At 44.6% G+C, this 57671-nt stretch carries 55 protein-coding genes (1 of these 55 only partly in view); 27 read left to right on the forward strand and 28 right to left on the reverse strand.

The features are described from left to right. Positions 1-202, reverse strand: partial view of a PLP-dependent aminotransferase family protein gene (locus tag AAC022_RS08590; RefSeq protein WP_339730107.1) — the 5' portion only. 1100 nt of this gene lie to the left of the window's left edge; only the first 202 of its 1302 coding nucleotides appear in the window; its start codon is at positions 200-202; the stop codon falls past the left edge of the window. Between the two features lie 235 nt (positions 203-437). On the opposite strand from AAC022_RS08590, the gene AAC022_RS08595 reads away from it, so the two are divergent. Continuing rightward, positions 438-2051, forward strand: coding sequence for a sodium/solute symporter (locus tag AAC022_RS08595; RefSeq protein ID WP_339730108.1), 1614 nt, complete (start codon positions 438-440; stop codon positions 2049-2051). Between the two features lie 8 nt (positions 2052-2059). On the opposite strand, the gene AAC022_RS08600 is transcribed toward AAC022_RS08595, so the two are convergent. Together AAC022_RS08600 and AAC022_RS08605 are read right to left on the reverse strand one after the other, a co-directional pair. Beyond that, positions 2060-3517: a phage portal protein gene (locus tag AAC022_RS08600; RefSeq protein WP_339730110.1), complete on the reverse strand. Its 1458-nt coding sequence runs from the start codon at positions 3515-3517 to the stop codon at positions 2060-2062. 60 nt (positions 3518-3577) lie between these two features. Beyond that, a complete protein-coding gene (locus tag AAC022_RS08605; protein ID WP_339730112.1) occupies positions 3578-5278 on the reverse strand; it encodes a hypothetical protein in 1701 nt (566 codons plus the stop codon). A gap of 257 nt (positions 5279-5535) precedes the next feature. On the opposite strand from AAC022_RS08605, the gene AAC022_RS08610 reads away from it, so the two are divergent. After that, entirely contained in the window at positions 5536-6393 is an 858-nt protein-coding gene (locus tag AAC022_RS08610) for an alpha/beta hydrolase (RefSeq protein WP_339730114.1), read from the forward strand. A gap of 30 nt (positions 6394-6423) precedes the next feature. Here the strand turns inward: AAC022_RS08610 and asnS are convergent, their stop codons facing one another. Further along, positions 6424-7815 (reverse strand): asparagine--tRNA ligase, encoded by a 1392-nt coding sequence (asnS, locus tag AAC022_RS08615; protein WP_339730116.1) that lies wholly within the window; start codon positions 7813-7815, stop codon positions 6424-6426. 453 nt (positions 7816-8268) lie between these two features. Between asnS and AAC022_RS08620 the strand changes: the two genes are divergently transcribed. From AAC022_RS08620 to AAC022_RS08665, 10 genes are all read left to right on the forward strand, one after another. Beyond that, positions 8269-9375 carry a type II secretion system F family protein gene (locus tag AAC022_RS08620; RefSeq protein WP_339730118.1) on the forward strand — a complete coding sequence of 369 codons (1107 nt, stop codon included), beginning with the start codon at positions 8269-8271 and terminating at the stop codon, positions 9373-9375. Beyond that, the gene (locus AAC022_RS08625) at positions 9375-10637 is read left to right on the forward strand and encodes a type II secretion system F family protein (RefSeq protein WP_339730120.1); all 1263 of its coding nucleotides are present in this window, start codon (positions 9375-9377) and stop codon (positions 10635-10637) included. The genes AAC022_RS08620 and AAC022_RS08625 overlap by 1 nt, the downstream gene beginning before the upstream one ends. 267 nt (positions 10638-10904) lie before the next feature. Then, positions 10905-12215, forward strand: a complete 1311-nt coding sequence (locus AAC022_RS08630; RefSeq protein WP_339730122.1) for a type II secretion system F family protein — start codon at positions 10905-10907, stop codon at positions 12213-12215. A 99-nt stretch (positions 12216-12314) separates the two neighbouring features. Next, positions 12315-12680: a hypothetical protein gene (locus AAC022_RS08635; RefSeq protein ID WP_339730124.1), complete on the forward strand. Its 366-nt coding sequence runs from the start codon at positions 12315-12317 to the stop codon at positions 12678-12680. After that, on the forward strand, positions 12673-13281 hold the full coding sequence (locus tag AAC022_RS08640; protein WP_339730126.1) for a prepilin-type N-terminal cleavage/methylation domain-containing protein: 609 nt from the start codon (positions 12673-12675) through the stop codon (positions 13279-13281). Before AAC022_RS08635 ends, AAC022_RS08640 begins: the two co-directional genes overlap by 8 nt. Positions 13282-13289: 8 nt before the next feature. Then, positions 13290-13736: a hypothetical protein gene (locus AAC022_RS08645; protein WP_339730128.1), complete on the forward strand. Its 447-nt coding sequence runs from the start codon at positions 13290-13292 to the stop codon at positions 13734-13736. A gap of 57 nt (positions 13737-13793) precedes the next feature. Further along, on the forward strand, positions 13794-14717 hold the full coding sequence (locus tag AAC022_RS08650) for a DUF1559 domain-containing protein (protein ID WP_339730130.1): 924 nt from the start codon (positions 13794-13796) through the stop codon (positions 14715-14717). A gap of 64 nt (positions 14718-14781) precedes the next feature. After that, on the forward strand, positions 14782-15738 hold the full coding sequence (locus AAC022_RS08655; RefSeq protein ID WP_339730132.1) for a DUF1559 domain-containing protein: 957 nt from the start codon (positions 14782-14784) through the stop codon (positions 15736-15738). Positions 15739-16263: 525 nt separating this feature from the next. Next, on the forward strand, positions 16264-17607 hold the full coding sequence (locus tag AAC022_RS08660) for a hypothetical protein (protein ID WP_339730133.1): 1344 nt from the start codon (positions 16264-16266) through the stop codon (positions 17605-17607). 31 nt (positions 17608-17638) lie between these two features. After that, positions 17639-19213: a hypothetical protein gene (locus tag AAC022_RS08665; RefSeq protein WP_339730136.1), complete on the forward strand. Its 1575-nt coding sequence runs from the start codon at positions 17639-17641 to the stop codon at positions 19211-19213. A gap of 18 nt (positions 19214-19231) precedes the next feature. On the opposite strand, the gene AAC022_RS08670 is transcribed toward AAC022_RS08665, so the two are convergent. Further along, positions 19232-20173 carry an alpha/beta hydrolase gene (locus AAC022_RS08670; RefSeq protein WP_339730137.1) on the reverse strand — a complete coding sequence of 314 codons (942 nt, stop codon included), beginning with the start codon at positions 20171-20173 and terminating at the stop codon, positions 19232-19234. A gap of 274 nt (positions 20174-20447) precedes the next feature. Between AAC022_RS08670 and AAC022_RS08675 the strand changes: the two genes are divergently transcribed. Together AAC022_RS08675 and AAC022_RS08680 are read left to right on the forward strand one after the other, a co-directional pair. Then, positions 20448-21560 carry a chemotaxis response regulator protein-glutamate methylesterase gene (locus AAC022_RS08675; protein ID WP_339730138.1) on the forward strand — a complete coding sequence of 371 codons (1113 nt, stop codon included), beginning with the start codon at positions 20448-20450 and terminating at the stop codon, positions 21558-21560. A 698-nt stretch (positions 21561-22258) separates the two neighbouring features. Beyond that, positions 22259-24685, forward strand: coding sequence for an ATP-binding protein (locus AAC022_RS08680; RefSeq protein ID WP_339730139.1), 2427 nt, complete (start codon positions 22259-22261; stop codon positions 24683-24685). Here AAC022_RS08680 and AAC022_RS08685 read toward each other — a convergent pair whose 3' ends face one another. The 3 genes from AAC022_RS08685 to AAC022_RS08695 all read right to left on the reverse strand — a co-directional run bounded on the left by AAC022_RS08685 (position 24686) and on the right by AAC022_RS08695 (position 28268). Further along, on the reverse strand, positions 24686-25663 hold the full coding sequence (locus tag AAC022_RS08685) for an L-threonylcarbamoyladenylate synthase (protein WP_339730140.1): 978 nt from the start codon (positions 25661-25663) through the stop codon (positions 24686-24688). It lies immediately after the preceding gene. 229 nt (positions 25664-25892) lie between these two features. Continuing rightward, positions 25893-27776 carry a S41 family peptidase gene (locus AAC022_RS08690; protein ID WP_339730141.1) on the reverse strand — a complete coding sequence of 628 codons (1884 nt, stop codon included), beginning with the start codon at positions 27774-27776 and terminating at the stop codon, positions 25893-25895. A 213-nt stretch (positions 27777-27989) separates the two neighbouring features. Then, positions 27990-28268: a carbon storage regulator gene (locus tag AAC022_RS08695; RefSeq protein ID WP_339730143.1), complete on the reverse strand. Its 279-nt coding sequence runs from the start codon at positions 28266-28268 to the stop codon at positions 27990-27992. Positions 28269-28935: 667 nt separating this feature from the next. Between AAC022_RS08695 and AAC022_RS08700 the strand changes: the two genes are divergently transcribed. Beyond that, positions 28936-30585, forward strand: a complete 1650-nt coding sequence (locus AAC022_RS08700; protein ID WP_339730145.1) for a hypothetical protein — start codon at positions 28936-28938, stop codon at positions 30583-30585. Between the two features lie 158 nt (positions 30586-30743). Further along, entirely contained in the window at positions 30744-31586 is an 843-nt protein-coding gene (locus AAC022_RS08705; protein WP_339730146.1) for a hypothetical protein, read from the forward strand. 23 nt (positions 31587-31609) lie between these two features. Here the strand turns inward: AAC022_RS08705 and AAC022_RS08710 are convergent, their stop codons facing one another. Continuing rightward, positions 31610-32275 (reverse strand): class I SAM-dependent methyltransferase, encoded by a 666-nt coding sequence (locus tag AAC022_RS08710; RefSeq protein WP_339730148.1) that lies wholly within the window; start codon positions 32273-32275, stop codon positions 31610-31612. Then, positions 32248-33171: a hypothetical protein gene (locus tag AAC022_RS08715; protein WP_339730150.1), complete on the reverse strand. Its 924-nt coding sequence runs from the start codon at positions 33169-33171 to the stop codon at positions 32248-32250. The genes AAC022_RS08710 and AAC022_RS08715 overlap by 28 nt, the downstream gene beginning before the upstream one ends. Positions 33172-33468: 297 nt before the next feature. On the opposite strand from AAC022_RS08715, the gene AAC022_RS08720 reads away from it, so the two are divergent. The 6 genes from AAC022_RS08720 to AAC022_RS08745 all read left to right on the forward strand — a co-directional run bounded on the left by AAC022_RS08720 (position 33469) and on the right by AAC022_RS08745 (position 39809). After that, positions 33469-33882, forward strand: a complete 414-nt coding sequence (locus AAC022_RS08720) for a biopolymer transporter ExbD (protein ID WP_339730151.1) — start codon at positions 33469-33471, stop codon at positions 33880-33882. 5 nt (positions 33883-33887) lie between these two features. Continuing rightward, complete coding sequence (locus AAC022_RS08725; RefSeq protein ID WP_339730153.1) at positions 33888-36131, forward strand: prenyltransferase/squalene oxidase repeat-containing protein; 2244 nt, start codon at positions 33888-33890, stop codon at positions 36129-36131. A 158-nt stretch (positions 36132-36289) separates the two neighbouring features. Continuing rightward, a complete protein-coding gene (locus AAC022_RS08730; RefSeq protein WP_339730154.1) occupies positions 36290-37804 on the forward strand; it encodes a carboxypeptidase M32 in 1515 nt (504 codons plus the stop codon). 47 nt (positions 37805-37851) lie between these two features. Then, complete coding sequence (locus AAC022_RS08735) at positions 37852-38418, forward strand: TlpA disulfide reductase family protein (RefSeq protein WP_339730155.1); 567 nt, start codon at positions 37852-37854, stop codon at positions 38416-38418. A gap of 93 nt (positions 38419-38511) precedes the next feature. Continuing rightward, entirely contained in the window at positions 38512-39327 is an 816-nt protein-coding gene (locus tag AAC022_RS08740) for an alpha/beta fold hydrolase (RefSeq protein ID WP_339730157.1), read from the forward strand. A gap of 101 nt (positions 39328-39428) precedes the next feature. Further along, entirely contained in the window at positions 39429-39809 is a 381-nt protein-coding gene (locus AAC022_RS08745) for a rhodanese-like domain-containing protein (RefSeq protein WP_339730159.1), read from the forward strand. Between the two features lie 113 nt (positions 39810-39922). On the opposite strand, the gene AAC022_RS08750 is transcribed toward AAC022_RS08745, so the two are convergent. From AAC022_RS08750 to AAC022_RS08760, 3 genes are all read right to left on the reverse strand, one after another. Beyond that, positions 39923-40087, reverse strand: coding sequence for a hypothetical protein (locus AAC022_RS08750; protein WP_339730161.1), 165 nt, complete (start codon positions 40085-40087; stop codon positions 39923-39925). Next, on the reverse strand, positions 40068-40940 hold the full coding sequence (locus AAC022_RS08755) for a hypothetical protein (protein WP_339730162.1): 873 nt from the start codon (positions 40938-40940) through the stop codon (positions 40068-40070). Before AAC022_RS08755 ends, AAC022_RS08750 begins: the two co-directional genes overlap by 20 nt. A gap of 78 nt (positions 40941-41018) precedes the next feature. Beyond that, the gene (locus AAC022_RS08760; protein WP_339730163.1) at positions 41019-41708 is read right to left on the reverse strand and encodes a hypothetical protein; all 690 of its coding nucleotides are present in this window, start codon (positions 41706-41708) and stop codon (positions 41019-41021) included. An 800-nt stretch (positions 41709-42508) separates the two neighbouring features. Here AAC022_RS08760 and AAC022_RS08765 point away from each other — a divergent pair. From AAC022_RS08765 to AAC022_RS08775, 3 genes are all read left to right on the forward strand, one after another. Next, entirely contained in the window at positions 42509-43159 is a 651-nt protein-coding gene (locus AAC022_RS08765) for an STAS domain-containing protein (protein WP_339730165.1), read from the forward strand. 81 nt (positions 43160-43240) lie between these two features. Next, entirely contained in the window at positions 43241-44482 is a 1242-nt protein-coding gene (locus AAC022_RS08770; RefSeq protein ID WP_339730167.1) for a GspE/PulE family protein, read from the forward strand. A 247-nt stretch (positions 44483-44729) separates the two neighbouring features. Further along, positions 44730-45728, forward strand: a complete 999-nt coding sequence (locus AAC022_RS08775; protein ID WP_339730168.1) for a hypothetical protein — start codon at positions 44730-44732, stop codon at positions 45726-45728. A gap of 20 nt (positions 45729-45748) precedes the next feature. Here AAC022_RS08775 and AAC022_RS08780 read toward each other — a convergent pair whose 3' ends face one another. The 4 genes from AAC022_RS08780 to AAC022_RS08795 all read right to left on the reverse strand — a co-directional run bounded on the left by AAC022_RS08780 (position 45749) and on the right by AAC022_RS08795 (position 48982). Further along, positions 45749-46075: a hypothetical protein gene (locus tag AAC022_RS08780; protein ID WP_339730169.1), complete on the reverse strand. Its 327-nt coding sequence runs from the start codon at positions 46073-46075 to the stop codon at positions 45749-45751. Continuing rightward, positions 46050-46841 carry a hypothetical protein gene (locus tag AAC022_RS08785; RefSeq protein ID WP_339730171.1) on the reverse strand — a complete coding sequence of 264 codons (792 nt, stop codon included), beginning with the start codon at positions 46839-46841 and terminating at the stop codon, positions 46050-46052. Before AAC022_RS08785 ends, AAC022_RS08780 begins: the two co-directional genes overlap by 26 nt. A 26-nt stretch (positions 46842-46867) precedes the next feature. Further along, complete coding sequence (locus AAC022_RS08790) at positions 46868-48121, reverse strand: sulfatase-like hydrolase/transferase (RefSeq protein WP_339730173.1); 1254 nt, start codon at positions 48119-48121, stop codon at positions 46868-46870. Between the two features lie 198 nt (positions 48122-48319). Then, a complete protein-coding gene (locus tag AAC022_RS08795) occupies positions 48320-48982 on the reverse strand; it encodes a transaldolase family protein (RefSeq protein ID WP_339730175.1) in 663 nt (220 codons plus the stop codon). A 226-nt stretch (positions 48983-49208) separates the two neighbouring features. Between AAC022_RS08795 and AAC022_RS08800 the strand changes: the two genes are divergently transcribed. Together AAC022_RS08800 and AAC022_RS08805 are read left to right on the forward strand one after the other, a co-directional pair. Continuing rightward, positions 49209-50057, forward strand: coding sequence for a glucosamine-6-phosphate isomerase (locus tag AAC022_RS08800; protein ID WP_339730177.1), 849 nt, complete (start codon positions 49209-49211; stop codon positions 50055-50057). 39 nt (positions 50058-50096) lie between these two features. Then, positions 50097-50807, forward strand: a complete 711-nt coding sequence (locus tag AAC022_RS08805) for a PIG-L family deacetylase (protein WP_339730180.1) — start codon at positions 50097-50099, stop codon at positions 50805-50807. Between the two features lie 27 nt (positions 50808-50834). Here AAC022_RS08805 and AAC022_RS08810 read toward each other — a convergent pair whose 3' ends face one another. From AAC022_RS08810 to AAC022_RS08860, 11 genes are all read right to left on the reverse strand, one after another. Beyond that, on the reverse strand, positions 50835-51953 hold the full coding sequence (locus AAC022_RS08810) for an ABC transporter ATP-binding protein (RefSeq protein WP_339730182.1): 1119 nt from the start codon (positions 51951-51953) through the stop codon (positions 50835-50837). After that, positions 51932-52489, reverse strand: a complete 558-nt coding sequence (locus AAC022_RS08815; RefSeq protein WP_339730184.1) for a ParB N-terminal domain-containing protein — start codon at positions 52487-52489, stop codon at positions 51932-51934. Before AAC022_RS08815 ends, AAC022_RS08810 begins: the two co-directional genes overlap by 22 nt. Before the next feature lie 19 nt (positions 52490-52508). Next, the gene (locus AAC022_RS08820; protein ID WP_339730186.1) at positions 52509-52769 is read right to left on the reverse strand and encodes a hypothetical protein; all 261 of its coding nucleotides are present in this window, start codon (positions 52767-52769) and stop codon (positions 52509-52511) included. A gap of 132 nt (positions 52770-52901) precedes the next feature. Continuing rightward, positions 52902-53336 (reverse strand): hypothetical protein, encoded by a 435-nt coding sequence (locus AAC022_RS08825; RefSeq protein WP_339730188.1) that lies wholly within the window; start codon positions 53334-53336, stop codon positions 52902-52904. 135 nt (positions 53337-53471) lie between these two features. Next, complete coding sequence (locus tag AAC022_RS08830; protein ID WP_339730190.1) at positions 53472-53741, reverse strand: hypothetical protein; 270 nt, start codon at positions 53739-53741, stop codon at positions 53472-53474. Beyond that, the gene (locus AAC022_RS08835; protein WP_339730192.1) at positions 53741-54592 is read right to left on the reverse strand and encodes a serine protease; all 852 of its coding nucleotides are present in this window, start codon (positions 54590-54592) and stop codon (positions 53741-53743) included. The genes AAC022_RS08830 and AAC022_RS08835 overlap by 1 nt, the downstream gene beginning before the upstream one ends. Beyond that, positions 54586-54960: a hypothetical protein gene (locus AAC022_RS08840; RefSeq protein WP_339730193.1), complete on the reverse strand. Its 375-nt coding sequence runs from the start codon at positions 54958-54960 to the stop codon at positions 54586-54588. The genes AAC022_RS08835 and AAC022_RS08840 overlap by 7 nt, the downstream gene beginning before the upstream one ends. Further along, positions 54960-55205, reverse strand: a complete 246-nt coding sequence (locus tag AAC022_RS08845; RefSeq protein WP_339730195.1) for a hypothetical protein — start codon at positions 55203-55205, stop codon at positions 54960-54962. Before AAC022_RS08845 ends, AAC022_RS08840 begins: the two co-directional genes overlap by 1 nt. A 189-nt stretch (positions 55206-55394) precedes the next feature. After that, positions 55395-55742, reverse strand: a complete 348-nt coding sequence (locus tag AAC022_RS08850) for a hypothetical protein (protein ID WP_339730196.1) — start codon at positions 55740-55742, stop codon at positions 55395-55397. 113 nt (positions 55743-55855) lie between these two features. After that, complete coding sequence (locus AAC022_RS08855) at positions 55856-56434, reverse strand: response regulator (protein WP_339730198.1); 579 nt, start codon at positions 56432-56434, stop codon at positions 55856-55858. 534 nt (positions 56435-56968) lie between these two features. Continuing rightward, positions 56969-57223, reverse strand: a complete 255-nt coding sequence (locus tag AAC022_RS08860) for a hypothetical protein (RefSeq protein ID WP_339730200.1) — start codon at positions 57221-57223, stop codon at positions 56969-56971. Positions 57224-57671 lie beyond the last annotated feature (448 nt).

Consider the following 57671-nt stretch of genomic DNA (forward strand, 5'->3'; position numbering starts at 1 on the left):
CTTTCGCAGTCTTGGGATCTGAAAAGAGATCATCAAAAGCCTGCTTTGTGATCTCAGCCGGCAAACTGTTCTGGTCAACCAGCCCGGCAGCTAAGGAGAGAACCCCCGGATTCTCTACGCCTTGCTGCATCAGAAAACTAATTGGTAAATCGTGGCTCCATGTTCTTTTTTTACTGAAGTGGATTTTTTTGTTCGTCGACATCGCCATTATTATTTCTTGAATTATGAATAGAACAATTTTCGATCGCCCCCTGAGATCAGGTCTGCGGTATTGAATTAAGCATAGTAGAGATACATCTGATTTACTACGTACTTTGATACTACAGAATTGAAATCGAATCGTGATATCAGCATACTGGGTGTTAATTCTGCTCGCTAATCAACAGGGAAGGCAAACCATTGTCATTCTCTGCGTAAATTTAGTAGGAAACAGTATTTTGAAATCGATACGATTCTATCTGACTCTGTTGAGCATCTTCTTCCTGCAACGTCCCCTCTCAGCGGCAGAATCCCTTCCGGATCCGCTGCCTCTGAATACCGGATTGCACCCCCTGGATTGGGTCATCATTGGCTTTTATGCCGTCTCGACAATTTTTTTGGGCTGGTATTTCAGCAGGGGACAAGAAGATACCTCAGAATACTTTGTGGGAAGCGGCCACATGAACCCCATTTTGATTGGGGTCTCTTTATTCGCCACACTGCTCAGCACAATTACCTATCTCTCGACCCCGGGAGAAATTCTTGGTAAAGGCCCAGTCTATCTGGTCAAAGATCTAGCGATGCCATTTATCTTTATCATCGTCGGATTTGTCATGCTGCCGGTTTATATGAAACAACGTGTAACCAGTGCCTATGAACTACTAGAGGATAAACTGGGCCTGGGTATTCGCTTGATGGGGGCGATCATGTTTATTTGCTTGCGATTAATCTGGATGTCGTTATTAGTTTATCTAACGGCCAAAGCGATTACCACGATGCTCAATGTTGGTGAAGAATGGATTCCCTACATCGTAATGGGAACTGGCCTGGTCGCTATCATTTACACATCCCTGGGAGGATTACGGGCTGTTGTGATTACCGACTTAATCCAAACGATCCTCTTGTTCGGCGGCGCGTTGCTGGTCATCGCAACCATCACTTACCATCTGGGTGGCTTCAGCTGGTTCCCAACTCAGTGGGACGAAAGTTGGGATACACAGCCATTTTTCAGTTTTGATCCGTCGACACGGGTCACTTATGTAGGCACATTTCTATCAATCTTAATCTGGTACGTTGCCACGTCGTGTGGTGATCAAGTTTCCGTACAACGATTTATGTCAACGAAAGATGCCAAAACGGCCCGTCAATCACTGGCCATTCAATTGACTGTTTCTGTTGTTGTATCATTGACACTCGCAATGGTTGGCTTCGCGCTACTGGGGTACTTCAAAGAATTTCCGAATGAAATCCCGGCGGGAATTGACCTCAAAAAAGATGCTGACAAATTCTTCCCGCATTATATCGCTTACCACCTGCCTGTGGGGATTTCAGGTTGTGTTGTCTCAGCCATGTTTGCTGCTGCCATGTCAAGCATCGACTCGGGAGTGAACTCTATCACCGCTGTCGTGATGACTGATTTCTTCGATCGTTTTGAACGCCAGCCCAAGACGAAAAGAGGACATATATTTTCTGCAAGGCTACTCGCGTTTGGCATTGGTGCAATCGTGGTGATGACAAGCTCTGTCATGGGAAACATACCGGGGAATATTACAGCCGTCACAAATAAAACAGCAAACCTGCTGACCACACCGATTTTCTGCCTGTTCTTTTTTGCTCTGTTTGTTCCCTTTGCCAGACCCGCAGGTGTCTTGGTCGGCACAGTACTGGGAACAACAACCGCCGTCCTGATCGCATTCTCCGGACCTATTTTTGTCCCTAATTTCCAGCCAACGGACTTAGATCCGATTAGCTTTCAATGGATTCCCATCGCAGCAGTCACTGTAAATATCGCAAGTGGCTCCCTGGTCAGCTATCTGATTACCTGTTTCGAAAATAAAAAGCTGACTTCTTAGCAAATTCTTTATTCGTTGGAATGACCTGCCAGTTGATTCCGTGAGTTCAGCATTGCGGAATCCAGCATCGTTTTACCCTCAGGGAAAACAGGATGACTGGCATCGTCATTTTCCTGTATGTTGGGCGAGAGTTGAGGTTGCTTTTCCTGGCTGACTAATTGATCGCCACCTTGACTGGCTCCCAGAGGAGGTAGTCCGCGAATTGCCCTCAATTCATCGACTTTGATAATCTGCGCCTGGATATCGGTTGCCAGACGTTTTTCAAGTATATCAGGATCATCTATGTGGGTCGCTTCGATCTCCACGGTTAAATTATTGCCAAACTGAGGCGCCAGGCGCTCGGTATCATCTTCCGCTAGCAAATCCAAAATCGGCTGTACTGTGAGCGAAATGAACTGCTTCAGACTCGCATAAAAAGCAGCATAGCTGCCTCCATCAGATATACCGGCTGCAATTCCGGGCACACCATGTAACGCCAAAATAGCATCTCTGAATTGCACAAACGACTCATTATACGCCATCTCTCTGGGAGTTGCCGTCAGCGCGACAACCTGCTCTCCAGTGGTAAAGATCGCCTTCCCTGTATTTTCCGTTCCTCCATATTTCTGTTCAAACATGGCAGCTGCTGCTTCGAGCTCTTCCTTAGTCGGATTCATGCCTTTCCCACAAGTCACCACGATAGAGGGGTCAGCGCCATTATTCATCTGCGCCCAGCGCGCGGCATCGATCTGATTTGCTGAATCAATCCATCTGGCACCAGCGCTGACAGGCGACTGCCCATCATCCTTATAGGTTGGGTGTGGCCAACGTGTAATTTGCAATTGAGCAAGTGGAATAATTTTGCCGGCAACCTGATGAAATGCCCCTGAATCTGTAAAGATACTACCGGATGCTTCATAATAGTGCCGCAATGATGTAGCCTGTATTTTATAGCCGCCTTCCGGCAAATCATCGGCTGGTGGAACCGGCGTCGCAATTGCGGTCGGAATCACATACCGTTGGACAGTTTTGCCAAATTTATTGGGCACATTCCAGACGATACTTGTGCCCGTCAGTTGCAACTGTAAAACGCGTTCATAACGAAACGAAGCGCCCGACTGAGTAGGGTTTGGCTGCTTTAATATTTTGCATAAGCTATGATCATTCGGAAGGGGGACCGAAGCACCGTATTCTCCTGCATATAAACTTTTCGTCTGACCATATCCTGATTCTTCCTGAATGCTCCGCTGCATTCGTTTTTGTTTTGATCCATTGACCGAATCATCATAAACAAATACAGAAGCCTGCATGGCCTGCAGACAAATCGCTCTGACTGCCACAAAAGTCCAACCAGTGTATTGTTCCGATTCCTGACGATGATCACTACTCCAGGAACCGGGCTGCCCTGCGCCTAACACTGCTCGCAACGCAACTGCAAATCGATTGGTTTTAAAACGTGTCATGAGTTGCTTAAACGGGTTCCACATAATTAGTCATTCCTGTTCCACTGAAAATTCGGTATCGAATTTTCAACTTGTTTTCGTTTATTAAGCGACGATCAGACGACGTCGACGTTGATCTCGTAATGCACACAGGCAGTAGACGACCGCATCAGCCCGGTCTGGTGATCGCCCGAGTATCTCACGCAAGGTTTTTCCCATAAAGTTTTCGTCAGCCCCTCGGCGGCCTTTGGGGGTGATATAGTACTTTTCCCCATCATGGCCCGAATAAATTTTTGCAGGAGCGATTAACTCAGCTTTTAATCGTTCGTTATCAGGTAGCCCAAACGGCATCATGCGGAAGTCACCAGCGGGGTCAAGTCGTCTTCCGGTTTCACCATATAGTTCTGCCCGTTTATTGGCATATTTTTGAGTGTCCAAATCGCTGGTTGCATTCCCATAAACTTCGATGACGTGCACATTTCGCTGTTTCAATGGATCTCCCACTGCATTTCCATATCCACCTCCCCAATCAATGGCGATCGGAACAGATCCCTGTTGCAAGTCGACTCCATAAGAAAGTGCTGTCTCCAAAACCCACCACATTGTTTGTTGCGTATCAGAAAATTGACATTCATGGAGGGCACGAATTCCATATCGCCCTCCAACTGCTAATACAGAAGTATCTCCATAGCGGGAAGCGGCGACGTCCAGTCCAAATCCCTCCACAGGTAGGATCTGATCCAAAATCTTGATAGCCAATGGATGATGTCCCTGACTGGCACGGAGCCAGAGTTGATTCCATCGTCCCCAGAATTTAATTGGTGCAACCAGCCATTCGGGCAGAATCACCTGCTTGTCAGGATCTTGATCAGGAAACTTGCCGAGCGCATAAACATTTCGAATCAGTGGATCTGAATCATGCAGCAAAGCCATAAACTCATCGTAACAAGTTTGCCCTGGAATTCTTGGCTGGCATTGTTCAAAGTCTGTTTTCGAGATCGGAGCACCGTGCGGGTAAAAGGTTCCCGAAATTTCGATGCCCCCCAAAGGTGCAACAGGCTGCTCCAGACACTTTTCTTTGACATTCGTGCATTCCCAACCACTGACTGTTATACAACGAGTTTTACCATATTGATCGAGAATCGTTTGGGTTTTATCCGGTTCAACTATGGGAAATGCATCACGAAAAGCCCCGGATAGAGTCGAAGGGTTTGAGAGTGCCAGAAACTTTTTGGCCTGTGTATTTGCCAGTTTGTACTTATCTTCCAGATTCGGTGCCGTGGCTTCATCAAACCAGAACAGGACGTGTGGTGAATGAGATCCTCGAAAACCCTCGATGTGCTGTGGATTGGCCAACGTGATCGAATGCTGCTTGTTATCGTACACACCAGATATCTGTAGTGTTCCTGGAGGTTTGATTGTCATCTCCCGCCACCATTTATCGACTTCCGCAAATGCAATTTTTTGCGCCATTTTCATGGAATCACGGGTAATGATTATTTTGGCATCGCTCCAGATATGAAAATAAATACAACAGGCGATTCCGGCCGCGGCCCCTTTCCCACACCCTGTATTTCCCTTGACAAAAACGCGACGAATTGTGGGATCGAACAGTGATGCGAGTATGTCCCACTGCCATTCATCTAACTGAACTGCGGGCCACTGAAATTTGACATAGGGACGGATTATTCCAACGCGAGCCTGATCAATTGCCCGCTTTAAATCAGTTTCAATACTTGTTTGCTGAGCACGAGTTCGCTTTTCCCGCTCAAAGTTGATCATCGCACCGTCTCTACAGTCTGCCAAACACTTCACCATCTATTTCAATCAAAACTCCTGAAGAATGATTTGGGTGTCGCAGGCATCACTCATCGCGCATCTCAATTACCCTGCGGAGACTTTGCTCATTTTATTTTACCATTCAGCCTGAAAACCAATCATCATCCTTGCCTTTGGCGTGCCCCCGTCAAGATAATCTATGGCTGCTGATCTGTTTTTATCTGAACAGAAAATGGTAAAGTTCACTAATGCCAATCGACTACGTTCTACTTTGGAGCAAGAACATGAAAATCGTTTTCATTGCAGCCATACTCACTTCCCTCTTGATCCCCATTCACGCTTCTCGCGCTGACGACGATATAAAAATCACACCAGATGTTGTCTACGGCCATAAATTTGGAATGGCTCTGACATTTGATGTTTACCAACCTCAGAAGCAGGCGAATGGGGCTGGTGTCCTGTTTATGGTTAGCGGTGGCTGGTATTCGAAATGGACGGATCCTAAAAACATGGTAGGCCGGTTTAAACCCTTACTTGATGAAGGATTTACTGTTTTTTCCGTCAGGCATGGCAGTAGTCCTAAATTTATCATTCCAGAGGTCGTGGATGATGTTCGCCGCAGTGTGCGATTTATTCGACTACACTCAAATGAATATGGAGTTCGTCCCAATCAGCTGGGTGTCTGGGGCGGGAGTGCCGGCGGTCATTTATCACTAGTCCTGGGAACAACTTCAGATGAAGGAAACCCGAAAGAAAAAGACATCGTATTGCAAAGCAGTGATCGGGTGGCCGCCGTCGTCGCCTACTACCCTCCGACAGACCTGCGCGAATTTGTGGACGAAAAATCTCCTTATTATCACCGCTTCCCAGCACTCCAGTTTGATGTTGACCTGGCAGATGATTTTTCTCCTGTGCTACATGTCACGCAGGATGACCCGCCGACGTTACTCATTCATGGCGATCAGGACAAGCTCGTTCCCATCAGTCACAGTGAAAACATCATGAAACAGTTCCAGGCGCAAAAAGTACCTGCAGAATTATTGGTCATTAAGGATGCGGCTCATGGCTTTCAAGGCGACGATAAAACCCGCGCCAGTCAAGCCGTTGTGAAATGGTTTAAGCAACACTTGCTGCAGCAATAACAGAGAATTTTCGCTACCTGTGATTGATGCTTAAAATTCCGCGTTTTTTGGAGTTCTGGGGAATGGTATGCAGTCGCGAATATTGGTCATTGAAGTGATCAATTGAATCAGACGCTCAAACCCCAATCCAAATCCGGAGTGTGGGACTGTGCCGTATTTACGCAAGTCAGTATACCACCAATAATCATCCGGATTTAATCCCCCCTCTTTCATCCGATCAATCAGAACATCATAACGTTCCTCACGCTGACTCCCACCAATAATTTCGCCGACCCCCGGCACCAGCACATCCATGGCACAAACGGTCTTACCATCCTCATTACACCGCATATAAAACGGCTTGATCGTTCTCGGATAATTATAAACAATGACTGGCTGCTTGAAGTGTTCCTCTGTTAAAAATCGTTCATGCTCTGACTGCATATCACTTCCCCACTCAATGGGGTAATCGAATTTCTTGCCGCTGGACATCACGATTTCGATCGCTTCCGTATAAGTAATTCGGACGAATTCATTGTCTGTGATATTTCTCAGAGTTTCGAGTGTTGTCTTATCAATCCGTTGATTAAAGAATTCCATATCTTCTGAACAGTTTTCAAGTACATCTCCAATAACTGTCCGGACAAAACTTTCCGCCAGCGCCATATTATCCTGGAGATCACAGAAAGGCATTTCTGGCTCAATCATCCAAAACTCTGCCAGGTGACGGGATGTGTTCGAATTCTCAGCTCTAAAAGTGGGGCCGAAGGTATAACATTCTCCGATTGAGGTTGCAAATATTTCGGCTTCCAGCTGCCCACTTACTGTTAAAGAAGCTGGTTTACCAAAAAAGTCCTGAGAAAAATCGATCTCTGTTTTAACTTGAGCCAGGCGTTCCAGGTTGAGTGTTGTAACCTGAAACATCTCCCCTGCCCCTTCGCAATCACTGGTCGTGATAATGGGAGTTTGAATGTAAACAAATCCGCGGGACTGAAAAAAACGGTGAATCGCAGCAGCCGCCTCATTACGAACTCGCGTAATTGCCCCAAAGGTATTCGTTCGAGGGCGTAAGTGTGCAATCTCTCTCAAAAACTCAAAACTATGTCGTTTTTTCTGTAGTGGATAAGTTTCTGGGTCTGCGGTGCCGTATAAAATAAAAGATTCTGCGTGTAATTCAATTCGTTGATTTTTACCCGGTGATTCATTTACTTTTCCTGTCACAGAAATACTGGCCCCCGTTGTAACGTCCTTGATTATGGCTTCATAATCCGGAACATTCTGATCAATGACGACCTGTAAGTTGGTCATACAGCTGCCATCGTTTAATTCAACAAAGGAAAAACCACTCTTGGAATCACGGCGCGTGCGGACCCAACCGGACACCTTGATTGTTTCTCCTGGTTGAGCTGAACTTAATGCTGACTTTATTTTTGTTCGAATCATACGAGAGGAACTTTCCTGATTTGAATTTGTGACACTACGACACGTTTGATTATGGGGAATTCAAGACAGCCATCACTTGTTTCGCAAGGACTGTTCAAGGATTGCTTTCGATTAAACTCACTAAAAAATAGTTTCCTTTTTTAATATGCCATCAGGAATCTGTAAACTGTAATCCTACGGACCGGTCAACGATTGTGCTTTTCCCACAGGGATTTTCCTTCGACAAGATTTAAAAAACAGGACTTTTTCAATCTTTTAAACAAAAACGCCTCAGTAAGAGTTCTCATAGAAGGTAAAAGAGCTGGAAAATGAATTTGGAGCTTGATCAAGCTTCTTTGGTTCAATTGCCCAAAAATCAAGGTAATCCATGACAGTTCATTGCAAACGAGATTACAATGAACGCAAGACCACTTCATCAAAACGATTCAAATAAATGCCGAGATACAAAGACGAATGACTAATCCTGACTCCATCCGGCTCAAGAAAATCTCTCCAGAAAATCTGGCCGATCTCAATGATGAGCTTTCTGCGATGATTCGTGCAGGAATCCCTTTAGATGAAGGGCTACGGAATGCGGCGAAGCACTTGAGAAAAGATTCGCACCAATTTATAGAACAACTCGCTTTAAGGGTCCAGCAAGGGGAGACTTTGGGAGATGCGATCGACCAGGAGTCGAAAACACTTCCCATCTCGTACGTTTCGTTGATTAAGTCTGGGTTGCGAATGGGGCGACTTCCAGAAGCCTTGCAGGCCTACACATCCTTCTCACGTTCTCGGATGGAGCTACGCCAGGAAATCGGAAACGCCTTACTATACCCAGCTTTTGTACTCATTATGGCATTTTTACTTTCGTTGTTTGTCTGCTTTATCATATTTCCCGAATTGCAGGTCGTGCACAGAATGTTCCAGCTGGAAAGTACTCCGCTCATGAGTTCTGTTTCAGCCTTCTTCGAATTCTACCAAAGCTGGTACCTGATCGTCCCCTTGTTACTATGCTTATTATTCATCAGCTGGAAAACCAGCCGATTCTCATTTCTTACACCTCGAGAACAAAATGAAACCTTCATCGGTAAATTCTTTTCGACAGTCGCCTATGGCTGGATACCAGGCTATCAGACTTTAGTTCGAGAAATGAATTATTCGACTTTTGCCGAAATGTCGGGCATCCTGCTATCCTATGATGTCCCCTTGCATGATTCTCTCACACTGGCAGCTGAATCAACAGGAAACACAATAATCATTACAGAATCGCACTCTCTTTCTAGACTCCTGGAACGCGGGACTTCACTCAAAGAAGGAATTCAATCCTGCAAACAGTTTCCGGACTTTATGAAATTGATGGTGGTGGAAAAAACTCATCAAAACCATCTTCCCCAGATCATGTCCGAGATAGCACGGGTCTATCGATCGCGCGTGTTAAATCGCATTGATTGGATTAAACGTATCATACCCGTCGCACTACTGATTGTAGTAGCCGGTGGTATCACCGCTTGTTATACACTCATTGTGTTTATCCCCTTCGTTGAAATATTAAAGATGTTGGGGAGCCCCACGACCTAATGAATCGATATTCTTATAGCTGCATCGGCAATGATGGTCAGGAACAGAACGGTTTCGTGCAAGCAAAAAGTGATGAAGCAGCGCGTATTAAGCTGATGGAACAAAGCCTGAAAGTTGTTCGTTTGGATTTGTGTTCTAATGAGGAAAGTACGTCTTCCGACACTACTGAAGTTTCAGAAGCCATCGAGTTTTCAAGTGATCAACTAGCCGAGTATGGCAAGACAGCATGGAATCCTGAAACCGAATTTATTGATCACTTACCCAAAAGTTCCCAACTCAATTTTCATGGAATGCCGCTTTCAGCGAGCTTGCGTACTTTGGCTGAAGAAACTTCATCCAGAAAACTCGCTCAAACTTTTCAGAGAATTGCCTTAGAGCTGGAACAGGGCACGACTGCAGAAGAAAGCTTCTCCCGTCACCTGAAACATGTTCCGCATAACCTGGAATCACTGATCAGAGCAGGTGCTAAAACTGAGCAACTGGAACCCATCATTGAAGATTATATCGAAAGCCAAAGACTTCTGATGCAGTCGCGACATAAAATCATGACGTCGCTTTTTTACTCAAGTGTATTAGCCTTGGGTACTTTTTTACTTTTTTATTTTCTAATGATATCTGTAGTCAGAAGTTTCCGTTCTATTTTTCTTGACTTCGGAACAGAACTTCCCGGGATCACAATTTTGACAATGCATATCTCAGATTTTCTTGTTGCCTATGGTTTACCGATGTTAGCAATTCTGATGTTTAGTTTTGCAGGAATCTGGTTTTGTTTTGACTTGTTCAAAATGCAGGCAATACGTCGACGCCTGATTAATCAAATACCGATTTTGGGCTGTATTTTAAATTATACATCTATTGCGTTATTTTGCCGGATGCTGGCTACGATCATTGAGGCCAAAATCAAACTGCCTGAAGCGATTGAATTAGCCGCCAAAACGACAAAAGATCCAAACTTAATTGCTGGCTGTGAATTACTGAAACAACGAACGAAGGAAGGATTTAATTTATCGGACGCTTCGATTGAAATCCCCCATTTCTCCAAAAACTTTATACACATTTTTCGATGGCAAGATCGCCCGGATATTTTTATTGATTCGCTACGTGCCAGTAGTAATATCTTTCAGGCCAAAGCAAACATGAAGACGGGGACATTTGTATTTGCTCTGCAACCAATTGTGTTAATCGGAATCATATTCAGCATTGGTATGCCAATCGTGGCAGTCTATCTACCTTTAATAAGACTACTCAATGATCTCTCATAACCACTTTTTTATCGTCAGAAAGCTGCTTCATCTGTGGATGCACTAGGTCTAATTATTAGTTTGGCATTCTTTGTCTATTTTCCTATTGCAGGAATCTCTTCGATTCTTCTTGCGCGCAGAATTAATGATTTTGGGCATCAGGGTGTCAACCCACTACTAAAAGCCTGTTGGGTTTCCTTTACTATTTTCATGATTGCCTGCAGTGTGATTTTCATTGCCTGCAGTTTTTTGATATTAAGCACGAGTCAACATTCTGGTGTAGGAACTATGCTTCTTGTAATTCCAATCTCACTATTGTTCTCCCTTACAATTTATCTGGAATATCTGTGCTATCTCTCTGCTTCTGCGCTAAACAAAGAAGACGAATATGAACTTCCTGAATCACTGCGTAACCAGATACACAAAACACGCGTGTTAGGCTGGATCGTACTGGGATTACCTTTACTGTTATTTGCACCGGCATTGCTGTTAGCTGCCTCGGTATTACTCTCATTTGCCCTGGTATTCTTGATCTTTGTGATTATTGGATCTGTGTTGAACATCATTTCCGTCTCGAAACGGGCCAATGAGTCAGAACTACTTTGGCTACTCGCGCTATGTGTAGAAAAAAACATTCCGATAGCAGAAGAACTCGACACGTATTCGCTCACCCAGAAACGAAAGTATCGAGAAAAGGTCCAACTTTTGAGCAGTCGACTCTACTCTGGCGAATCACTTTCCGATGCCCTGTCAACAACACCGGGACTGGTCCCCCAGTCGGCAATTGTGGCAGTGCGCATTGGAGAAGTGAGTAATAGTCTGGGAATTGCCCTGCGGGATGCTGCCGTTCAATCTACAAAGAAACTAAAACACGTATCTGAAAACTCAAATCTCTCAATTATCTTTCTTTATTTGACGATGGTTGTGTCTGTTCAATTTCTGATTGTCGGCTTTATCATGTATTGGATCATTCCGAAATTTAAAAAGATCTTTTTAGATTTCGGAACCGAGCTTCCCTCAATTACACTTGGACTAATGAATGCCAGTGATTTTATCATTTCCTATTTTTATTTGTTTTTGCCGCTATTTTCTCTGCCCATCATCGCATTGGTCCTGATACAAGTCGGCAATTACTATGGGTGGTACAATTCGCGTATACCATTCTTTACGGAATGGTTCCCGCGTTTAAATACTCCTCACTGTCTGAGACAGATTGCGCAATCCATTTCCGTTCAAAAACCTCCTCAAATTGCTCTGGATTCGATCTCAACATTTCACCTCTGGGCGGATGTCAGAATGCGCACTCAATCTGCGAATGAACGAATCAAACAGGGCGAGAATACCTGGAAATCCCTGCAGAATGCCAAGGTAATCAATGAAACTGAAGCTGCTTTGTGCTCCACTGCCGAACGAATGGATAACCTTCCCTATGTGTTGAGAACACTGGCAGAATCAATAGAACTTCGTAGGGCCAGAAAACTAAGATTCCTTACGGAATTCCTTAAACCGATAATCATTTCCTGCTTGGCTATCCTGGTCGGATATTTTGTGATTGCACTGTATATGCCTCTTGTCAAATTAATTTATGATCTTGTTTGAATTCTATTTATTATGATGAACCATCGTCACAACATAGCCCCCCATAGTATTTGCTTGAACGGTCGAAGTGGTTTTACGATTTTTGAAGCCTTGATCTCTATGATTCTGGTCAGTACCACTATAGCCATTTCCATTCCGACACTCAGAGTTGTCAACCTGCAAAGAAAATCGATCAATGCGAGATTGAAAGCGACAACTGCGTTAGCCAACCTGGGAGAAAGAATCGTTGCTGAAAATTCGTGGGACAACCTCACTTCACATAAAATGGCGGAATACGAGGCTGACATACCCGCTCAATTAGGTTTGAAAGAACCTCAATTAAGCGTGAAGCTTATTCAAAAGGAAAATGATCCGACGGAGCGTCAGGTGCGAATCCGACTTTCCTGGGAGAATCCTTATGGTGAATCTGTGGATCCGCTGCTCCTTTCTCTGTGGTTCCATCGTGAGGGGAGTTCAAATGAATAAGCTCAAACAAGCAAACTCACAAACACAGAATACATCTAGCAAAAATACAAACCCCATCCCCAAAGGTGTCTCACTTATTGAAATGCTGCTGGTGATATCGCTGATGTCAGTGATATTTACCGTGGCGATTACAACTCTGGGACTTCTCATGCGGGTAGAAATGAAAGGAACTGCGCGAATCCAAGAAACACTCAATTTCCAGAGATTATCACGCCAATTCCGAGAGGATGCAGGTCTTGCCCGCAAAGCGGTGATCATCGCCGGGGACGATAATAAATCAGATCAACTCAAGTTTGAGATTGAGCCAGATACATCAATCATCTATTCCAAAAACAAGGCTGGGAATTCGATTCTCAGGTCGAAACAACAATTGGAAAAAGTAATCGCAAGCGATGAATTTCGCATCTCTGTCGAATTGCTCCAATTCCAGATTGAGAAAAAAAACAACCGAGAGCTTGTTTCTATGCTGCTCCAGTTTTTTCCTGAAGAAATTCATGATAATCAAACCGTCAAAAAAACAACCAAGATTTTGAAAGTTGAGTCTCTCGTTTCACAGAAGCACTCACTCCAAAATCGAATGGAAATAAATAATTCGAATTGACAGAGAAAATGAAACGAAAAATAGACCATCTCAGATCAAATAGAAGTGAGCAACGGCAGTCCCGTTGGATTCATCGACGAGGGACGATTGTCCTGATTCCAATGATCTGCCTGGTACTGTCCCTGGCTGTGATAGGAGGGCTATTGAAACAGACGTCGATAGAACTCAAGCAGCTGAAAAAAGAGCAATATCTTATACAGGCCAATTGGCTTGCAGATGCTGCTGCACAACGCGCAGTCAGGAAACTGCGCAGCCAACAGAATTATATCGGAGAAACATGGAACGTCTTACCAGAAGAAATTGGCGGAGAATTCCCCGGATCCGTTGTAATCGAAATTAATCAAAGTTCCCAAAATAATCAGTCACTCACCATTCGCACACTCGCCAGCTATCCCTCAAAAGTGACTGAGCGAGTCCGAATCATTCGTGAGTGGCCTTTTGAGTTAAGAAATTAGACATCCAAAAACTAAGTCTCCTTCTGAAAAGAACGAAACGGCAGCGAAGGAATCATCATGGAACAAATTTATTTACCATCAACTGAAAAGCAACAGAACTCATCCAGAGGATTTACCCTGATTGAGTTGCTCGTTGTGATTGCCATCATTGCAATTTTAATCGCTCTGCTCCTACCAGCGGTTCAACAGGCACGTGAGGCAGCTCGCAGATCATCGTGTAAAAATAATTTGATGCAAATCAACGTTGCAATTCAAAATTATGAAATGGCCCATAATGTGTTGCCGAGCGGCACCGTCAATCCTACAGGCCCCATTCGGAATGAAGCCAAAGGATACCATGTCAGCTGGTTTTTACAAATTCTGCCCTATCTTGGTGAGCAGGTCGCCTTTAATAAGTTTGATTTTAATAAAAGTGTATATGACCCGGCAAACAAACAAGTCGCCGACTATCGAATCCCAACATTAAGATGCCCTTCCAATCCGAATCCAGGACATAGCTATGCAGGAATGCACCACGATGTTGAAGCTGCCATCGACTCAAATAATAATGGCGTTTTATTTTTGAACAGCAGTGTGAGTTATGATGACATTCCCGATGGCAGTTCCAAAACACTCTTTATTGGTGAGCTCACGGAAGGAAATGAACTCGGCTGGGTTTCTGGAACGCGATCCACACTCAGAAATGCCGGCACTAAGATTAATCTCAACAATGCAAATTTGTTCTCAGGCAAAGCTGCCTTTGAACAACGTTTCCCCTCCGAAGATTCAGAACAGAATCCTGATAGTCCAGAAAAAGACAATGATACACCTGAGAGCAATACTCGACTGCTACAAGTCGGTGGGTTTTCCAGCTATCACACAGGGGGAGCCCATTTTGGAATTGGTGACGGAGCGGTTCGATTTCTCAGTGAAAATATCAGTGTTCCAGTCTATCAAGCATTAGCCAATCGACACGATGGGCAACTCATTTCTGACTATTAAATGAGTCTCGCTTATCATCGAAAGCTTCCTGTAGTTTCCCAATCCACAGAAGTAGAACCGTTCCATGTTATTAAAACGTCGCAATTATCTAACTCGTTCTGGCTTTGTACTGCTTGAGCTACTCGCCGTATTAATGATCATCATGATTCTGATTGCACTTTTGCTTCCCGCAGTCCAGCAGGCACGAGAGGCTGCTCGATGCACCAGTTGCAAAAATAATCTGGCACAAATCGGTGTGGCTTTACAAAACTATCAGATGGCACACTTGGTTTTACCGTCTGGCACAGTCAACTCGAAAGGCCCCATCCTCAATCAACCGATAGGCTATCATGTCGGTTGGGCTATTCAGATTCTCCCGCTATTAGACGAAAAAGTAGCCTTTCACAGTTATGACTTCAAGTTCGGTGCCTATAATCCCGCAAATCTACAAACAGCGAACTATATATTGCGATGTTTTCAGTGTCCTTCCAGTAGTAGAGGAGGCTTTAACTATGTCGGTTGCCACAATGATTCAGAGACCCCCATTGATGTCGATAATAATGGCATTTTATTTTTGAACAGCAGCATCCGCGAGAAAGATCTAAAAGATGGCCGTGCTTACACATTTTTTGTGGGAGAAGCCATTGATGGCGGTTTTTTGGGTTGGACATCTGGCACTTCATCCACCCTCCGAAACATGGGGAATAAAATTAACTTCGTCGGCCCGAACCAAGGTGCATTTGCTCAAGCCAATCGATATGGAAACTATGGAGAATATCGTTTTGAAGCGCAAGCTGATGACATGTTTGATGACCTCGATTCCCAACCAGAAGTTTCAAACACGGAAGGAAAGAAACCAACACTAACTCCCGAGGAACAAAAACTTCTGCTTCAAGTAGGAGGATTTTCCAGCGCTCACACAGGGGGCGCCCATTTTTGTCTGGGTGATGGTGCAGTCCGATTCATTAGTGAAAATGCTGATTTGCAAATACTAAGAAACCTCGCAAATCGCCATGATGGGAATCTGATCGGAGAGTATTAGGTTACCAACATGAAGATCAAGCAGTTATATCCTGAATTGAAATCGATCCTCTATTTTTCGATGGTTATCTTTGCGTTTCCTCAATTCGTGGAAGCCATTGAAATACATGACATCCGGTGGGGATTCAATAACCGGCCTGTCGCCTATAAGATCAATCCGGTTACACTCTTGATTGAAAATACCGAGCCAACACCATTTGAAGGCGAGGTCCAATTTCGACAAGAAACGTTTCGTGGTCAACAAATTGGTATCACACTCTCAACAGCAATTTATATCGCCCCTTTTGAAAAGAAATCGTTGCAGTTTTATCCGTATATCACAGAATCAGCGAATAATTGGGAAGCCAGCTGGGAACATAAAAACAAGCAGCATGTTCAATCCTTTCTATCACCCCGCCCAACAACGAACGATGTTGTAATCCAGTTAGTAGAACCAGACAGTCTGGATCGAATCATCCCCGGCATCAAGCAGTTTCCCGAAGATCTATCCCCCCCCTTTCCAGGCGCTATCGATGCATTAGATGAAGTGATTCTGGACCATGTTCCCAAATGGGAAAAATCTCGTAGAACAACTTTTATCCAATGGATCTATTCCGGAGGAATCGTACACATTTTTGAAAATTCAAACGGCGATCTTCCGCTCTTCCCTGAATCGTATTCTCCATTAAATGGGATTTCGACTCCTGTTTTTTATGGAAATGGAGTCATTTATCGTTATCAAAATAAACTGAACGATCTTTCCTCCTCAGATCTGAAGCAACTAATGGCCAGAAACACTCGAGCTCCAGTGAAGCAGCCAACGGGAGAGAATGAAACGCCTGCTCCTCAAGTGGTCAGTTCTACCGCTACCCAATTTCCGGGAGCCGTAAATCATTTCTCTCAGGCCAACGATGAAGAAATCCTTGCTACATTGACCGATATCAGTAAGCCCAAACAGATTTGGTATTTCATTTTTTTGCTCTCATTCTTTTATTTAATCATCGCGGGCCCTGGTTATTATCTGGTCACGAAATTTTCAAATAAATATTCCACTTATTATGGAGTGTATCTGGCTGGTACCGCCCTGTTTTGTTTGATTTTCTTATTCATTGGTCAACATAGCACAAACCGCACATCTCAAATTCATTCTCTGATCGTCGCCAATATATTGCCCGATAACGAAATTGATATCACCTCATGGGCGAGTCTGGGTATTGTATCGGGAGGTAAGTTCAATGTCTCGTATTCGGGTGACGCACACATTTATTCTGCATGCCAACCCTATTCGAAAGTCAACGGTGTTGTTACTTGCGGCACTGAAGGGAAAATGCAGGTTGATATTCCGCCAAATTCATCCTGTACCGTCTTCCATCGTGGGAAGACACCAAAAACCAGTTTCAATGTAAAGCTCACTTCATTTCTAACAAATGAAACGGGAATAGAAATACTTTCTCTTGAGACTGATAAAGATTTCCCCCGTCAAATTGAACAAGTCTATTTTTTGTTTGGCGCAAAGTTGTATGAATTAAAGCAAGAACACAATCGACTTGAATTTAAAGGGACTTCTAATAATCTTTTTTCCGTACTCAACACAAATCCGCTTCTCGAAACAACTTTTTTCACACCAAACAGATTCTCCCCTTTTGTCAGACCTAAAAACCAGAAAGATCATTTCGCTCTGAAAAAATTCTTTCCAATCTTACTACAACGCGCGATGCGGGTGTCAGCTCAAGAAATCGACCGAAGTTATCGTTATCCCGAAAACCGAGGAAAACTGTTTGTTCTATGTAACATCCCTGATAGTTTGTTTCCGAAAACACCTGAGATTTCACGAAAAGAAGGCCTGGTGCTTTATTCCCTTGAAGTTCCAATCTCGGGCCAGTCTGACTGATTCTGTCCTACCATTTTGAAAGACGCCTTGCATGTTTCGAGGGTCGTTAATTTTTACAAATTTTGCGTTAAAAAAAGACGTTTGTCTCAAAAGAACACACATTTTTCGTTTCGCCTGCATCGCCCTCGTGTTCATTATCTTGTTTTCTTCGTGGTTAACCAGTTCTCGCATCAGCTCACCTGGACTCGATTTTTTCACAAAGATTGTATGGCTTAATTTCTGGCTGATTACACTAGCTGGCATCGGATTCTTCTCAACTGCCATTACAGAAGAAAAAGAAGAAGAGACTCTTCCGTTACTCAAGTTAGCCGGTCTTAATTCACTTGGCCTACTCTTGGGAAAGTCAACTGTCAGATCATTCAGGGTGATACTGCTCTTGATGGGTCAACTACCGTTTTTAATGCTTGCAATTGCTTTAGGAGGAATCACTCCGCTTCAGATTTGTGCCACAATGGTAGCGATGATAGCTTATGTCATTTTAATTGCCAATTTTTCGTTGCTCTGCTCGGTCTATGCCAGACGCTCTGGAGAAGCAATTATTCTTGTGCTGATCGGCTTATTGATTCTGTTCTACTCTCCCACCATTTTAACAAAAATGTCGGTAAACCTTCAGTCGCGCGGATACCTTGCTGCAAACGAATTGATTCCTCGAAGTATCGAGGCTTACCAGGAAATCGGCCAAGAAATATCAGTGATCGAACGCATTAACATCATTCTGAGTACCGGATACTCAGGATCCGTGTTCAATACTCAGGTCACAAGCAATTGTTTGATTGGCCTATTCTGCTTTATCACTGCCTGGTTTATTTTTGAACGTTGTACTGTGACAGATCAAGTAAAAATAACGAAAAGAAGGTTACTGGGTCGTGAACAGAAAATAAGAAAATCCAGACCCGGCATACTGGCATTTTCCTGGAAGGAATATCATTTTGTAGCTGGTGGCAAAAAAAAACTGATCATCAAGTCCACCCTCTACTTCTCTGTAATACTCTTTGTAGTGGGAGGAGGATTATTATTAGATCAGTACTCAGATATGAATTTTGCTTTTTCTTTTTCCTGGAAAGAGTTGATGAATACATCCCTGTTATTGATGCTGATCGGCTTAATAGCAGAGTGCACAATCTACACCTCACGTCTGTTTCGCGAAGAACGAAAACTGAAAATGCTCCCGTTAATCACAATTCTACCACATTCATTACTACGCATCGTCTATGAAAAAATAGTCGGATGCATGATGGCGCTCATTCCGGTTGGCATGGCGATCGGCATACTGATTCTGATTGCACCAGACAGTCTTACCAATTTTTTAAATTCTGGTTTCAATTCGCTATTACTTTTATTTGGTATTCAATTCGTAGTTTTTCTGCACTTATTGGCTTACTACTCACTCATTGTTCGATGGGGGGCGCTTGCCTTTGCTATCGGTACGATTATTCTGGTTGAATCCTGTGCAACGCCTTTCCTGCAGATACTTTTTCTGCTGTTTCATGTCGCACTTGGTGAAACAGGAATTATTTTACCGGTATTCTATTTGAGCTTACTGAGCTGTTTTGTCTTACAGATTCTGATTGCCAACCGTTTACAGAAACTTGCTGCTGAAGAATAAACCAAGCATTCTGTTGAGTTATATTTGAGTGAAAGCCTTTCTTAAATTTTGCCCCGCCAGTTGAACTGCTTCAAATGCCCGATCATATAAATCTGAACGTCGAAAGAAGCCATGTATCATGTCTTCAAAATTTATGTGTTCTACTGAAATTCCTGACCGCTGCATCAGTTCGACGTACTGCACTGCTTCTGAATAAAGTGGATCATAGCCCGCCGTGATCACAACGGCATCGGGCAAACCACTTAGATCTTTACAACGCAATGGTGATGCATAAACTTCGCGGCCTGCTGACTCATGGGAAAGATATTGTTCCCAAAACCATTCCATAGCACGTTTGGTGAGAAAGTAATCAATCCCATATTTTTGATACGATTCTGTATCAAACTGATAATTCGTTACAGGATAAACCAGCATTTGATAGATGAGATTCAGCCTGTTGGATTGCCTGGCTTTCATCGCGACCGCTGTCGCCAGATTTCCGCCTGCACTATCACCACCAACAGCAATTCTCGTTGGATCAATTTCTAAATCGCCTGCATGGCTTGAAATCCATTCCGTTGCTAAATAGGCATCTTCAAATGGCACAGGGTAAGGATGTTCTGGCGCCATTCGGTAGTCTACAGAAATCACTTTACAGCCTGCAGTGCCTGCCAGATCCTGGCACAGACCATCATAAGCATCCAATGTGCCCATCACCCAACCACCACCATGAAAATAAACCAGTGCAGGGCATGCCGCAGCAGAATTCTCCGGAACCACTTCAGGTGTATAAATTCGGACCGGTATTTCTGTTTTATTCGCTGGAAGCTTGAGGTCCTCAATTTTTCTCGCAGGAAGATGAGGCTCTGGTGACGGGGAAAGCGTCGATCTGATGAGTTCTGGAGTCATCTCGTCAAAGGAAGGTAAGTCAGCTTTTGCTACTTCATTAAGGTATTGGGCCACTTGTGGATGGACGGGCATTTGAGTTTCCTTGGAGGGATTTATCTGCTTGGTGCTATAAATAAACACATTAGGTTATCAATCATCGATAACCTGACGAGCCAATTATAACGGATAAGCACTTTGTTCTAAAAATAGTCTGTATTATCATTTCAAAAAATAGCTAACTGTCTGCGATACTCATATTTCTTGACCTATTGTAATCAATAGAGCCCCTATATGTTAATTCGTGATTCTGCATCAAGTTTAACATTTTTTTAATCCTATTGTGTTATTCTCACAGGGAAGTAAAGCCATGACCCCTAATCCCACACGTGTCTTAATCGTTGACGATTCAGCCGTCATTCGAGGCTTGATTTCAAAGTCACTCGAACAAGAGCCTGAAATCATCGTTGCGGGAACTGCAATGAACGGGGAGCGTGCATTGAGCTGGATGGCTTCCAATCCAGTTGATGTCGTTATTCTCGACGTCGAAATGCCGGTCATGGATGGACTTACTGCCTTACAGAAGATTCAGACAGATTTTCCTGCTGTTCCGGTCATCATGGCCAGTGGGTTGACCAGCAAAGGAGCAGAAACCACCGTTAAAGCGTTATCACTCGGGGCTGTCGGCTGTGTAGCAAAACCTCAAACCGCAAGTGCTGCGGAAAGTATTCGTGTGCTTTCCCGTGAACTGGTAATGATGATCAAAGCCGTGGGTCCTAAAAATAGTACACGCCCTGCCCAAACTCGTCCTGGAACTCCGGCCCCCACTAATCAACAAGTACAAGCTCCGCGAAGGAGTGTTCCGGACAATCAGTTATTTACAAAAAAAATCAAGTTTTTTAAGCAACCCGAAGTCTTAGTGATTGGTACAAGTACAGGTGGACCTAAAGCACTTGCTGAGTTATTACCACAAATTCCAGTAGATTTGCCGATACCGATTTTGATTGTACAACATATGCCAGCAGGATTTACTGAAATCCTGGCGCAACATATCCAAAAAGATAGTGGCCGTACATCTGTTGAAGCAAAACACAACGAACCTCTGGAATCTCATAAAACTTATGTTGCTCCTGGAGGCAGTCATCTTTCCATTGGCGAAAAAAATGGCCAAAAAGTAACTGTGATCAATCAGGATCCTCCAGAGCATTTCTGCAGACCTTCCGTAAATCCCCTATTCAGATCGGCTGCTGAGCATTTTGGAAATGCGACATTGGCCGTGATGCTGACTGGAATGGGCGAAGATGGGATCGAAGGCAGTCACGACATTGCTCGTGCCGGTGGAACGATCATCGCTCAAGATGAAGCATCCAGCGTTGTTTGGGGCATGCCTGCAGCAGTCGCCTCTGCGGGCATAGCAGATAAAGTGCTTCCGCTCTCTGAGATTGCAGCAGAAATCAAGTCACAGTGCCTGGTTCGTGCATAATCCCATCAAGCAGTAAGCTGTTCTAAATCAGCATCACCCGCGTCTAAAATACCGTCACAATCGACACGCCTGTGCTGATCGGGGAATTTCAAATAATCACTCCAACAGTCGATTTATCGATTCTTCTACGGTTCTACTCAAGAGAAGTACGATACTTTAAAATGACCTGATAAAGGCTGTTTCTTATTTAGTGCTAGCCAGAAATTATCAGATTCACGACTATGATACCTCTCAAGAGAAAGCAACTTTGAATCCATCTGGTTGGAAGTAAAGCAAATACAATCTTCTACTTAGATTTCACCCTTGCCGAACTGAAAGAGTAGTTTTAGATTGCTGCAGCTTTTCAATTAGAAAACCAGATTTTTGTTGATCGCCAGTATCGTTCACCCCCCTCTGAACGGTGCTGGCGTTTTTTATTCCCCATCTCTCAACTGAACTCCAGGTAGAATTTCGCATCAAAGATTGATCTTTCTATCTGCCCCTCAAAAGCACTCCGCTCATCAAACGGAATCCACCTGCCTGTCATTTTCGCTGCAATCCCTACGCTCCATATTTAGTGAAAACCAATCTCATAATCTTGAACCAATAAACACATCTACTCACCTCTTAGTATCATTTTCAAGATACAGTTTGCGGGAGGTATATGCCTTCATGGCCAGATGGGGTTTGGTCCGTTCTTCATGAATTAAAGATTGTTAATGAAGCATCTTCCACTTCATTTTTCACATCAGTTTGTTAACCAGAGCCGACGCAATAATATATCCATGCAGAAACAGAAGCCATTTGCAAGAATCGCAACGAAATTGAGAAAATGGTCTATTGGTGACAGGCTCAAAATCGCTTTTGGCTTGCTGGTTTTAGTACAAGTCGTAAGTGGAATTGTCACTTTATTTCAAATTGCGAAGATCAATCAAGATATTTCACAACTTGTAAATGTTGAAGAACCTCTTGAAGAATCCATTCTCGAAATGGAGATCAAAGCGGGTGAAAGTGCGAGAGCCGTCCTAGATTATATACGCGACAGAAAACCAAAACATCTGACGAAATTAATCTCATCTCGTGATGGTTTTGCTGCAAACTTTTCTCAATATCAAAAACTCGCCAATTCGGATGCGGAACGGAATCTAAGCACTCAAATTTCTGAGCGATATGCAGACTATCATCAAATGTCAGCATCAATCATTCGTCTGGCCGACCAGAGAGATGCTGCGCTAAAAGTATTTGTGAATCATGTGAATCATATTAATCAACTTATTGATAATGAACGTGAAGAATCGAACGACGATCATTCTGATGATGGGATCAAAAAAGCTGCTGCTTCTCATAATATGGAAAAATATCTGAATATTGCTTTTGGTTCGATCGAGGAATATATCGTTAAACGAAATCAAAATTTAATATCTCGGATTTTTGAAGCAGAACAAAAATTCAAGATATTTGAAAGCAAATATCTTGAAGCGATTTCGAATCATGTTGAAAGACAGCGAATCAAAGAGATCGATACAAAATTTGCACAGGCAACTTCGTATGGAAATCAAGTCGTAAAAATCACGGATGAAATTGATCAGCTTCTGGGAAAATTTGAACAAAACCTTGATTCGATCGACAATCTACTCCACAATCAAGTCCATCCACTGATTCATGCGAGCACAGTAATCGCAACTCATGATGCAGATTCATCAATCCAATCTGCCAAAATGGTAATCAGTATTCTAGCTATTATTGGGACGATCTTCGGCTTATTTTCAGTCTGGATTATCTCGCGTGGGATTGTGGCACCGATTTTAGAGCTCTCAGAAGGCGCAGAATTGATCGCAGCCGGTAATGTAGAACATCGCATCCAAGTAGATTCCCAAGACGAACTAGGCCGTCTGGCAGATACTTTTAACCATATGGTTGAAGACCTTGTCATTGCGCATCAAGAGGCCGAAAAGGCTAGTCATATCAAAAGTGCATTCCTGGCCAATATGAGTCATGAAATTCGCACCCCCATGACTGCGATCCTTGGATTTGCAGAAATCATGCGACAGAACAATCATGACCCCGAAACCATGCGCCATCTCGATACCATTAAAAAAAATGGGGAATATTTACTTGAACTGATCAATGATATTCTGGACGTATCAAAAATTGAAGCAGACAAGCTCGACGTTGAAGCCATTCAATGCTCTCTCATCGAACTGATCGATGATGTTAAAACATTAATGGAAATCCGCGCACTTGATAAGGGGCTTGACCTGAGTATCATCATCGATGGAAAAGTTCCAAGCGAGATTCAGAGTGACCCCATCCGTCTTCGTCAGATTCTGATCAATCTGTTAAGTAATGCCATCAAATTTACTAAGCAAGGAAGTGTTCAACTGGTTGTCAGGGTCATCGATATTGATTCTGAAGACCCTGACTTACAGTTTAATGTCATTGATACCGGAATCGGAATGACGGAAGAGCAACTCGCACGATTGTTTCAGCCATTCGTGCAGGCAGATTCTTCAACAACACGTAAATACGGGGGAACGGGGCTGGGATTAACGATTTGCAAACGCTTGACTAACATTCTCGGAGGGGAAATATACGTTAAGAGTGAGTATGGAACAGGAACCATCTTCACAGTTACAGTGAAGATGGGAAATATTTACGATATCGAATTTGTAGACCAGCAAGCATTCAAATCTGAAGTGAATGACAGCTTAATGAACATAAATAAGAAAACGGATTTTGAGATGAACTACAACATCTTACTGGCAGAAGACGGACTTGATAATCAGAAATTAATTCATTTTTTGCTAACCAAAGCAGGCGGTAAAGTAACGCTCGCGGATAACGGAATAAGCGCTGTCGACCTGGCTCTAGAAGCACTGGAAAAAAGGCAACCATTTGATATCATTTTAATGGACATGCAGATGCCGGAACTGGACGGGTATGCCGCGACTAACCAACTTCGATCGAAAGGCTACCATCACCCGATTATCGCATTGACTGCGCACACAATGAGTGGCGCACGTGAAGAATGTCTTGCAGCAGGCTGTAATAGCTATGCAACGAAACCAATTAACCGTAGCCAGTTCTTTGCCACCATTCATGAGTGCGTTACAAAATTTCGCCAAAACATTGAAACGCCTCACTAATCAGGTTGCAGCAGCGCGTTCCAGTCGATTGTTGATGGTTCTTCCTAACCCTTCTTCCGGCATGCGCAACGCAATAATATGATCGACGCCCGCCGCATCAAGATTTCTTAAAGCGGTAAACAATCTTGCTGCAGCAATCTTCAAATCGCCCGAAGGAGACAGGATCTCCCGCGCAGAGAACTGACAGTCTTTTAAAAACGTCTCTTCAAGCGAGAATAAGCTCAACAGGCCCTTGCTTCCTTCTATTGGTACATCACTGAGTTGATCGGCGATCGTCAAACGAGTACGTGGTGCATAGTGTTTTGGCAACATACCAGGACTGAGTGGCGATTTTGCTTCTGCATGATCTTCAATCTGTGCAAGACGTACTTCTCCTACGCATCCTTCAATTTCTTCAAGCGAAATTCCTCCTGGTCTGAGTAAAACAGGAACCTCACCCGTACATTGAATGACAGTCGACTCTACCCCAACTGCACATGCTCCTCCCTCTAAGATGAGTTTGATTTCGCTTCCCAGTTGCTCAGCGACATGACTGGCCTGGGTGGGGCTGAGACAACCAAATTTATTCGCACTGGGGGCTGCGATTGGTAGTTCTGCAGCTTCCAATAACTGTCGGGCGATGGGATGTGCAGGAATCCGAATCGCAACCGAATCTAATCCGGAAGTGACCAGGTCTGGAATTTTTTTTCTTTTTGGCAAGACCAGTGTCAACGGACCTGGCCAAAACTGTTCTGCAAGTTTTCTAGCCTGCTCTGTTAATCCGTATGTGAGTTCATCCAGGTACTGGATATTAGAGATATGTACAATCAATGGATCGAAGTGAGGTCTCTGTTTGACTTCAAATATTCGGGCAACGGCTTCAGGGTTCAGCGCATTCGCTCCCAAGCCATAGACTGTCTCTGTTGCAAAAGCAACCAGCTCTCCCTGCCGAATCAAATCGGCCCCAGCTCCGATATCTCGTGTAATTTCGCACTTCATCTTAAGTCTTTAAAACATCTTTGATTAAACGAACTGTATTCCCAACGGTATCACGGACTTTCTCTTCTGGTTTCTGCTCAGTAGGTATTAGAAAAGACTCTCGCATCACACCGGTCTTGATACCCGGGGCAACCGGGAAAGCACATTGCCTTGTATCAGATCAGATAGAATACGAGAGTCTTGATTTTATCAGATATAGGTAATAACTCGATTCACAAAGGAGTTGAAATTAACCCGAAAATTGAAATCGTACTGGATTTCCCTGCTGCTGTACTGGCAAATTGTTTACAAGTTCGCCGGGTTTTTGGCTTAAGATTGCACTGACGCCTGCTTTAAGATCTCGATCAAGCGGGCCAATTACTTTCAATTCTCGTTCTGACATGTTGACATGAACATCAGGAGTGACTCCTGCCCCGGCCATTTCGCGTCCTGTTGGCGAATAAAACTTGGCAGTGGTTAACCAGAATGTTCCTGAAACAGATTGTAAAGGAAAGTGTGTCTGTACTGTTCCTTTTCCATAAGTTTTTCTGCCGATGATCAGTCCTCGGCGATTCTCCTGAACCGCAGCTGCAAATATTTCACTGGCACTGGCACTGTCTCCGTCAACTAATACAACAAGAGGCATTTTCCAGGTTTGTGTCTGGGTGGCTGACTCCACTGAATTATCGCCTTGATTTCTCCCCCGAGTAGAAACGATTTTACCAGACGGAACAAACCGATTCGAGATCGAAATTGCTTCGGTTAGTAAACCTCCCGGGTTTCCGCGTAAATCAAATACGAGAGATTTCATACCTTGTCGATGCAGGCTCCACAAAGCCTGATCCAATTCCTGAACGGCCCCTTCACCAAACTTTTCCAACCGAATCAAGCCGATTTTTTGTTGTGCATCAACCATTTTCACCTCACTGATGTTCGTAATGCGGATGGATTGGCGACTGAGATTCACTTTGGCATCTCGATCTCCCCTGCGAATATCAAGGGATACAGTAGAACCAGCTGGTCCGGTTATCAGATTTGCCACCTCATCAAGCGAGCGGCCCCTTAATGACTGTTGGCTGGCTCCTACAATCACATCTCCACGTTGCAGACCTGCCTTTTCAGCAGAACCACCTTTGAGAGTTCGCAAGATAACTGCCCCTTCGCGGTGCGTCTTCAGTTGAACTCCCACACCCACAATATTGTTGCCACCGGCATCAACACGAGGCCCTGACACACTTGGTGTAAATTCGAAACGCGAATGCTTATCGAGTGCTTCCAACGAACCATAGGTAAATTCGTAAATGACTGCGGTCGACTGTATTTGTAACTGACTTCCAGCGATATCTGCTGCCTGTCGTAACACCGTTACCGCTTCTTGAGCGTTACGAGCAGGGCTCTGGTCCATCAGTTGTTGCCAACTTCGTTGCGCCATTTGAATTCGTTCAGGTGATGCTGACACACGATTGACGCTCATAAATTGTTGATTTTCGACTGCAAACATCAGGTTCTGCAAAGACTTCTTTGTTCGTACATCATAGGAAGGAGGTTGAACATGACGTGAGTCAATCATTCGATTCACCTCCAGATAGAATGAGTATGCTTTTTGCGGATCGAGGTTCTGCATCGTTGCGACGACTGAAGGACTGGAGTACCGCTGAGATAATTTATTCCGCAATTCCTGATTCGGATCAATCGGATATTGATTGGGAAATTTGGTCTCGTACCGATCTCGATCATATTGAGGCACAGTCCGCTGACGTAGTTCCCGAATTAACTCTCTTAATTTCTGGCTATCGTTATCATCTTCAAAGGTATCTCGGGTTTGGCGCCTTGGAGATGAATACTGCCTCTCTCTAGAATCGTTTTCATATCGATTTCGAGGACGATCATTCTGTTGCCCGCCCCCATAGAATAACTTTTCTAATTTTGATTCATATTCATTTGGTCCGGATTCATCTCTTACCGGACGCTGCCGTTGATAACGCCGATCTCTGGAAGAGGACGGAGGAAAGAGATCTTCAAGTGAATAATTGGAATTTTGATCGTAAGACCGACGATCGAATTCATTCTGATAAGAATTGTATTCAGCTGCATGTGAAAGTGTGGTGCATCCAGACAGAAAAACAGCCGTCATCAGTATGACCATTCCCCATACAAAGAGACGAGCTGAGTTAAAGGTTTCGTTTTGACTAATTTTAAATTGTGATCGGTTCATGATCCCCTCCGAAATAAGTCGCCTGGCGACTCTTAAGTCCGGCTCATCAACTTCCTTTGTGATGGCTTAACGGAAACTATTGAATGAAATTAAATAACGGCTCACATAATATGTCCGTTCCACTTTAGATTATTAAGCACACTGAGCACTTAATGCCTGATCGATTTGAGTTGAAGTCGCAGAATCAATTACATCTGATTTGCTCGCCCCCTCAATCAGCTCACCGCGAACCACTCGAATGTTTTCAGGCGCATCAATCCCGATTTTGATAGCCCCTTTGCCCGTTTTCAAAATCTTGATCACAATATTGTCACCAATTTGAATTACTTCATCTCGTTTTCGTGTTAAAACTAACATCACAAAATCTCCTGTTATTGCTGACCACCAATATTCTTTCTTAATCAAAATCATATTGATGTCATCTGGTTATTGTTAAGTGGCTGAAATAGATACATAGCATTCGGTGTGCCAATTGAGCACCCGAAATCTCACTCTCGTCCCATACCCTTATAAACAAAGGTTTTTTGTCTTATTGTATTCCTATTTTGAACACCAGAAACTCAGGTAGCGAGTGTAACATTGACAACATACCAGTAAACGCTCCCAATTTTACAATGGATCAAACAATAATACGTCCATTTTATGATTACACTCAAATGCTCCCAGGGCACCAAATAATCGCCAAACTCACCCCATAACGGGAAAGCGAGCATAAACAGCCTGATCTAACAGTTGCAGCTGACTCTTTTCCAGCAATTCAGTATTCTCATTTCGATGACACTGATGGAATTCAAATGGAAAGAATCCCCTCTCAGCATGGTCTTGACGTAAATCGCAAAACCTGTAAACTTCGCCGCCTGGGATGGGGGCATTACAGCTAGAAGCTGCCTGATAAAGCAGGTCTTGCAATTCCCCCGTCAATCGCGAATCAGATCTTATAAAACGCGTCTACTATCAAAACGGGCCACAAGTACCTGTCATTATTTGATGATCATTCTGTTACCTAAAATCAACAGAGGGTTGTCATGGAAGACATTGGTTAATCAAGCCGTAGAATTCACGAGAAAGGATTGTGTGAATGTATTCCCGCTCCAGCCACACTACTTGGAATCAAAAAAATCGTAAGGGCTTCTTGTCCTGCACCTCAAATCATTTCATTGCACTCATGATTTTCGGAGTAACAACGACCTGCTTCAGCATCAGTGCTCCCGCACAATCTCCCAACGATACCAACAGCAAATTAGTAAACGATCTGCTTCGCTTGTTGGAAAAATCAGAGTTGGCAACGCGGGATCGGGAATACAAGCCTTCAGGCTTGGATCTTCCTCCAGCACCTCAGTTGAACACTTCACGTATCAATCTTAATGAGGTGATCGGCACACTTGAAAAGTTCTCAGCAGACAGTTCTGCTTTAGCAATCAGCCTGAACCGGGTTATGTATCAAGTACCTGGAGTTAGAGAGTATATGGCTGACGTTCTCAAAGTGAGAGCACGGTCATCAATTCTTGCAGATAGAATTCGTCGAGATAACGACTTAAATTTGATTGCGGCAGAATACGGTGAAATTGATCAACTGTGGAGAGTTGTCTCTCATCAGTTAGAACAAGTCCGAGGACTGGATCGAAATTCACAGAATTTGATCGCAAGTATGAATGCGTCTGATCGCAAATTAGGCGACCTGTTACAAACCGGGCCTCAACTGAAACGAACAGAACTCTTACGTCAAACTTCAGCGATTACGAATGCACTGAGCATTTTAGTAGAAGATATTGAAATTGAACTCTCTCGCGAACCCAAAAGATACGAACTGGTACGTGAGGGACAACAAGTTGAACAACGAATGGTCCAGGTTTCTAACCTGATTATTGACCGGCAGAGCTATGATTCCATTAAACGTGAGTACTTGGCGTTCCGTGATTCCTGGAATTCGTTTGCCACACACTTACGCCCGTATCACAACCGAATTTTAAATCGCGGAATCCAACGAGTGGTTCAGCAGGATCGATCGATTCAAGAATTGTTGTGGTTACCTCAAGATGGTGCCAACCTTCCGGAAATTGCTCATTTGACAGAATCACTAAAGCGGGACGTTGACGAATTTTTTCGCAGAGCAACACTGCGTCTCCTGATCAGTTTACCACCCGCAAATTATATCTCAACATCGGATGAATTTTACGGAACCGTAGAAAATCTGATTGATACGGTTAACCACAACGAGTCGACTAGTGATTTAATCACTTCATTTACGTATATCGAACAGTCATGGGTAGATTTCTCAGCTTTATTTCACACTGTAGAGAGCCCAGCAGCCCTGCAACTACTGGATAAAGTTGATAACTCAATCACTGCACTGCGAGTTGCATTACGAATTGAGGAACCATCAGACAGTCTTGATCTGGCTAAGCTTATTGTGTCTCTGGAAACTCAAAGTGCACAGCTTTCGATCATTGCCGAGCAATGGTTATCAACGGAATCGCCTTCTTTTAGGCGATCAACACAGACTGCGATTCAAGATTTCTCTAACACGGCACACGAGCTTCATCGAATAATTTTGGCGCAACCCAATGCGATGGTGCTGATCCGCACAAAGAGTACTGAACTCTTCGAAAGCTGGTTCAAGGTGCATGATAAAATTTCCCGATGCGAAACTCGTGAAAAATATCAGCTGCAGGAAGCTGCTGTCCGCATTACGCAAATGCTGATGGATTTGCGGTATGCCACAAAGTAAGTAAAATTGCGTCAAAGTAATTTCAAGGCCCTCATTTTTGAGGGCCTTGTTCTTGCGCAATGCAATACTCAGTTGAACTGTAAAAAAACGCTTATATCATTCAGCGATAAGAGATATACGAGAGATCTATACTTAGTCGAGGGCAAATAGGCCTTAAAATGAATGCTTCAAGTCCTTTCGAAGACAATCCACAATCCAGACAATCTGATCCATCAGATAAAAACGTTACCGATTGGGTCGATTACATCGTCGCTTATTTTGTTGCGGTGCAGCGTTACCTTCGAATTTCTTTTATGTCTCTCCACGCTGATCGCAAAGCAGCAATTGAAAAAAGAAGCACTCTATTTTTACCATTAGCAGGATTCAGTTTAGGCTTGCTCGTTTCTTTATTGCTGGCTCTCACTCAGTTTATATGGCCATTGGGAATTGCCGTCCTCTTAGTTGGCTCGATTGAGCTAGTGCTGCTTCGAACATTTGTTCCAGAGTCAATTCCTCAATGCCGAGAACTTCTAATCTCTAAAGTTTCGACTTCTGCTTCAGGAAATATTTTTGTTCTGACAATCGTTTTCATGCTATTACGTATGGCACTGTTTTATCAGCTTCTTTCTGAATCGATGTCACTACTCACCCCCTGTATTTTGATCCTGATTTCGATTTCGTTAGGTACCTGGATCATTCCTTTTTCCATCAGCTTCGCTGTAGCACACGATGAAAAAGCCAGATGGATCAACCCCAACCATCCATTGACGAAGAAACAATTAGGTTATGGCAGTTTATTTTTGATTCCATTGTTCCTGCTGGGAACATGGTCCTCATTGAGTTATTTTGCACCAGCGCTGATTGCTACTGCAGTTCTTACGTACTGGATTATGAGGAAGCTCGAAGACCACGACGTCGAAATAACGGACACACACATCGAGGGGCTGGCATCTCTGGCTCAGGTTGTTTTTCTTTTAGTCTGTACGATCGATTTCTCGTTTCTCAAACAATTATCTGAGTAACTTGCGCAGTGAATCATCAGGTGTTAATCCCGCTGCCTCCATTCTGCCCGCATCAGGCCCCGATCAAACTCAACCAGTTCTTTTAACCTAAAGCCATGCTGCTCAAGCATCTCTGACGGATCGATGAGTTTCTGGGCTTGGATCTGGGCCACGAATCTGAAAAACACGTACATGATCTTGATCCATGCAAATGCTCTGATCCGTTGATAGATCCTGCCTGAAATCTGAAAATCTGCATACAACCAGACTGCATTCGTGCTACAGGAGGCTGCTATCTTCGTGATACTGTCATTGAGTGACTGTTTGTCAAACACATCTAAAAAGAAATTGGTCACAACCAAATCATAGTTCTCATCTGGCATTGTCTCGCGCGTTAAATCACAGCAGTAAAACTGCACGCGGCGTGACGCATCTTTAGAAAATCCCTCTAAGCGTTTTCGTGCCAATTCCAGCATCGTCTGACTGGAATCAAGGTAGTGAATTTGTTCACAGTCACAATGCTGAAGTAATTCAAGCAGAAAAAGACCATTTCCCTCACCCACTAATGCAATTTTTTTCGCTGGTGGCAAGCGTTTGATGAATGCAGTCCTGCAGCGTTGCATTTGTTTGTTGAAGATGATTTTTTCCAGTCGCTCAAAATAAGGAGCGACTCGATTGAAGTTCATGCCGTCATACTCAAAAAAATCCATGGCGTGAATAATGCCAGATCAGCTAAAACGGGTTTCAATTGAGGCCTGATAAGACAACAATCGAGGACCAGTAACAATACAGAACTCGATAACAATGACAGCTCGAATACTGGAAACAACTGTAAGGAAACCGCGATACAACAAGCAATCACCTGCAAACCGATAAACCAGATCAACATCGACTGAAATCGATGGATTCGATGGGGGTGTCTTGTAAAAAAAGTCACCTCGCCCACCTGCTGATCAGATAAAAATTCGCAACGGGAAATCAATAGACAATTCAAACTGCACAAACCAAAAAAACAAACAAAAGTCCAGACAAAATAGTAATTCCAGTCAGCAATTTGAATCAGAATAAAAAAATGAGTGGCGGAGGAAAAAAATAAACCGACCAGCATTTCCCGAGGGAGCAAGCCTCTTGCTAGATTAGGAAAATAAAAACAACACAGATAGTAAAGTGATAACAACGCCAGTAAACTAACGCCCCAGATAATTTCGGTTCTTCCCAAATGAAGCCCCAGGTATAGAATTGAAGAGAGGGCCACCACTCCCCAGATACACATCAAAGGTTTGAAATACATTGACGTGAACAAGTGACGGGGAACCATACAAGGCTTAGCAGGCGTTCGAATACTATCCAGCAGTCGATCCCCAGAATACGCTAACCAGGTAACGCTGAATAAAACAAGATAATGCTGGAATCCAATCCTGCTTGAATTGACTGAAGAAAGACACCAAAGCCAGATGACCCCCACAAAAGGCGCATCAAGGCTAAGTGAATTGATGAGCAAGAGCGTCTTTTCAAGCAATCCCCTGGCCCCACTTTCAGAAAGTGAATTTGCAGGTGGGCAGGAAAGGCTGGCTGGAGCAGTCTGTTCAACGGTATTGGATGCCATTTCTCCTAACACCTGAATAATAAAGAACTTTTGGCTGTATTATCATTCTGAATCTCTATCGAGATCTTTGAAGGACTTGAGAATCACCACGACAGGCTCGTGGAATCAATCATGAAAGTCAACCGGTTTCTCTTGCTATTGTGTTATAATGTATTGAAATTTAGAGAAGGCTGGACCAGATTCAGATGTTGAACCAGATACAAGTCTTCGAATACAGTATAATGACAGATCAATGTTTCGCCAAAAGCAGGGCAGACCGTTAATCAGACTGCTATCGTCCCTACCAGGAATGTTATCATGCCCTTAAAAACGGGTACTGTCGAAGAACCAAAACTCGATTTAACACCTATGATTGATATTGTCTTTCTACTGATCATTTTTTTTATGGTCGGTACTCAATTTACCGAAATGGAGCGGCAATATGACATTAAGCTCCCTACGGTCACTGATGCCAAACCACTGACGAATCTGCCTGATGATATTATTGTGAATGTTCAACAGGATGGAGAAATTACTGTGAATGGAGAACAGAAAAGTCTGGCAGAATTAGAAACGGCACTAGAAACAGCAAAGCAAAATTTTCCAGGTCAGTCTGTCGTAATCAGGGGTGATTCAACGGGGCCTTATCAGAACGTGATGAATATTTTAGAGATTTGTCACCGAGTCAAAATACGTTCTGTCTCTTTGGCCAATCGATTGAGAGACGAATAAGTAACATGAGTGATCGAATTCATAATCTGATCGAAAGAACTCTGTCCGGTCGCGATATTTCGTTTGACCAGATCCTATGGGGTATATTAATCCTGGCCGCCATTTTTGCATCGATTCATTTGCTATCGATGCTCGTGACACGCTGGGGAGACAGTAATGCCTCATCTAAAGCACTGCTCTTTTCAATTATCGTCCATCTTTCATTATCACTGGGAGTCGTGACATTCTGGCCAGACTACGGGCCCCAATCATTGGCCAAAACTCAGCCGGACCAAGATAACATTGAAATTAAACAAATTCTGGCTGAGAGTACTGAAACGATAAAAAACAAGCAAACAGGAAACTCCCCCGTTTGGGAACAATTATCGACTCCTGAAAAGCAGGAATTATCCCGAATTGATTTGACCCGGCCAGAATTTTCACCTTTGATGGCTCCTCCTGAAAAAGAACGACCTCAGGAAATTTCCGAAATGCCGCTGCCGGATGTTGTCTCCAAAACCGATCTTCCGATTACCCCAGCGAAAGTGAATGTTAAAAGTGTGAGCCCAAAGCGGATTCAGTCTCAAGCGCCGCTTGAAATTTCCGACGTCACTGCTGAATCGCGTGCGGAAGCCTCTGTCCCCTCGACATCAAATATACGCAGCAAGATGGTACGCACCGGGCAAACGAATCAGAAAATCGAGCGCCAATCAAGCCCTGGAGCCGTTGATCGGATCCAGCCCACTTTCAGCAACGAACAAAAAACGCTTGCCTTAAATGCTCAATCTGACCCTAAATCCACACTGAAACGCAATGCCACGGAGAATATGCTCCGCAAACGAACCGGCCCTGCCCCTTCAAATCTGGAATTGGAAACGACGGGGGTTGAGTCAGCAACCCCTTCTGAAGCCAGTGCGAATGTGTCGCCCACGGAACCACGGTTCACAAGAAGAAGATCTCGAACCATGCGTTCCGTTTCAGAGGGAACCATTCAACGTTCTGCGCCACAATCGCCAGCAGGGAAAGCGAACCCAAACTCCGAACGTCTACTGGCAGACCGTAGCAGTCTGCCTCTGACAATCAATCGAGAGGGACTGCGACCGGATGCGTCTCGCCCCAATTTCAATGCAGTTTCCAATCGTACAAAAGCAAACATCCCGGCAACATATCGACTAAGAAATTTATCGAAACGGAAAGAAATTGCTCAAAAATTTGGTGGGACTGAAGAATCAGAGAGAGCAGTTGAAGCAAGTTTAAAATGGTTAGCGACCCACCAGGAACAAGCCGGCTTCTGGGATGCAAATCGGTATGGGGCAGGCAAAGTCAGAATTGACGAACAGGGGATAGACCGACGGAGTGCCGGAGCCCAGGCTGATGCGGGATTAACAGCTTTGTCAATCTTAGCTTTTCTGGGTGCAGGCTATACCCAGGAAGAAGGTCAATATTCAGATAATCTTAATCGTGCGATTCAATGGATGGTCAATCAACAAAGACCTAATGGATTCCTTGGCGGCGAAGCGACGCATTATGCTCGAATGTATTCACACGCAATGGCAACCTACTCACTGGCCGAAGCCTATGGATTGCAAAACGATCCAAAATCGAACCCAAAGCTCCGAGAAGCAATCGCACGCGCGATCTCATATATTGTAGAAAATCAGAATCCCTATGACGGTGGCTGGCGGTACGTTAAAGGTCAGAAAAGCGATATGAGCATGTTTGGCTGGCAATTGATGGCTTTGAAAAGCGCCGAGATTGCAGGGATTCCCATTCCATCGGATACAAAGCAACTGATGGTGAAATTTCTAAAAGAACGAAGCCTCGGGAAAAATAGTGGTTTGGCGACATATCGTATGGTTGAGCCATCAACGCCACCTACGCGCGCGATGACTGCCGAGTCATTATTTTGTAAGCAAATGCTGGGAATCAGAAGAGATAATCCGTCCTGTACCGAAGCCATCCAGTTTATTTCAGAACGCCCACCACGTCGCTCAGAATATAACCTATATTATTGGTATTATGGAACATTAGCCATGTATCAATATGGTGGTAATCCCTGGCGAGAATGGAATGAAGACCTGCGCGAGTTACTAATATCAGAACAAGTGATGCATGGTTCCAATGCCGGGAGCTGGGACCCGCGTCCCCCATGGGGACCGTATGGAGGGCGGCTTTACTCAACAACCCTGAGCACGCTTTGTCTGGAAGTTTATTATCGTTTTTTGCCTCTCTACCAGATGGGAGGACGGTATGATGATGCCTCTCAGTAGTCATCATCGTCAGATCAGTTAAACCCTTGATCTGGTCCATTCCCTTTACGAAGAATCAGCCTCAGCTGGTTGTGACAGCGATTCAGTTCCTGACGAAAAAACCTAACCTCATTGAAACCAATTCGAATCAGACTATTTTCCGTAGAAAGAATTGATTGATGCATGCTTCGCCCCAAGCATATGAAGAATTAGTCACACGACTCAAAAAAACAGCTTTATTGTCTTCCTGCTCAGCTGTTCTGGGATGGGATGAGCAAACTTATCTCCCGCCTGCCGGAACAGAACTCCGTGCCAATCAACTTGCGTTAATGGCAGGAATGATTCATGAACAGGCCACCAATCCTGAAATTGGAAACCTGCTACAGGAACTGGAAGACAAATCTGAATTTGGTGATGACTCATTCGAGCAGGCAAATATCAGAGAAGCTCGTCATGAATATGATCGTGCAACAAAGCTTCCACGTCGACTGGTCGAAGAGCTTTCCAAGGTCGCCACACTTTCGCATCACGCTTGGGTCGATGCACGAAAAAAGAATCAGTTTCAGGATTTTTTACCCTGGCTGGAACAAATGATCGACCTGAAGCGAGAGCAGGCTTCAGCCATCGGCTATCAGGGAAATCAGGCCTATGACGCTTTGCTTGATGAATATGAACCAGGAACCACATCCGAGATGATTGAGCAAGCCTTTGTGCCTCTGCGAAATGAACTCGTTGCATTAGTTTCGGCGATCAAAGATTCTGGTATCACCCCTGATATCTCTATCCTGACGCGAAAGTATCCTGTTGAAAAACAACGCGAGTTCAGCATCTCTGCAGCAGAAAAAATCGGGTTTGATTTTAACGCCGGCCGATTGGATATTGCAGCTCACCCTTTCTGCAGCGGATTCGGCCCCGGAGATTGCCGTCTCACGACACGATATGACGAACACCACTTTCCCGGCGCCTTCTTTGGAACTCTTCACGAAGCCGGTCATGGAATCTACGAACAAGGATTAAGCCAAGAACATTTTGGGACCCCTGTGGGCAGTTTTACCTCACTGGGAATTCATGAATCGCAATCAAGGATGTGGGAAAATCTGGTCGGACGAAGCCGCGCGTTCTGGGATCATTTTTTTCAACCCGCTCAAACACTGTTTCCTACAGCGCTGGCCGATGTAAAGCAGGAAGAATTTTACCGAGCGATCAATGATGTGCGTCCATCTTTTATTCGTGTCGAAGCAGATGAAGTAACTTACAACCTGCATATCATGCTGCGTTTTGAGCTGGAAAAAGCATTGATTTCGGGAGATCTGAAACCGGCCGATTTAGAAGCTGTCTGGAATGAAAAATTCTCCGAGTATTTTGGGCTCACTCCCGATTCTTCAGCCAATGGGTGTCTACAAGACGTTCATTGGAGTGCGGGACTAATTGGCTATTTCCCGACCTATGCCCTGGGTAATATGTACGCCGCCCACTTTTTCAATGCAGCAGAAAAAGATTTGGGAGACCTCAGTGCACTGATTGCTAAGGGAGAATTTACTCCCCTCAAAGAATGGTTAAACCAAAACATTCACAGCCAAGGCAAATTATACAGAGCGAATCGCTTAGTTGAAGTCGTTACAGGAGAAACACTCTCCCATGAACCGTTAATCGACCAGTTACAAAATAAGTATAGCGAACTCTATAATTTGTAATGCAATGTGCCCTGTTGCAATAAACGTTTTTTCCAGAAAGAACATTCATGGCCAATCAAAGTATGAAAAAAGATTTTCTATTGGCACTGGCTTTGGTCGTTGCTGGCACAATATTATTTTCGATCATGTTTGGCTTTCCTCTACAAGCACCTCCACAAGCGGGAAGCGGCACTCGAGCACAATTGAAGGTGGGAGAGATTGCCCCTCCAATTCAAGCCGCAGGCTGGGTGAATGGCGACCCTATTCAGAATCAGGGTTTAAAAGGGAAAGTGATCGTAGTCGATGCCTGGGCAACCTGGTGCTGGCCTTGCCGACAGCAAGCACCGCATATCGTCAAGACTTATCAGAAATTCAAAGATCAGAACGTTGCTTTTATTGGCCTGACTTCAGACGGAGAAGATCTGTTACCTGAAATTCGTCAATGGCTGAAAGAAACAGACATCACCTGGCCAAACGGGTATGGCGCGATAGATTCTCTGATTGCATTTAAGGCAGATACCATTCCTCAAGTCTGGGTCATCGGCACTGACGGCAGAGTGGTCTGGAATGTGGATTCAGAATCCACAGAATCTTTAGAGCAAGGTATCAGCCGGGCTTTAGGACTGGCACCGTAATATTTGAACTGAAATTTTGAACTGAGACTCTTCATCGAACAATGTTCGATCGGAGAAATGACTTTAGCGGTTCCAAGATAATAAGGGTCAATAATGGGCCAAGAGTTGATTGATCAGACAGTAAACGGCATCAAAATGAAAGTACTTGTAGAGGGCTCTGGTCCTCCTCTGCTCCTGGTGCATGGCTTTCCGCTCAATCATCGGATGTGGCAGTCACAAATCGAATATTTTAAAAATGAGTTCACAGTCCTCGCTCCCGATTTACGTGGTTTTGGAGCAACGGAAATCACACGGGGAACTGTTACGATGAAGCAGCATGCCGAAGATTTGCACATGCTCTTAAACGAACTGAATGTCGAAGAACCCGTCATTTTTTGTGGTCTGTCCATGGGGGGATATATTGCATGGGAATTCTGGAAACATTTTCCTGATTCCTTGCGTGCATTGATTCTTTGCGACACACGCGATGGCTCAGATACAGAAGCAGGAATCAACAATCGGTTGAAAATGATTGATCTCGTAATGAAACACGGACCAGAGTCGATTTCCTCATCCATGATTCCGAATTTGATCAGCGAATCTTCTCATCAAAATTATCCTGATATTGCTAAAAACCTGATTCAAATGATTGAATCGACAGATCGTGAAGGGATCGCTGCCAGCCAGCGAGGCATGGCAGAACGAAACGATTTTTCGGAGGAACTTCGTGGTATTCAAATTCCGACATTATGCATTGTAGGAAGTGAAGATCAGTTGACGCCTCCCGACGTGATGAAAACAATGAGTTCTCAAATACCCAATTCAAAATACACCCAAATATCTGGTGTTGGCCATATGGCTCCAATGGAAGCACCCGCTGAAGTAAATCAGGAATTTCACCATTTTCTTGTTTCTTGTCGGATGAATTAATTTGAATTAAATCCATCATGATTGCACAAATATTCTTTTTAATTTCGTAAAACGACTACACTCAAATAAATGGGCCACATCTGCGCGATAAAGGACAAAACATGGCTAAAAATCATTCCCAACGTTTTCTGGATATTGTTGATGACGCAAAATCACGAGTTCTTGAATGTACGATTCAAGATGTAAAAATACGAAAAGAAGAAGGGGAAGAGTTCCTGCTGATTGATGTACGCGAAAGCCATGAATTCAGCACAGGAAGAATACCTGGAGCAAAACATATCAGTAAAGGAATCATCGAGCGCGATGTTGAACAGCTGATTCCGGATGCTTCTACGCTCTTGATCCTCTACTGTGGTGGTGGATTTCGTTCTGCTCTGGCAGCAGACAACCTGCAAAAAATGGGGTACACACAAGTGATCTCAATGGATGGAGGATACAGTGGCTGGAAAGCTGCGGGCTACGAAATTGAATCTGGATCATAATAGCTCCTGCACATCAACCAAGGAGTGCCGATAAATAGTTATCAGGTCTCACACAAAAAAAGCACTGTATCTTAATAAAGACAGTGCTTTTTTAATCGACCTTTAGGAGCAAACTAGCCACCCAGCTCCCAATTATAGCTACCTAATTCCATGACGAGGAAGACGATTCCCAATGTCAAAGCCATTAAGGAAACAAACAGCAGTCCTACATAAATATTCGGGCCACCCGATTCTCCTGCGGCAGCTTTCCCTTTTGATTTAGAGCTTCGAGTTGACATGGTCACCTTTCTCAATCACACCATTCTTGGCGGCGTCTATTACAGTCCCGACAGCATTATCAGGATTTACATATACAAGTTCAATCTTACCGAGATATTTGGGACGATTACCATTCGCTTTCGTGCCGAAGCGATAAACGAATAATTGATGACCTTTGCTGAGCCCATCGTCACTTCCCAGTGACACTTCAACAAACTTGGTTCCGTTCCGTTTATCCTTTTTCGTATTGATAATCAAACCTTCCACAGCTGGTGGCGGTGATTGCATTCCAGCAATAGCAGGGTCTTTGGGATCAATCCCCAGATTAGCAACGATTTTATTTAAGTAGTTGAGCTCTTCCAGAACTGTATTGTGTTTGGCGACCAGATTCTTTTCACGTATCGATTGGGTGAAAACGTTATCTTCCAGATTTTTAATCTTTCCGCGTAACGTATTGACTGTATCATGCAGCGTTTTATTCACAACTCGTTGTCGACCTGATTCCTGCCGTCGAAACTTTGCTTCTTCACCAGTCGTTTCAGCCTGGGCGACTGCGGAGTCTCTTTCTGTTCGCACCGTTTCCAACTGATTCTGATTTGTCTTATACTGCACCAGCAGAGCATCATTTGCGACTTTCGCTGTTTCTGCCTGGCTCAAAGCATCCTTGATTTTCTGTTCCGATTCTATTTTAAAATTACTGTACTCGGACTCTAATCCGTTCATGTTTTTTTGCAGACTGGCTACATTGTCCTGGAGTTTCTGACTCTTTTCGCGCCAATTGTTTTGAGCTGTGTAAACAGCTCCAGCAAAGCCCATGAAACAGACACTGAGCACTACTTGAACGACGACCAGTACTTTGCCGACAAACGACATCTAATCGCTCCTGATACTAATTTGAACTGACAAGTTTGTTGTGTTTTGATTTCATCTAAATATGGAATTTGGAATCGATCACTTTTGTGTGACTACTTTTTCCTGACTGGAATTTCCAGCCCCTTGAACTGCTTTCTCCAGTGACTCTTTTTGTCTCTGAAGCCGCTGCACTTTTCCTTCGATTCTGGCAATATAGTCACGTAGCGTTTTTTGTTGTTCTTGCGTTAAATACTTCTCGTTCCGTATTTCTTCGATCTGATCCTGCAGCCGAAACACGTCAGCTCTGCGTTCAGATGCATCCTGATTCACTTCTAATGTCTGTTGGCTGATCTTGATTCCCTCATTCGCAAGCTGAGCGATTTCAGTATCTAGAGCAGTAATTTTCCCTCTCAGACCAGTGGCTTTTAAATCCATGGCTTCATGATCGACCTGATTGATCCTGGTCCAATTCGTGATCGCTTTTTGCAAAGGAGAGATTGACTTTGTTAACTGGTCGATCTTTTCATTCTGCTTTTGAATTTGATCTTTTTGAGCAGCTACGATCACTTTCGCTAAAACAGGGGATGACGAAATTTGCTCGCCACCTCTTCTTGTCTTAACGGACCATGTTGGATTCTCTCCTGGCTGAAGCTCAAACAAATAATCCGTCATCGAATCCGCTTCTTTTGGCCAGTTTGGGCCTCCAACAGAACTGACTGCGGCAAATCCCATAAAGGCGATGCTAGTAAAAAGCACTAGCACTAACAGGATTTTACTGAAACGGGTCATTGATGCATTCCTGGATTTGATATAGAGAGGCGAATCGGCTCTATGACTGTCTATTTCTTACTTTATTATGCTTTAACTTTTGATTTTTATCTATTCACTTCATTCTTGTATGAGAAGAAGAAGTGAGATTCTTGAAAAACCCGGTTGAGAGATTTGATTACATTCGTCTTTCGCTCTCGGCTTTTCGACTGAGACCCCTTCAAGGATACCCCAATTCACGCTGATGTGTTATGTAAAATACTACAGATAACCTGAGCGTAAACACAACCTATTTTATGAAATCGGTTATTTCCTAATTATAAATACGCTTAAAAACCATAGTCAAACTGAATTTCAGCTAACTGTTTGGTATTTAACTGTTTGACCTTCGTAACTTGGTTGGTAGACACAATCGCTACCTCCAGAAAATTTGACATAACATCAACTCCAGTTCCTTCATTAAGTACTGATTCCCAGCCAGTTTCTGAAAACGTCCCAAGGTTTTGAGATGACGAGATGACTGATTTCACCCAAAAAAGTGGTCATCTGAACTCTTGTTTGCTGCCAATGTATAAAGATGATTATTTGTATTCGTTAACTTGCGATGAAGCAAACTTGTTTCACTGGAAATACTTACTAAATCCCGTACTTTGGTCCGAATTGAGATAGGTAAAATCAAGCGGCATTGGTATTTTGAAAGAAAAATCAGAGTTGATTGTCAACTGAAAGCATTAATTCCAAGCCAGTATTCAATGCTGAAACATTGAGCTAATGCAGGGCCCGCCGATACCCGAGTATCGAGATTCGTTGGAGTTTGGTTTATGGCTACCCAAGAAGTTCCTTATCACATTACCGCCGTCAACAACCATCTTAAGGTTCAACTTCTCCCGGAACTGAATGAATCTGCCTGGACTGATCTGGAAACTCTGGGAGATTCTCTGCTTCTGGAACTCAAAGATCAGAAAAACCCATCAGCCATCATTGATTTAACGCCGCTGACTTATATCAGCAGCTCTCTGGTTGCTGTGATAATTCAAGTCTGGAAGCTGGTTGATGAGCAGGGTGGCAAAACGGCAATTCTCAATACCAGCGACATGGTCGAAGAAGTGCTCAATATTTCCGGCCTCAAAAAAGTGTGGTGTATCGTTTCAACTGAAGAAGAAGCAGTCACCTATTTAAACCAGGCGTTGAAAGAAGAACGAATCGAACGTCGGCGTATATTCTCGATGCCAATCCTGCTGGGGATTGTAGCCCTGCTCTCCGCTGTCGCCAGTTTCACGCTCTATCTTAGTGACTTGCCTGCACTGAATCCAAAAATCACATTGGTCGCTACCATTTCATTTTCTGCGGCAGGTCTTCTGCTGGGAGCGACTGCTTTGAAAGACCGCAGAAAGAATTTGCGAATCATGGGATGGGTGGTGCTCTTCTGCAGCCTCGTTCTGGTGGGTATTGGCCTCTTTAAAATGATGTAAAATCTACAAATTTCTACTACCAGTTCCAGTTCATATCAAATTTAATTGAGAATTATTGTTAGGACAGAAAGAGTCATTTTCATGTCAGACAAGCCAGCAAATATGGAAAATAAAAAAGAAGGACGCCAGCAGGCTCTACAGGCAGAACTCAGAGAGTTAGTTGATGTCGTAGGCCCAGGGCCTCTTATTGACTTACTGATGGAACGAGCGTTCCAATTGCAGGCAACGGATATCCACTTAGACCCACTTGAAAACGGACTTCGGCTTCGCTTGCGAGTGGATGGCATGCTGCATGATATCATACAGCTTCCCAAAGCAGCAGCAGCTTCCGCCATCTCTCGACTCAAGCTGGCAGCCAATATGGATATCACCGAACGACGGCTTGCCCAGGATGGTCATATTAACAATGAGACGCTCCAAAACCGCCGTGATATTCGTGTGGGATCAGGTCCAACCATTCATGGCGAGCGATTAGTTTTGAGACTGATGCCCGATCACAAACGCTTCTCCGAATTTGGCGAATTAGGACTAAATGACCCTCAAATTTCTGAGATCACTAACTATTGTCTTGCTCCCTACGGCATGATTCTGAGTGTTGGTCCGGTCGGTTCAGGGAAGAGTACTACGATCTACAGTTGCCTGGACTATCTCAACCAGCCGGAAATGAGTCTTGCCACAATCGAAGACCCGGTTGAACGCCGAATTGAAGGAGTCAATCAAATCCAAACCGACCCCAAAATTGGTTTTAGCTTCGCGGAAGCGTTAAGGGGAGTTTTGCGACAGGATCCGAACGTGATCATGGTGGGAGAAATCCGTGATTCGGAAACGGCACACATTGCTGTCAGAGCAGGGCTCACAGGAATTCGTGTCCTTTCAACGCTGCACTCGAATGATGCCGTCGCGGCGATCGATGTCTTCAGGGAATTTGGAATTCCGTCGATGTTTATCACAGACAGTTTGCAGGGAATTATCTCCCAGCGTCTAGTAAGATGTATCTGTGAAAAATGTCGCACTCCTCTTCAGCTAGATGCCGGCGCGTGTGAATATTTGGGAATTAGTTCAGATCAATTATCAGAGTCTCAAATTGCGCAAGGCGCGGGTTGTGAACACTGCTTTCAAACCGGTTACCTTGGTCGAACCGGCATTTTTGAAACGCTGGGAGTTCGTGGAGAATTAAGGGACTTGATTCTCAGAGGTGCTTCGCAGTCTGAAATTCTGAAACTGGCTTCTGAACTCGGAATGACCACGATGGAAGAGTCTGGCAAAGCCAAGGTATTACAGGGAATTACAACAATTCAAGAGCTTCACCGGGTACTGGTTTAGATAGTTTTGGTAAATCACCTTTGATTTATTTTACTCCAGACTGGAAGCTTCTTCGTAAGCTCTCTGTACACTATGTTTTATTTTCGCTTTCCAATACCTTCTTTCCCAACGATCTTCATGTTCTTACGAAAAAAGAATTCAATTCCAGTAGATTCAGTATATAATTGATCGTATGTAGTTATATAAAGAAGACCTGTCGGGCCGTCCTCATTACCGCGTCATATGGTTAAACGCTGGATAGTGCCTCATGAAATTGAAGAAAACAGAACTGCCTGAAAAAACGGTGTCTCACACACTGCAGACAGGTTCTTCCCTATCGGCGACGATTTCTATGTCGAATCAAACCAAGTCCGTTGTTCAAATCATTTCGGATTCACCTCCAGTGCCGCCACTCAGGGAGCGAGATATCTCCGCACAGCCCGGCATGGATTCTGATGAAGCCGATGAACCAACCCTCTCTCCCAAAGAACGGGCTTTGATCTGGCTGGCCAGCTCTGCGGCGACGGGTTATCTGGTTTCATTTTTGTTTCACTCAACACTCCTGACGGTCATGGCGATTGTCATTATAGGTGGTATCCAGGGGAATGATGATTTCTCAACACTAGCCAGCCTTGATGATAAAGACAGTTTTGCCTTGAATGGTCCTTTAGATACACGCATTGAAGAAGCAGCCGGAGGTAAAACGACGGAATTCAACGTCTTGCAACCGGTAAAATCCATGACTGGTGAGAATGAATCGACACTAAAAGAAATTGAGGCCGACGTCTCTGCCCATCTTGGCAAGGGTGAAGGAGAGGCAGATGGAGACGGAAAGGGAACCGGTGGAGGAGAATTTAAATTCAAACCAATGGGCAATGCCGTTACCGTTGGAAGCTTCACTGCCTGGACGATTCCCAAAGATCCGGATCTGAACCAGGATTATCTGATTATTATCCAGGTCAAGTTGCCTTATAATTATAAGTCAAGTCGCTATCGCGCTACAGACCTGTCAGGGCTTGTCGTTGGAACCGATGATCATCGCCAGGCAATTCCCTGGGATCGTAGATGGCCGAATACCACATCGACTCCGACTGCTAATGGGAAACAGAGACTCGTCACCCCAAAAGACTACTACTTGCCAGTCAAGAATCGCATTTCGCAATTGATTGTAAGAGTCCCTGGTTCGAAGATTCCTGCTACACGCGATACGATTAAGCTTGAGTCAAAAATCCTCAAAGAAAAACAGACCTTAGAAATTGTTTTCTAAGCATTGCACGGAATTCAATGTCATTCCGGCATTTCTCCTTTGACTATTGAAACCCAACCTTTCTGATAAATCTCTCCAAAGCTGGCCCAATGAGCAGGCGCGTCCGTCAGGTTTCCCTGACAACAAGGGCAGGGGAGATCCGGTTGTTCGGGGAAAGCGGGTGGGTCACTTATTTCAGTCGACAGCCACAGTGCATCACATTCGTCGCATAGAATCACGACGTCGCCTGCCAAGCTGCAGATGCGAACTCCCAGGTTTCCCTGTTCACAAAAAGGGCAAGTCTCCACATAATACATCAGATCAAATCCTGCCTGAAAATTCTTACAAAGGAAACGCAGTAATGACATTGGTCCCTTCCAGAACCAATCGTATTTTATAAGCAGCTGGTTTCCCCCGCTGATTTCCAACCTTCCCCCCGACAAACCCAACCCGGCGTCCCAGATTCACAGTATAAACCACGCGATTCCCTTCCTTTTTTTTCTGGACGTTTCTGCCTCCTTTGAGTGCCTGAAGATAAGCTTCGTCGATCAACGCCAGAACTTTTTTTCGTTCTCCATTTCCAGAGAAAACACCATGTTTACCGGGGCGACCAGGCTGATCTTCCGCATGTCGCATAATGTGAAGTAAGCGATGTTTTTCCTGGCTGCCAGGGCCATACTTTAAACCAGCGACGGACTCCCAGACTTTACCACCTAAATCGCGAAGCTGCCCTAGCTCGGGCTGCGAACTGGCAGTGGACTTTGAAGCCGGTGGCGGTCTGTTTGAATTTGCAGGCGTCTGTTTTGTTTTTGCAGAAGAGGACGTCACCGTTTGCATCTTGGTTGGTGAATCGCTGGCGCCTGACTGATTCGATTGCGTTGACTGGTAGGGGATCTTATTCTGCTTAACCGGTGACTGTTGATCGGCTTGTTTCAAAGGAGGGAGCGTTTTTTGACCGGTCACCTCTCCTGAATCGGCCCCCGATTTCTGATTCGAAGCCAGTTCAACTTGATGATCTGCCTTTTGCTCCTGCCACTGCAAAACAAGATAGATACCCAGAAAAACAACGACCGCGATCGTCCAACTTGACGATCGCGCTTTGGTTCGAGATTGTTTTCGGTTTGGCTGGTTCATTCTGAGACTCTCGTTTCAAATCAAGTTTATTCGGAAAGCGACTTCTGATAACGATGATAAATTTTCGTCAGATGTTTTACTTTCTCCGGATTTTGAGTGGCAAGATTATGTTTTTCACCCAGGTCTTTGGAGAGATCAACCAGAAAGAGTTGATCCGCTTTCGTTAATATTCCTTGCTGACTTGTATCGCGGGGATTACCCAACAATTTCCAATTCCCCTCGCGAACAGCCCAGCTTTTACCGATCTGCCAATAGAAGTCTGTATGCGGGCTTTCCACCTGCCCTGAATCAATAACGGCTTTTAGACTTTTTCCGTCCAGCCGATGTTGGGGCAGGGGTGCACCTGTTAATTCGGCAATCGTTGGCAACCAGTCACAGCCTGTACCCAGTTGATGGCGTTCTTCACCTTCGGCAATCGTCCCAGGCCAGGAAATCATCGCGGGGACACGAATTCCCCCTTCGAATAAGCTGAACTTTGCACCACGATATGGTCCTGCACTGCCTCCCCCACCAAAGGTTCTTTCCTCTTGGGAGTGCCCATGATCGGATTGAAATATGACAATGGTATTCTCGCGCAGCTGATATTCATCAAGCGTTTTTAAGACCGCGCCAATACAGTCATCCATCGTTGAAACAAATGCCGCATACTTGTTACGCGGAGACGGAAGATGCGCATACTGCTTGCGCCATTGATCAGTTCCCTGTAAGGGATAGTGCGGTACGTTGATCGCCCAATAAAGAAAAAACGGTTTGTCTCGGGATTCTTTGATATAGCTCTGGCACTGCTGGACCATCAAATCGGGGAAATATTTTCCATCGTTCCAGACTTCTTTTCCGTTTTCCCACAGATCATGTCGGTTGGGACCATTCCAGTAAAAGAAATGGGAATAGTTATCGATACAGCCCCCCATGTGTCCAAATGAAGTATCAAAGCCTTGTCCATTTGGCATGGTTTCGGGAGTATAACCTAAGTGCCATTTTCCCACATGTGCTGTCTGATACCCTGCCTGCTTCATCATTTCGGCAATTGTGACCTGTTCCGCAGGCATTCCTTGTTTTCCGTGTTTTGAAGAAACATTTCCCGGCACGCCCGCGCGACGAGGAAAACGTCCTGTCAACAAACCGGCGCGCGAGGGAGAGCAGACCGGTGCTGCAGCATAGAACTGAGTAAAACGAATTCCCCGTTTGGCAATCGAATCCATATGAGGCGTGATCAGGTCTTTCGCTCCATAACAATTGAGATCAACCGAACCCTGGTCATCAGTAAAAATGATGATCACGTTAGGTTTCTTTTCTGGAGCCGCCCCGACTTCACCGCTGTAGAACAAAATCAAACAGATAAATACCAATAAGAAAGACCTGAGACAACGGTATCGGGCTCCTCTGATCTTTTTCTCGCAATTGGTCAACATACTGAATCCTGGTTTTATAAAATGTAAGAAAAGAACTAACTGAGAGATTATCACAAATCGATGTCATTAACTTTTGGGCGTTGCATCCCATGCATTCTGGAAGACTTTTTCGCCATGAACCGTGTACGGGTTTTGCATACTTTCCTGATACACAGTGAGCCCTGCGGTCACACAATGTGCTCCAGCAAGTGCCGCATCTGCCATTTGCCGACCATTGCGAATCGCTGCTGCAATGATTTCGGAATCATATTCATGCCGTTCCAGCATCTCGGCAACCTCCAGAACAAACGTCGTCGTCGAATCGCCGTAAGTTTCTTTCCATCCAATAAAAGGACTGATAAAGGATGCACCGGCGCGAGCAGCGTGCCAGGCTTGTGCAACGGAAAATATTAACGTCGCATTCGTTCGAATTCCCTGCTTAGTGAGTTCACGAATTGCTTTGAATCCATCCTCACTGGCGCCCACTTTAATGACAAAGTTCGGAGACATTTTTGAGAGTGCAATGCCCTGTTCCACAATCTGTTCCCAATCAGTAATATGGGGATCAACTTCCACACTGACCGGTTTTTCCGTACCCTCAAACAATTCTGCAATTTCTTCAATCACTTTGAAAAAAGGCTTGCCGGAATTTTGGACATGCTTGGGGTTCGTTGTGAGTCCATCCAGATCCCAATATTCTAAGCAGTGTTTGATCTCATCGGTGATGGCACTATCCAGAAACAATTTCATTGTGACTTCCTTTAGTCCGGAACCAGGACTTAAAAACTGATGCATTGATATTTATTGCGAACTCAGCAGAGGGCATTAAAATATTCAATGCCTGTATGATAAATTCATTTGTTTTCAATATACCATGTTACCTTTTTGTATTATGCTAGAATACGACTCTTCAATAATGATGATTGAAACAAGCAAGCATTAAATCATGCCTCAAAGCAGAAGTACTCTCAACACCATGCCAACTCAATTTCCCGAATATCTGAAAATCACCCGCGAGAATTTAGCGAAAGATACAACCGTCAATCTGACTGTCGTAAACGATATGCCAGATGTAGCTCAACACATGGCAACAGTAATGCTGCAAGTAATCGAAACGGCAAAACAAAAGGGGCGCCCTGCAACCTTGATCGTTCCAGTCGGCCCTGTCGACCAATATCCCATCCTGGCTGAAATGCTAAACCAGAGACAATACTCGATCCGAGATGTCATGCTGGTCAATATGGATGAATATTTGACAGACGATGATCAATGGATCGATCTTTCTCATCCACTCAGTTTCCGCGGATACATGAACCGCAAATTTTATGATTTATTGAATCCGGAATTAGCCCCGTTGCCGGAAAATCGGATCTGTCCTGATCCGAATAACGTCGGCATCATCCAACAATTGATTGATCAACGGGGCGGTGCAGACGCCTGTTTTGGAGGAATTGGCATTAACGGCCACATCGCTTTTAATGAGCCTCCCGAACCAGATTCAGAAATGTCCGCTGAAGAATTCGCGGCGCTCCCTACTCGAAATCTGGATTTAACCCGGGAAACAAGAACCATCAACTCAGTCACGGTTGGCGGCGAAACTTCAATTATTCCCTGGCGTGCCGTTACGATCGGCATGAAAGAAATCCTGGGAGCGCGAGAACAACATTTTTACTGTAATCGACTCTGGCAAAGTTCCGTCATTCGCAGAGCCCTGCATGGACCTGTCACCAGTGCCTGTCCTGCCTCGCTGTTAAGAACACATTCTAATGTCTCTCTGACGATTGCTGATTATGTCGCCGATTTGCCTGATATTCGACTCCGTTAATTCCCGCTCACTTCATTTACAGATGAGTTCTTTCAAATCATGAAACTTAACTTCGAACAAGAACGTCTTCTGGCAGTCGTAGCTCATCCTGATGATGCAGAATTATTGTGCGCGGGGACATTAGCACGTGCCCGCCATGAGGGAGCAGCAATAGGAATTTGTGTACTTTGCCAGGGAGATAAAGGTCAACCAGAGCCTCCGATTCACAATCTGGCAGAAGTCCGACAGCAGGAGATGCAGTCGGCGGCCAAGTTACTGGGCGCAGATCTCTTTTTTGGTGAGAACCCAGATGGTGCCCTGTTTGACAGTTTAGAACAACGTCGACAGTTGACGGAAATCATGCGGCAGTTTTCTCCAACTCTCGTACTGGCTCATTCACAATCAGACTATCATGCCGACCATCGTGCCGCCTCTGTCATCACGGAAGCAGCTACCTGGTTTAGTGCTTCTGTGGGTAACCAGACACAGTCACCGGCATTGAAACAGCCGCCGGCGCTCTGGTGGATGGACACCGTTAACATGACACAATTTGAACCGTATTTTTATATTGATGTCAGTCAGTACGTCGATACAAAACTGGCGATGCTTGACTGCCATCAGAGCCAACTGCAACGCGGTAAAGATACCAGCTTCTCACCTCTGCGGGATTTGATGCTTCAACAGTGTGCTGCCCGCGGTGCTCAATCTAGTGTGTCATCTGCTGAAGCCTTCCAAAGCCACACGGCCTGGAAACGTTGTGCAGCCTGGTGAGATTTCGTGAGCAATCCTGTATGTCGTTCAGATCAGGCCGAAATGGATGGCATCGTCCCTTCGTCCAGGTCCGACATAGCGAAAACTGGCAGTGAGACGACCTGAACTGGAGGCAACGCGACGCTTGCGGTGTTGCTCTAAGCCGACTTGCCGTTGCACTGTCGATGGGAAACGAATCATTTTCCACAGTTTCGATTTCGCCCGATGCCGAATCATGGCGGGGTGACCGGTGATGCTGGTATATGTTTTTTTGCAACAGTAGAGAGAAGCCACAAATTCGCTCAACGCATTTCCAATTCCCACACCTTGAAAATCAGGTAAACAGACTGTCCGATGTTCTCTAAAGGAAGGGGATGTTTTGTGAGGAAAATGAATGACGGCTGTGAAAGCAGCGGGCTGGCCATCAACCAGCGCCAGAAAACAGTTCGCCGATTGTTGAATCGTTGAATCTAAATAGTGATATTTGCGGAAGAGTTCCCACGCACTTCGATGCACGTTAATAATTTCAAGTGTGAGTGGGGGTCGCGATTGCCTTTCACACCTCCATTGAAAATCATCACTCGCCGGCTGATAAATCCAGTCAGGATCCAACCAGTCTATGATATCGTAATGACAGGCAATCGCGACAAACCTCTGTTGTCTTTTGCGGACTGTTTTCGCCACAGCACTACTACCGATTTTAGCCACACTCCGATCCACAACCGATGTAAATTCATCAATCACGGCTAAATCGGGCTGTTCGGCCAAAGACCTGGCAAGTGTGACCCGGAACTGTTCGCCGTTGGAAAGGACATGATAGGGTCTCAACCAGCTTGGCGGGGAAGAGAAACCGACTGAAGAAAGCAGGGCCGTGATCTCTTTGATTCCCATTTCCTTGGGAAACGCGTCAACGATGCTCTTCTTTTGAAACCAGTCGAATTGGTTGACCAATTCCTTTTTAAACAACTCTCCGCCGATGGTTGTCTTGCCGCATCCGGAAGGGCCCACAATCAACCCAACGTTCCACTCATGTTGTTCCAGGGGAAGATCGACCGACCACGTCACTCGACTTTTCTTTTCAGCTGGAAAGCCGAAGATCCCTTCCAACTGAATCACACGGGGACTGCGGACTACTTGTGACTCTCTTACGATATCCACGCGCGACATTGCAAACCCTCTTTTTTCAATCGCTTCAGGAGCGCCACTTGTTCTGATTCAGTCTGGCAATCGATCAGCACGCTAAAAGAGTCCACCAAAAGATGTGATTCATCTTTTCCCTCGCTACTTTTCAGCATCCCGGAAGCATTGTTTGACAGTGTGTCTAACAGTTCTTGAATATCTTCAGACCCAACCGATATCGAAGCAATCAGGTTATCCAGTGCTGCCTGATCGGTATTTGCCATTGATGTCACTGAATCGAAAGTTGCCAGAATTTGATTCGCTTCTGATTTTGTCACATCTAAGATCAGACAGGGCACTTTTTCCTCTTCTGCGATATCAGCCCGCAAATGACCATCGATTAGTTCAAAGGTTCCATTTTTACAATCTCGCACCAGACAAGCGGAAGCGAACCCCACTTCTTTCAGTATGGCGCGTAACGCGGCATGCTGAGGTTCAGTATGAATTCGCCAGTTCTTCGGATTCCGCTTGAGCAGTGAAGCCTTGATCCGCCTAAAACTTTTAATGCGATCTTTTAATTTCATATTTATCAGTCCGAAAAAATTACATACAATCCAGACAGCGGTTCGCCCCATAGCGCTGCCGAATCTGATCTTTGTGATAATCGCCTTTAAAAATTGGTGTGCCACATCGAGCACAAGAAGAAATCGGCTCGTGTTTCACCAGCACAGAACTAACAACCATATCGGGATATTCGGCTTCCACCAACTTAGCCGCCAATACATGAGTCTGTGCTTCTCGATCAAGGCGTTTGACAGGTCGTTGATTTTTTTCTTGCGCTAGATAAACGATAAAGTGAGGCATTTTGTGTTCCTTTTTAGTTGTGGACAGTTCGTTCTCAAAACGACATTCATCGATCATTCTAAAAGGAATTCGACGCTTGTCTTGGGGTGCATCCCAGCATCGGTGCTCAATCGGAACTGAAAAAACGCAGCCTCACTTCTCCAGCCCGATTTCATATTGCGTGTCGGTGTCGATCGTTGAATCTACTGGGGTTACTGGCTTCGGTTGTTTCTTCAGAGCATCTGCAATCAGCCAGCCCCCTACAGGCACACCCACGCCCGTTGCCAGTAACCCCGCCCCTATTGCCAGCTTCGCCAGTGCCCCCACTGTGCTCCTCTGTGCGGGCATGTATTGGTGAATCACGCTGTTGTCATCCCCGATATGCATGTCTTCGCCCTCTGGACGATTATTATCAACGATCTGTTTGCCAAGCAGTTTTTCACGCGTCGCCATTGTGAGCGAATCGACGTTGTCAAACCGTCTCACTGCCTGCCTCAGGTTCTCCGCTCGCTCTCCTACTTTCACGCCCCACCACATCTGTGCCAGCTTCTCCGCCCACGTCTTCGGTTTCGTCGTCTGTTCCACCATCGATTTCACTCCATGATTGAACAAGCTTGCCGAACGTCCCGCTCTGGAACGCCCGGTCTAGCTCGTTGTTTTCTTCAATCAGGCGAGAATGGAATTCCATACTCCGCCTGATCAGTTCTTCCAGTGGGTCAACCATTACGCTGGTGCAGGTCCACCAGGAGAAACCTTGGCCTGAACTTCACGAATACCAACGGCTTCATCAAGAGTCACCATGCGTTTGTTTTCCAGGTAGTCGTAGTCAACCACTTTTTGAACGGTCACAAAGTTATTCTGTGCAACAGTCCCAGTCTGCATGAGTTGCGTCAGCATGTGATTGGCCACATTGTCAGATAAATCCACAGCCATCTCCTTGTCTCCTTCTCCCTTAACGGGGATTTCCACGTCAATAATATCGCCGTCCGGCATTACTTAGCCTCACTTTGTTTAACGGCCTTAAAACGAAGCTTGATAGGATCACCAAGCGGGTAGGTTTGCTTTGCGACTGGTTTACCGTCTGCACCGATAATCCAGACAGGTATCTGCGTTTTATTCAGTTTGTCGATCTCTGCTTTGAGCTTTGAGATCTCGATTTCCAAGACTGCAATTTGCTCGCTGTTGCCTGGTGCAGTGGCCTCTGGCGCTACATCAACGATTACCGGCGGCTTACAACGGCAATCTGGTAACCTGCCATACAGACTGATCACCTTCCGTCTGATCAACGTGCAATCCGTGTAGATGGTATTCTGTGTGTCGTGACCTTTGATGATGCCAACTACTTGACCATTTACCAGAATCGGTCCGCCTGAATCCCCTTTAGCTACCACTTTTGAGAAGAAGCATCCGTTGCGAGTCTGTCTGATTGTTGCCCGTAGTGATCGCAGATTGTAAACGCCGTTCGAATAACCGTAAGCTACCGCCTCAATTCCATGCGTAGGCTGGGTTTCTGCAAGACTAAAACACTTCGACGCTTTGATGTCCTGCGTCTCGATAATCGCATAGTCAACGCTGTCGTGATATTCCTTGTGCACAACGCGAGCACCCCACCACTGCCCGTCATAGCCGACGTGAATTGTCTTCGCCTTATTCACGTTATGCGCAGCTGTAAGGAAGACTGATCGGTTTTTAATGTTACCGATATAAGCACAGGCCCCGGTCCCGAGAACTTGACGACATCCGGTCGGCGTACATTCGGTTTCAGTAGTTCGCACCGCCAATACTTGTGCCTCTACCACGGACGTTATCAGCAGCACAAAGATAATTGTGAGTGTTTTCACCATTTGATGTACCTGTCAAAAAATAACAAAACATAGTGCCAGGGATTCAGAGGTACTTTCCCCTCTGCCCAGTTAAAGGCCGCCACTCCAAACAGTCTCACACGGCGGTAGTAGATGTTCGCCATAAACTTCCCTAAATCGCAGCGTCTCAAGTTGCGATAGAACGATGCATCCGCCAACGCTCTATCCTTCTTGCAACCACCTCGCTGATATGCGAAGTCATGCCAGTGGCAAGCAGGCCGAATATCAACGCCGCCCCATTGGTCAGGTGAGAAATTGCACCCGTTCGAAATGAAGTAACCCGGCGGCTCCGGACCTTCCATGAGTTCAATCAGTTTTTGAGGCAGATCTGCCGTTTTGAATTCGTTCATTAATTTTCCCCGAAGACCCTGTCTTCCAGACGGCTAATTCGCCTCTCATGCGAATTGACCATTTCAATGAGTAGCTCCTTGTTGGAATCCAACTTTTCGTCAATTTCGATGAGTTGGTGGCCATGTTCCACCAGCGTTTTTGCAGTCCAGGTAATGGCTCCCACTCCACCTGCTACGATGGGAGAGAAAATACAAGCAATCACCCATGCTGGAATGAATAATCCTTTTCGAACGGTTTCAGGCATTTTGACCCCAGTACTATCAGAAGAAAGAAGTGATGTCTGTGGCTGCTAATACTCGCGAACGGCGTGAATGGCACAATATAAAATTGCGCAAAAAAACACCTGACGTTACTCAGAACGACAGGTGTTTAAAAATCAGTTGGTATACTCTGATCACGCTGCGATCAGGAAAGCGATGACGACAGCCTCTTCTTAGTTCATAGATCTTTGTAATGGGAATTCACTGATCGGGAGTTGTTTGCTTTTTACTTCAAGCAGTCTTCTCCAACCACTGCTAACCAGTTTTTCCCGCAGTAGGGCTTCTGACGAATCAAGCTCACGCTTGTCGAACGGCCCTTCTACCAGCACCGCTTCGAAGTCGTCAGCGATAATAAACTGGGACAAGACGGGATTGCACCTGATGTGGTGCTCGGGTTGTGCTTGCAATTCATCCTCGTTCACTTCACCGATGATATATCGCAAATAGAGGCCGCTGTCTTCGATGTTCTCGACTTCCAAGCCACAGACCACACACAGATATCCCTGGTCACATTTTGCCATGATACTCACTTACAAATTTATACTCACTGGGAACGCTCAATCCTGATCGCCGTTGATCATTCATGCCATCTGTAAGAATTCTAGCTGGTGAGCAGGTAGCTGGCGAATCAGCATCACGAAGTTTTTAAGTATTTCTTTAAGTTGGCAACCTCTTCCAAGAGGACCTCGATAAACTCTGACGCCGCCTGTTTATTATCCGCTTTGACAATTTCCTTCACTGACTGTCTGACCTTTTGTGTCGGAGAATATAAATCAAGCGATATTTCGCTAGCAGAGGAATGAATCACATTGAGCGACATGTCATTCAATTCCTGTTTCAGTTCGTTCTGGTCGAGAGGCTTAAACATGATTTTTGAAAAGCCTAATTCGCTCGCGAGCTTAATTCGTTGTACGTTTCTATCCTGAGAATTTTTTTCGGGCCTGACCGCGGTCATTAAAATAAACTGGGGGGGAGGAACAGTCCCGCTATCCGAATAGCGTTCAACCAGCTGTGCCTGCTGAAATAAGTCAATTCCATCCATTCCACTCATCACGAGATCTGTCAAAACGACGTGAACCTCGTTATCCATTTGAAGTATCTGCAGGGCCTCATATCCGGACGATGCAGTGGTCGGAGTGAAACCGATTTTCTCTACTAACCGCGCATAATAGTGACACGAATATCCAATATCATCGACAACAAGAACTTTCATAGAACGACGGCCTGGGGTCTTAAAGAATATTTGCTGTATTGCTATTCAATCTCAAGGGAATAGCAAGCAGGCGAACAATTTCCCAAACGACGAATTTCAATAATTGACTTAATAATCAATTATCAAGATCGGCTTTTAAGGTTTTCACCTGTACCACAAATGCAGAATATCCACTCACCACATGAATAAAAAAGTCCATTATCGTTGATTTCTGAATACTAATTTCTTGCAACCTATAGTAAAAACTGCTCCAACATGATCTTGTAGAGACCAAAGTTGGCCAACAACACAAATGATACATTTATGTCTGAATTATTGCAGACATGCAGGTCCAATCTTAAATTTGAATCTGAATGATGTCTCCCTTATTAGCATGTCCCCTGCAATGTCGGAGTTGAATAATGCATGGTTTCTTCAACAAAAAATTCGGCACAGTTCAAAGTGATCGTTGCATTCCATAGTTTTAGTTTACTGTACCAAGAATATTAAGCAGTTTTTTGCTCCTGCGTTTTACATAAACTAAGCGAACGCAACTTATACTTCTTTGTGATTTTGGCTTGCCCAAAAATCATTTGCATCAACGATGACATTGCTCCCAAATTTAAAATAAGGAATGCCGGACTCTTTCAATAGTTCTTTGAAGTTTTTCTCTGTCATTCCAAAAAGCTGTGCCCAAACCTTACTACTGAACTTTCCCGTTTGAGGAAATGCTCCCGGTGATCGCACCAGGTTTTGAACCAGTTCAAATGCAAATTTATCTGACTCGATGAATTTGTTTGATTCCGTCATGAGATCAAACCTTACCAGAATTTTCACCGCGATCTGCTCCAAACCCCAAAACCAAAGCGCGCACGTTTCACGCAGTTCGGTTTCATTCAAAAAAACAAAAGACCGTTTCAATTGGAGATAGATGGCTTCAATTGTCACAGGAATTGGGAAAGAAACAACGCGATAAATAATTCGGCGACACCTACAGCGGTCGCTACGCGGCTGCCTCCAGGCAGATATGGAATTGTGGTAACACCACTCCAAAACAACATCGATCAGTTTAACACTCCTGAGTGAACAAAGCAATATACAACTTTGTTTTTTTCTGGAGTACCTGCAATCTATCAATCACGATAAATGCCCTGTTTTATAGTATATAACCAGGTCATTCTGGATTCTCATCAATACATCCGAAGAATTCAGGCGAAACATTGATCCCTACTTTATCATCTGAATTGAGAGCGACCTG

It is taken from the genome of uncultured Gimesia sp. (genome assembly GCF_963976445.1).
Taxonomy (GTDB): domain Bacteria; phylum Planctomycetota; class Planctomycetia; order Planctomycetales; family Planctomycetaceae; genus Gimesia.

Coding starts and splice junctions, on each gene's coding strand:
- AAC022_RS08680 (WP_339730139.1), top strand. CDS start 22,259: ATGAAGCATCTTCCACTTCATTTTTCACATCAGTTTGTTAACCAGAGC.
- AAC022_RS08695 (WP_339730143.1), bottom strand. CDS start 28,268: ATGATTTTGATTAAGAAAGAATATTGGTGGTCAGCAATAACAGGAGAT.
- AAC022_RS08600 (WP_339730110.1), bottom strand. CDS start 3,517: ATGTGGAACCCGTTTAAGCAACTCATGACACGTTTTAAAACCAATCGA.
- AAC022_RS08735 (WP_339730155.1), top strand. CDS start 37,852: ATGGCCAATCAAAGTATGAAAAAAGATTTTCTATTGGCACTGGCTTTG.
- AAC022_RS08765 (WP_339730165.1), top strand. CDS start 42,509: ATGGCTACCCAAGAAGTTCCTTATCACATTACCGCCGTCAACAACCAT.
- AAC022_RS08625 (WP_339730120.1), top strand. CDS start 9,375: ATGAATCGATATTCTTATAGCTGCATCGGCAATGATGGTCAGGAACAG.
- AAC022_RS08620 (WP_339730118.1), top strand. CDS start 8,269: ATGACTAATCCTGACTCCATCCGGCTCAAGAAAATCTCTCCAGAAAAT.
- AAC022_RS08835 (WP_339730192.1), bottom strand. CDS start 54,592: ATGGTGAAAACACTCACAATTATCTTTGTGCTGCTGATAACGTCCGTG.
- AAC022_RS08755 (WP_339730162.1), bottom strand. CDS start 40,940: ATGTCGTTTGTCGGCAAAGTACTGGTCGTCGTTCAAGTAGTGCTCAGT.
- AAC022_RS08820 (WP_339730186.1), bottom strand. CDS start 52,769: ATGCCTCACTTTATCGTTTATCTAGCGCAAGAAAAAAATCAACGACCT.
- AAC022_RS08775 (WP_339730168.1), top strand. CDS start 44,730: ATGAAATTGAAGAAAACAGAACTGCCTGAAAAAACGGTGTCTCACACA.
- AAC022_RS08800 (WP_339730177.1), top strand. CDS start 49,209: ATGCCAACTCAATTTCCCGAATATCTGAAAATCACCCGCGAGAATTTA.
- AAC022_RS08640 (WP_339730126.1), top strand. CDS start 12,673: ATGAATAAGCTCAAACAAGCAAACTCACAAACACAGAATACATCTAGC.
- AAC022_RS08860 (WP_339730200.1), bottom strand. CDS start 57,223: ATGACGGAATCAAACAAATTCATCGAGTCAGATAAATTTGCATTTGAA.
- AAC022_RS08700 (WP_339730145.1), top strand. CDS start 28,936: ATGTATTCCCGCTCCAGCCACACTACTTGGAATCAAAAAAATCGTAAG.
- AAC022_RS08635 (WP_339730124.1), top strand. CDS start 12,315: ATGATTCTGGTCAGTACCACTATAGCCATTTCCATTCCGACACTCAGA.
- AAC022_RS08850 (WP_339730196.1), bottom strand. CDS start 55,742: ATGGCAAAATGTGACCAGGGATATCTGTGTGTGGTCTGTGGCTTGGAA.
- AAC022_RS08805 (WP_339730180.1), top strand. CDS start 50,097: ATGAAACTTAACTTCGAACAAGAACGTCTTCTGGCAGTCGTAGCTCAT.
- AAC022_RS08825 (WP_339730188.1), bottom strand. CDS start 53,336: ATGGTGGAACAGACGACGAAACCGAAGACGTGGGCGGAGAAGCTGGCA.
- AAC022_RS08810 (WP_339730182.1), bottom strand. CDS start 51,953: ATGTCGCGCGTGGATATCGTAAGAGAGTCACAAGTAGTCCGCAGTCCC.
- AAC022_RS08720 (WP_339730151.1), top strand. CDS start 33,469: ATGCCCTTAAAAACGGGTACTGTCGAAGAACCAAAACTCGATTTAACA.
- AAC022_RS08840 (WP_339730193.1), bottom strand. CDS start 54,960: ATGAACGAATTCAAAACGGCAGATCTGCCTCAAAAACTGATTGAACTC.
- AAC022_RS08710 (WP_339730148.1), bottom strand. CDS start 32,275: ATGGATTTTTTTGAGTATGACGGCATGAACTTCAATCGAGTCGCTCCT.
- AAC022_RS08705 (WP_339730146.1), top strand. CDS start 30,744: ATGAATGCTTCAAGTCCTTTCGAAGACAATCCACAATCCAGACAATCT.
- AAC022_RS08650 (WP_339730130.1), top strand. CDS start 13,794: ATGGAACAAATTTATTTACCATCAACTGAAAAGCAACAGAACTCATCC.
- AAC022_RS08610 (WP_339730114.1), top strand. CDS start 5,536: ATGAAAATCGTTTTCATTGCAGCCATACTCACTTCCCTCTTGATCCCC.
- AAC022_RS08845 (WP_339730195.1), bottom strand. CDS start 55,205: ATGCCTGAAACCGTTCGAAAAGGATTATTCATTCCAGCATGGGTGATT.
- AAC022_RS08855 (WP_339730198.1), bottom strand. CDS start 56,434: ATGAAAGTTCTTGTTGTCGATGATATTGGATATTCGTGTCACTATTAT.
- AAC022_RS08715 (WP_339730150.1), bottom strand. CDS start 33,171: ATGGCATCCAATACCGTTGAACAGACTGCTCCAGCCAGCCTTTCCTGC.
- AAC022_RS08770 (WP_339730167.1), top strand. CDS start 43,241: ATGTCAGACAAGCCAGCAAATATGGAAAATAAAAAAGAAGGACGCCAG.
- AAC022_RS08655 (WP_339730132.1), top strand. CDS start 14,782: ATGTTATTAAAACGTCGCAATTATCTAACTCGTTCTGGCTTTGTACTG.
- AAC022_RS08630 (WP_339730122.1), top strand. CDS start 10,905: ATGCTTCTTGTAATTCCAATCTCACTATTGTTCTCCCTTACAATTTAT.
- AAC022_RS08730 (WP_339730154.1), top strand. CDS start 36,290: ATGCATGCTTCGCCCCAAGCATATGAAGAATTAGTCACACGACTCAAA.
- AAC022_RS08645 (WP_339730128.1), top strand. CDS start 13,290: ATGAAACGAAAAATAGACCATCTCAGATCAAATAGAAGTGAGCAACGG.
- AAC022_RS08750 (WP_339730161.1), bottom strand. CDS start 40,087: ATGTCAACTCGAAGCTCTAAATCAAAAGGGAAAGCTGCCGCAGGAGAA.
- AAC022_RS08675 (WP_339730138.1), top strand. CDS start 20,448: ATGACCCCTAATCCCACACGTGTCTTAATCGTTGACGATTCAGCCGTC.
- AAC022_RS08725 (WP_339730153.1), top strand. CDS start 33,888: ATGAGTGATCGAATTCATAATCTGATCGAAAGAACTCTGTCCGGTCGC.
- AAC022_RS08795 (WP_339730175.1), bottom strand. CDS start 48,982: ATGAAATTGTTTCTGGATAGTGCCATCACCGATGAGATCAAACACTGC.
- asnS (WP_339730116.1), bottom strand. CDS start 7,815: ATGATTCGAACAAAAATAAAGTCAGCATTAAGTTCAGCTCAACCAGGA.
- AAC022_RS08815 (WP_339730184.1), bottom strand. CDS start 52,489: ATGAAATTAAAAGATCGCATTAAAAGTTTTAGGCGGATCAAGGCTTCA.
- AAC022_RS08785 (WP_339730171.1), bottom strand. CDS start 46,841: ATGAACCAGCCAAACCGAAAACAATCTCGAACCAAAGCGCGATCGTCA.
- AAC022_RS08740 (WP_339730157.1), top strand. CDS start 38,512: ATGGGCCAAGAGTTGATTGATCAGACAGTAAACGGCATCAAAATGAAA.
- AAC022_RS08670 (WP_339730137.1), bottom strand. CDS start 20,173: ATGCCCGTCCATCCACAAGTGGCCCAATACCTTAATGAAGTAGCAAAA.
- AAC022_RS08760 (WP_339730163.1), bottom strand. CDS start 41,708: ATGACCCGTTTCAGTAAAATCCTGTTAGTGCTAGTGCTTTTTACTAGC.
- AAC022_RS08780 (WP_339730169.1), bottom strand. CDS start 46,075: ATGTCATTACTGCGTTTCCTTTGTAAGAATTTTCAGGCAGGATTTGAT.
- AAC022_RS08690 (WP_339730141.1), bottom strand. CDS start 27,776: ATGACGGCTGTTTTTCTGTCTGGATGCACCACACTTTCACATGCAGCT.
- AAC022_RS08685 (WP_339730140.1), bottom strand. CDS start 25,663: ATGAAGTGCGAAATTACACGAGATATCGGAGCTGGGGCCGATTTGATT.
- AAC022_RS08665 (WP_339730136.1), top strand. CDS start 17,639: ATGTTTCGAGGGTCGTTAATTTTTACAAATTTTGCGTTAAAAAAAGAC.
- AAC022_RS08745 (WP_339730159.1), top strand. CDS start 39,429: ATGGCTAAAAATCATTCCCAACGTTTTCTGGATATTGTTGATGACGCA.
- AAC022_RS08830 (WP_339730190.1), bottom strand. CDS start 53,741: ATGCCGGACGGCGATATTATTGACGTGGAAATCCCCGTTAAGGGAGAA.